Annotated in this window: 53 protein-coding genes and 1 pseudogene; 23 read left to right on the top strand and 31 right to left on the bottom strand. The window is 59.4% G+C overall.

Annotated features, from left to right (window positions below; genetic code table 11):
- Positions 1–1,137: PQQ-dependent sugar dehydrogenase (locus PMI29_RS14910; protein WP_007998115.1), on the top strand; the 1,137-nt coding region annotated here is incomplete at its 5' end.
- Between the two features lie 58 nt (positions 1,138–1,195).
- Here the strand turns inward: PMI29_RS14910 and PMI29_RS14915 are convergent.
- From PMI29_RS14915 to PMI29_RS14940, 6 genes are all read right to left on the bottom strand, one after another.
- Positions 1,196–1,858 (bottom strand): class I SAM-dependent methyltransferase, encoded by a 663-nt coding sequence (locus PMI29_RS14915; protein WP_007998113.1) that lies wholly within the window; start codon positions 1,856–1,858, stop codon positions 1,196–1,198.
- Between the two features lie 18 nt (positions 1,859–1,876).
- Complete coding sequence (locus tag PMI29_RS14920; protein WP_007984549.1) at positions 1,877–2,413, bottom strand: C40 family peptidase; 537 nt, start codon at positions 2,411–2,413, stop codon at positions 1,877–1,879.
- 165 nt (positions 2,414–2,578) lie between these two features.
- Positions 2,579–3,226, bottom strand: a complete 648-nt coding sequence (locus PMI29_RS14925; protein WP_007998111.1) for a C40 family peptidase — start codon at positions 3,224–3,226, stop codon at positions 2,579–2,581.
- A gap of 222 nt (positions 3,227–3,448) precedes the next feature.
- Positions 3,449–4,153, bottom strand: coding sequence for a DnaA regulatory inactivator Hda (gene hda / locus PMI29_RS14930; RefSeq protein ID WP_007998108.1), 705 nt, complete (start codon positions 4,151–4,153; stop codon positions 3,449–3,451).
- A gap of 230 nt (positions 4,154–4,383) precedes the next feature.
- Positions 4,384–5,457 carry an AI-2E family transporter gene (locus PMI29_RS14935; RefSeq protein ID WP_007998106.1) on the bottom strand — a complete coding sequence of 358 codons (1,074 nt, stop codon included), beginning with the start codon at positions 5,455–5,457 and terminating at the stop codon, positions 4,384–4,386.
- A gap of 36 nt (positions 5,458–5,493) precedes the next feature.
- The gene (locus PMI29_RS14940) at positions 5,494–6,540 is read right to left on the bottom strand and encodes a DUF2066 domain-containing protein (RefSeq protein ID WP_007998104.1); all 1,047 of its coding nucleotides are present in this window, start codon (positions 6,538–6,540) and stop codon (positions 5,494–5,496) included.
- 386 nt (positions 6,541–6,926) lie between these two features.
- Between PMI29_RS14940 and purM the strand changes: the two genes are divergently transcribed.
- The 5 genes from purM (at position 6,927) to PMI29_RS14965 (ending at position 10,838) form a co-directional block, all read left to right on the top strand.
- Positions 6,927–7,985, top strand: a complete 1,059-nt coding sequence (gene purM / locus PMI29_RS14945) for a phosphoribosylformylglycinamidine cyclo-ligase (RefSeq protein ID WP_007984558.1) — start codon at positions 6,927–6,929, stop codon at positions 7,983–7,985.
- Positions 7,985–8,635 (top strand): phosphoribosylglycinamide formyltransferase, encoded by a 651-nt coding sequence (purN, locus tag PMI29_RS14950; RefSeq protein ID WP_007998102.1) that lies wholly within the window; start codon positions 7,985–7,987, stop codon positions 8,633–8,635. The genes purM and purN overlap by 1 nt, the downstream gene beginning before the upstream one ends.
- An 8-nt stretch (positions 8,636–8,643) precedes the next feature.
- Positions 8,644–9,357, top strand: coding sequence for a DUF3108 domain-containing protein (locus tag PMI29_RS14955; protein ID WP_007998100.1), 714 nt, complete (start codon positions 8,644–8,646; stop codon positions 9,355–9,357).
- 141 nt (positions 9,358–9,498) lie between these two features.
- Entirely contained in the window at positions 9,499–9,915 is a 417-nt protein-coding gene (locus PMI29_RS14960) for an OsmC family protein (protein WP_007998097.1), read from the top strand.
- Between the two features lie 62 nt (positions 9,916–9,977).
- Positions 9,978–10,838 carry a pirin family protein gene (locus PMI29_RS14965; RefSeq protein ID WP_033052383.1) on the top strand — a complete coding sequence of 287 codons (861 nt, stop codon included), beginning with the start codon at positions 9,978–9,980 and terminating at the stop codon, positions 10,836–10,838.
- A gap of 162 nt (positions 10,839–11,000) precedes the next feature.
- Here the strand turns inward: PMI29_RS14965 and PMI29_RS14970 are convergent, their stop codons facing one another.
- From PMI29_RS14970 to PMI29_RS14985, 4 genes are all read right to left on the bottom strand, one after another.
- Entirely contained in the window at positions 11,001–11,729 is a 729-nt protein-coding gene (locus PMI29_RS14970; RefSeq protein WP_007998095.1) for a dienelactone hydrolase family protein, read from the bottom strand.
- Positions 11,730–11,796: 67 nt separating this feature from the next.
- A complete protein-coding gene (gene htpG / locus PMI29_RS14975) occupies positions 11,797–13,701 on the bottom strand; it encodes a molecular chaperone HtpG (protein ID WP_007998094.1) in 1,905 nt (634 codons plus the stop codon).
- An 81-nt stretch (positions 13,702–13,782) separates the two neighbouring features.
- Entirely contained in the window at positions 13,783–14,235 is a 453-nt protein-coding gene (locus PMI29_RS14980; protein WP_007984572.1) for a PaaI family thioesterase, read from the bottom strand.
- Positions 14,232–14,708, bottom strand: a complete 477-nt coding sequence (locus PMI29_RS14985) for a PaaI family thioesterase (protein ID WP_007998092.1) — start codon at positions 14,706–14,708, stop codon at positions 14,232–14,234. Before PMI29_RS14985 ends, PMI29_RS14980 begins: the two co-directional genes overlap by 4 nt.
- Positions 14,709–14,866: 158 nt before the next feature.
- Here PMI29_RS14985 and PMI29_RS14990 point away from each other — a divergent pair, with 158 nt between their 5' ends.
- Entirely contained in the window at positions 14,867–15,136 is a 270-nt protein-coding gene (locus PMI29_RS14990; protein ID WP_007998086.1) for a hypothetical protein, read from the top strand.
- 67 nt (positions 15,137–15,203) lie between these two features.
- On the opposite strand, the pseudogene PMI29_RS32605 reads toward PMI29_RS14990, so the two are convergent.
- From PMI29_RS32605 to sdhC, 12 genes and pseudogenes are all read right to left on the bottom strand, one after another.
- Positions 15,204–15,320, bottom strand: a pseudogene (locus PMI29_RS32605) (MAPEG family protein); the annotation flags it as partial.
- 20 nt (positions 15,321–15,340) lie between these two features.
- Positions 15,341–16,078: a DUF599 domain-containing protein gene (locus tag PMI29_RS14995; RefSeq protein WP_007998084.1), complete on the bottom strand. Its 738-nt coding sequence runs from the start codon at positions 16,076–16,078 to the stop codon at positions 15,341–15,343.
- A 246-nt stretch (positions 16,079–16,324) separates the two neighbouring features.
- On the bottom strand, positions 16,325–17,638 hold the full coding sequence (gene brnQ / locus PMI29_RS15000) for a branched-chain amino acid transport system II carrier protein (RefSeq protein WP_007998080.1): 1,314 nt from the start codon (positions 17,636–17,638) through the stop codon (positions 16,325–16,327).
- Between the two features lie 456 nt (positions 17,639–18,094).
- Positions 18,095–18,976, bottom strand: a complete 882-nt coding sequence (sucD, locus tag PMI29_RS15005; protein WP_003223019.1) for a succinate--CoA ligase subunit alpha — start codon at positions 18,974–18,976, stop codon at positions 18,095–18,097.
- A complete protein-coding gene (sucC, locus tag PMI29_RS15010; RefSeq protein ID WP_003223015.1) occupies positions 18,976–20,142 on the bottom strand; it encodes an ADP-forming succinate--CoA ligase subunit beta in 1,167 nt (388 codons plus the stop codon). Before sucC ends, sucD begins: the two co-directional genes overlap by 1 nt.
- A 196-nt stretch (positions 20,143–20,338) precedes the next feature.
- Positions 20,339–21,775 (bottom strand): dihydrolipoyl dehydrogenase, encoded by a 1,437-nt coding sequence (gene lpdA, locus PMI29_RS15015; RefSeq protein ID WP_007998079.1) that lies wholly within the window; start codon positions 21,773–21,775, stop codon positions 20,339–20,341.
- Positions 21,776–21,873: 98 nt separating this feature from the next.
- The gene (gene odhB, locus PMI29_RS15020) at positions 21,874–23,091 is read right to left on the bottom strand and encodes a 2-oxoglutarate dehydrogenase complex dihydrolipoyllysine-residue succinyltransferase (protein ID WP_007984589.1); all 1,218 of its coding nucleotides are present in this window, start codon (positions 23,089–23,091) and stop codon (positions 21,874–21,876) included.
- Between the two features lie 42 nt (positions 23,092–23,133).
- The gene (locus tag PMI29_RS15025; protein WP_007984591.1) at positions 23,134–25,965 is read right to left on the bottom strand and encodes a 2-oxoglutarate dehydrogenase E1 component; all 2,832 of its coding nucleotides are present in this window, start codon (positions 25,963–25,965) and stop codon (positions 23,134–23,136) included.
- A 253-nt stretch (positions 25,966–26,218) separates the two neighbouring features.
- Complete coding sequence (locus PMI29_RS15030; RefSeq protein WP_007998071.1) at positions 26,219–26,923, bottom strand: succinate dehydrogenase iron-sulfur subunit; 705 nt, start codon at positions 26,921–26,923, stop codon at positions 26,219–26,221.
- 11 nt (positions 26,924–26,934) lie between these two features.
- Positions 26,935–28,707: a succinate dehydrogenase flavoprotein subunit gene (sdhA, locus tag PMI29_RS15035; protein WP_007998069.1), complete on the bottom strand. Its 1,773-nt coding sequence runs from the start codon at positions 28,705–28,707 to the stop codon at positions 26,935–26,937.
- Positions 28,708–28,710: 3 nt separating this feature from the next.
- Positions 28,711–29,079: a succinate dehydrogenase, hydrophobic membrane anchor protein gene (sdhD, locus tag PMI29_RS15040; RefSeq protein WP_007977503.1), complete on the bottom strand. Its 369-nt coding sequence runs from the start codon at positions 29,077–29,079 to the stop codon at positions 28,711–28,713.
- Complete coding sequence (gene sdhC, locus PMI29_RS0130115; RefSeq protein WP_033052382.1) at positions 29,073–29,447, bottom strand: succinate dehydrogenase, cytochrome b556 subunit; 375 nt, start codon at positions 29,445–29,447, stop codon at positions 29,073–29,075. The genes sdhD and sdhC overlap by 7 nt, the downstream gene beginning before the upstream one ends.
- A gap of 363 nt (positions 29,448–29,810) precedes the next feature.
- Between sdhC and gltA the strand changes: the two genes are divergently transcribed.
- Positions 29,811–31,100, top strand: a complete 1,290-nt coding sequence (gene gltA / locus PMI29_RS15045; protein WP_007998067.1) for a citrate synthase — start codon at positions 29,811–29,813, stop codon at positions 31,098–31,100.
- A gap of 505 nt (positions 31,101–31,605) precedes the next feature.
- On the opposite strand, the gene PMI29_RS15050 is transcribed toward gltA, so the two are convergent.
- The 3 genes from PMI29_RS15050 to PMI29_RS15060 all read right to left on the bottom strand — a co-directional run bounded on the left by PMI29_RS15050 (position 31,606) and on the right by PMI29_RS15060 (position 34,709).
- Positions 31,606–33,264, bottom strand: coding sequence for a cation acetate symporter (locus PMI29_RS15050; protein WP_007998063.1), 1,659 nt, complete (start codon positions 33,262–33,264; stop codon positions 31,606–31,608).
- Positions 33,261–33,572 carry a DUF485 domain-containing protein gene (locus PMI29_RS15055; RefSeq protein WP_007998061.1) on the bottom strand — a complete coding sequence of 104 codons (312 nt, stop codon included), beginning with the start codon at positions 33,570–33,572 and terminating at the stop codon, positions 33,261–33,263. The genes PMI29_RS15050 and PMI29_RS15055 overlap by 4 nt, the downstream gene beginning before the upstream one ends.
- A 285-nt stretch (positions 33,573–33,857) precedes the next feature.
- Positions 33,858–34,709, bottom strand: coding sequence for a glycine betaine ABC transporter substrate-binding protein (locus PMI29_RS15060; RefSeq protein WP_033052380.1), 852 nt, complete (start codon positions 34,707–34,709; stop codon positions 33,858–33,860).
- Between the two features lie 288 nt (positions 34,710–34,997).
- Between PMI29_RS15060 and PMI29_RS15065 the strand changes: the two genes are divergently transcribed.
- A complete protein-coding gene (locus PMI29_RS15065) occupies positions 34,998–36,593 on the top strand; it encodes a glycoside hydrolase family 17 protein (protein ID WP_007998060.1) in 1,596 nt (531 codons plus the stop codon).
- Positions 36,594–36,719: 126 nt separating this feature from the next.
- Here the strand turns inward: PMI29_RS15065 and PMI29_RS15070 are convergent, their stop codons facing one another.
- A complete protein-coding gene (locus tag PMI29_RS15070; protein ID WP_007998058.1) occupies positions 36,720–37,088 on the bottom strand; it encodes a hypothetical protein in 369 nt (122 codons plus the stop codon).
- 225 nt (positions 37,089–37,313) lie between these two features.
- Here PMI29_RS15070 and PMI29_RS15075 point away from each other — a divergent pair, with 225 nt between their 5' ends.
- Positions 37,314–38,612: a serine protein kinase PrkA gene (locus tag PMI29_RS15075; RefSeq protein WP_007991789.1), complete on the top strand. Its 1,299-nt coding sequence runs from the start codon at positions 37,314–37,316 to the stop codon at positions 38,610–38,612.
- A complete protein-coding gene (locus PMI29_RS15080; RefSeq protein ID WP_007998056.1) occupies positions 38,605–39,393 on the top strand; it encodes an MlaA family lipoprotein in 789 nt (262 codons plus the stop codon). Before PMI29_RS15075 ends, PMI29_RS15080 begins: the two co-directional genes overlap by 8 nt.
- A gap of 65 nt (positions 39,394–39,458) precedes the next feature.
- Here PMI29_RS15080 and PMI29_RS15085 read toward each other — a convergent pair whose 3' ends face one another.
- Positions 39,459–40,373: a DUF808 domain-containing protein gene (locus PMI29_RS15085; protein WP_007998054.1), complete on the bottom strand. Its 915-nt coding sequence runs from the start codon at positions 40,371–40,373 to the stop codon at positions 39,459–39,461.
- A 134-nt stretch (positions 40,374–40,507) separates the two neighbouring features.
- On the opposite strand from PMI29_RS15085, the gene PMI29_RS15090 reads away from it, so the two are divergent.
- Positions 40,508–41,116, top strand: coding sequence for a TetR/AcrR family transcriptional regulator (locus tag PMI29_RS15090; RefSeq protein WP_007998053.1), 609 nt, complete (start codon positions 40,508–40,510; stop codon positions 41,114–41,116).
- A 131-nt stretch (positions 41,117–41,247) separates the two neighbouring features.
- Here the strand turns inward: PMI29_RS15090 and PMI29_RS15095 are convergent, their stop codons facing one another.
- A complete protein-coding gene (locus PMI29_RS15095) occupies positions 41,248–41,694 on the bottom strand; it encodes a GlcG/HbpS family heme-binding protein (protein ID WP_007998052.1) in 447 nt (148 codons plus the stop codon).
- Between the two features lie 281 nt (positions 41,695–41,975).
- On the opposite strand from PMI29_RS15095, the gene gcl reads away from it, so the two are divergent.
- From gcl to PMI29_RS15135, 8 genes are all read left to right on the top strand, one after another.
- Positions 41,976–43,751 (top strand): glyoxylate carboligase, encoded by a 1,776-nt coding sequence (gene gcl / locus PMI29_RS15100; protein WP_007991778.1) that lies wholly within the window; start codon positions 41,976–41,978, stop codon positions 43,749–43,751.
- Positions 43,752–43,826: 75 nt separating this feature from the next.
- The gene (hyi, locus tag PMI29_RS15105; RefSeq protein WP_007998051.1) at positions 43,827–44,609 is read left to right on the top strand and encodes a hydroxypyruvate isomerase; all 783 of its coding nucleotides are present in this window, start codon (positions 43,827–43,829) and stop codon (positions 44,607–44,609) included.
- Between the two features lie 123 nt (positions 44,610–44,732).
- Positions 44,733–45,626: a 2-hydroxy-3-oxopropionate reductase gene (locus PMI29_RS15110; protein WP_007998050.1), complete on the top strand. Its 894-nt coding sequence runs from the start codon at positions 44,733–44,735 to the stop codon at positions 45,624–45,626.
- A gap of 205 nt (positions 45,627–45,831) precedes the next feature.
- Positions 45,832–47,112: a glycerate kinase type-2 family protein gene (locus tag PMI29_RS15115; protein WP_007998049.1), complete on the top strand. Its 1,281-nt coding sequence runs from the start codon at positions 45,832–45,834 to the stop codon at positions 47,110–47,112.
- Positions 47,102–48,517 (top strand): pyruvate kinase, encoded by a 1,416-nt coding sequence (gene pyk / locus PMI29_RS15120; protein ID WP_007998048.1) that lies wholly within the window; start codon positions 47,102–47,104, stop codon positions 48,515–48,517. Before PMI29_RS15115 ends, pyk begins: the two co-directional genes overlap by 11 nt.
- 145 nt (positions 48,518–48,662) lie before the next feature.
- Positions 48,663–49,577, top strand: coding sequence for an urea transporter (locus PMI29_RS15125; protein WP_007998046.1), 915 nt, complete (start codon positions 48,663–48,665; stop codon positions 49,575–49,577).
- Positions 49,578–49,598: 21 nt separating this feature from the next.
- The gene (locus tag PMI29_RS15130; protein WP_007983287.1) at positions 49,599–50,423 is read left to right on the top strand and encodes an ion transporter; all 825 of its coding nucleotides are present in this window, start codon (positions 49,599–49,601) and stop codon (positions 50,421–50,423) included.
- A 92-nt stretch (positions 50,424–50,515) separates the two neighbouring features.
- Positions 50,516–51,514: a sulfate ABC transporter substrate-binding protein gene (locus PMI29_RS15135; RefSeq protein WP_007998044.1), complete on the top strand. Its 999-nt coding sequence runs from the start codon at positions 50,516–50,518 to the stop codon at positions 51,512–51,514.
- Positions 51,515–51,700: 186 nt separating this feature from the next.
- On the opposite strand, the gene PMI29_RS15140 is transcribed toward PMI29_RS15135, so the two are convergent.
- Together PMI29_RS15140 and PMI29_RS15145 are read right to left on the bottom strand one after the other, a co-directional pair.
- A complete protein-coding gene (locus PMI29_RS15140) occupies positions 51,701–52,144 on the bottom strand; it encodes a hypothetical protein (RefSeq protein ID WP_007998042.1) in 444 nt (147 codons plus the stop codon).
- 106 nt (positions 52,145–52,250) lie between these two features.
- The gene (locus tag PMI29_RS15145; protein WP_033052378.1) at positions 52,251–52,880 is read right to left on the bottom strand and encodes a hypothetical protein; all 630 of its coding nucleotides are present in this window, start codon (positions 52,878–52,880) and stop codon (positions 52,251–52,253) included.
- A 235-nt stretch (positions 52,881–53,115) separates the two neighbouring features.
- On the opposite strand from PMI29_RS15145, the gene PMI29_RS15150 reads away from it, so the two are divergent.
- The 3 genes from PMI29_RS15150 to PMI29_RS15160 all read left to right on the top strand — a co-directional run bounded on the left by PMI29_RS15150 (position 53,116) and on the right by PMI29_RS15160 (position 56,148).
- Positions 53,116–54,321, top strand: a complete 1,206-nt coding sequence (locus tag PMI29_RS15150; protein ID WP_007998034.1) for an MFS transporter — start codon at positions 53,116–53,118, stop codon at positions 54,319–54,321.
- A gap of 205 nt (positions 54,322–54,526) precedes the next feature.
- Complete coding sequence (locus PMI29_RS15155) at positions 54,527–55,183, top strand: peroxiredoxin-like family protein (protein ID WP_007998032.1); 657 nt, start codon at positions 54,527–54,529, stop codon at positions 55,181–55,183.
- Between the two features lie 77 nt (positions 55,184–55,260).
- The gene (locus tag PMI29_RS15160; RefSeq protein ID WP_007998030.1) at positions 55,261–56,148 is read left to right on the top strand and encodes a LysR family transcriptional regulator; all 888 of its coding nucleotides are present in this window, start codon (positions 55,261–55,263) and stop codon (positions 56,146–56,148) included.
- A gap of 111 nt (positions 56,149–56,259) precedes the next feature.
- Here the strand turns inward: PMI29_RS15160 and phnN are convergent.
- Positions 56,260–56,721, bottom strand: a 462-nt coding sequence (gene phnN / locus PMI29_RS15165) for a phosphonate metabolism protein/1,5-bisphosphokinase (PRPP-forming) PhnN (protein WP_007998028.1), incomplete at its 5' end; no start/stop codon positions are given.

Here is a 56,721-nt window from a genome sequence, read left to right as displayed (position 1 = left end):
GCAAAGCCCATCGCCGCCAATGGCACCCAAGTGGCCGCTTTTGCCGAACACCTGGATCACCCGCGCTGGCTTTACGTGCTGCCCAATGGCGATGTGCTGGTGGCGGAAACCGCCGCACCACCCAAACCCGAAGACGGCAATGGCATTCGCGGCTGGGTCATGAAGAAAGTCATGGGGCGTGCCGGCTCTACCGTGCCCAGCCCGAACCGCATCACGTTGCTACGGGACAAGGATCACGACGGCATCGCGGAAACCCGAACCGTGTTTCTGCAAAACCTCAACTCGCCGTTTGGCATGACACTGGTCGGCAAAGATCTGTACGTTGCCGATACTGATCGCTTGTTGCGATTCCACTATGAAACCGGCGAAACGGCGATCAAGTCGCAACCCGTCAAAGTGGTCGATTTGCCCGGCGGCCCGCTGAATCACCACTGGACCAAAAACGTCATTGCCAGCAAGGACGGCAGCAAGCTCTACGTCACCGTGGGCTCCAACAGCAACGTCGCCGAAAACGGCATGGACAAGGAAGAAGGTCGCGCAGCGATCTGGGAAGTGGATCGTGTCAGCGGCCAGCACCGCATCTTCGCCTCCGGCCTGCGCAACCCCAACGGCATGGCCTGGGAACCGCACAGTGGCGCGCTGTGGACCGCGGTCAACGAACGGGACGAAATCGGCAGCGATCTGGTACCGGACTACATCACCTCAGTGAAGGACGGCGGGTTCTATGGCTGGCCGTTCAGTTACTACGGGCAGCATGTCGACATTCGCGTCGAGCCGCAAAACCCGGACCTGGTGGCCAAGGCCATTGCCCCGGACTACGCGCTCGGACCGCACACGGCATCACTGGGCCTGACCTTCGCCGAAAACAGCAAGCTGCCGGCGCCATTCACGCAAGGGGCATTCATCGGTCAGCACGGCTCGTGGAACCGCAAACCCCACAGTGGCTACAAAGTGATTTTCGTGCCATTCAGCACCGGCAAACCTGCGGGAAAACCGGTTGACGTGCTCACCGGCTTCCTCAACGACAAGGAACAAGCGATGGGTCGCCCGGTAGGCGTGGTGATCGACCAGCAAGGCGACCTGCTGGTGGCCGATGATGTGGGGAACAAGGTGTGGCGGGTTTCGGCGGTTAAATAAACTCCCGACTGCCAACCTCTACCCAATGCGGGAGCGGGCTTGCTCGCTCCTACAGGAGTCAGCGCTTGCGGCAGAGCGTCAATCCATCGCCGATAGGCAACAACGACAGATCCACCCGCGCATCCACTTTCAAGGCGCTGTTGAGTGCCTGGATAGCTTGGGTGTCTGCACTTTCGGGACTCACTTCCAGCACGCGTCCGCTCCACAGCGTGTTATCGAACACCACCAGCCCACCGACCCGCAGCAATCGCAGGGCGTGTTCCAGATAACTCGGGTAGTTGGCCTTGTCGGCATCGATGAACACCAGGTCGAACGACTCGCCCTGCCCTTGTCGCTCAAGCTCGGCCAGGGTTTCCAGTGCCGGTGCCAGTCGCAGGTCGATCCGCCCGGTGAGCCCCGCTTCCTGCCAGTACCGCCGCGCGGTGGCGTTGTAGTCGCCGGGGATATCACAGCAAATCAGCGAACCGTCAGCGGGCAATGCCGCCGCCATGCAAAGGGAGCTGTAACCGGTGAAGGTGCCGACTTCGAGCAAGCGTCTGGCCCCCGTCAGTTTCACCAGCAAGGCGAGAAACTGCCCCTGCTCCGGCGCCACCTGCCAACGTGCCATTGGCAGCGCCTGGGTCTCATCGCGCAAGCGCTTGAGCAAAGGCGTTTCGCGCAGGGAAACATCGAGCAGGTATTGGTACAGGGCGTCGTCGAGATTCAGCGTGCGAGCAGTCATGACCACCAGCTCCGGAAGTTACGGATTGCGCGCCAGATGTTCAGGCTGCAGAACACGCTTGGCGCTCAGATAAGCTTTTTGCCAATAAGCCTTGGACAAGCTGTCGAGCTTCACGGTGCCGCCGGTGGCCGGCGCGTGGACGAAACGGCCTTCTCCCACGTAGATGCCGGCATGACTGACCTGGGAACCGCCATTGGTGGCGAAGAAAATCAGGTCACCGGTTTGCAGACCTTCCTTGCCCACGCTCGCCGCCTGCATGGAGATCATCTCGCGAGTGGTGCGCGGCAAGGAAATACCGGCGACATCGCGATACACGTAGGCGATCAGGCCGCTGCAATCAAATCCGGAATCCGGCGTATTGCCACCCCAGCGATAGGGTGTACCCACCAGACCAAGCGCGCGAAACAGCACATCTTCCGCTTCGGGCGAAAACGCTTGCGAGGAGCCAAATACGATGGGAGCGCGAACCACCGGCGCAGGAGGCGGTGTGCGGCTGGCGCAGGCACTGAGCAGCGCTGCGAAGAACATGATTGCGAGGCGGGCCGACGTCGTCATAAGCAGAGCATCCTGATCTGGCTGCGGCTTTTTCTGCGGGGAGCGCAGAAAAGAAAACCGCCTGCGTGAGACGCAGGCGGTTTGCCATCATTTGTAGATCAAGATTCTAGCGGCTACGCGACAAACTTCAAGTAAGACTTTAAGTTCGCCCTACATATTGTCCGCTTATTTACGTGCAGTGACGATTGGCGACGCGTTAGGTGCCATCGCCAGGGCGCGCTTGGCTTCGATGAAGGTCTTGCTCCAGTAGCTGTCACCCAGGCTATCGATGCGCACACCACCGCTGCGGCGGCTGCTGGAGTGGATGAACTGGTTGTCACCCAGGTAGATCCCGGCGTGACTGACGCGACCGCGACGGCCGTTGGTTGCGAAGAACAGCAGGTCGCCCGGCTCAAGCTTGCTGCGCGAGACCAGCGGAGCGTCCACGTTGATCATTTCGCGGGTGGAGCGTGGCAGGTTCATGCCCGCTTCTTCACGGAAGAGGTAACCGATGAAACCACTGCAATCGAAGCCAGCTTCAGAAGTACCGCCAAAACGGTAACGGGTACCGATCAGGGACATGCCGCGTTCGAGGATGCTGTCGGCCAGGACCGGAAGCTGGTAGGACTTGCCACCGGCGAAGTCTGCGAGCTCATTTTCGGTAGCCTTCTCTTCCTGGTAAAAAGCGTCCTGGTAAAGAGCGGAAGACTGGGCAGTTGCAGAATTCCTGGCCTGCTGTTGCTGCTCTTGCTGGGACACCGGAGTGTGGGCAGCGCAACCGAACAACAGGGTAACGAGTGCGAGAGGCACGAGGGGTGCGAAGCGATTTAGCATGGGCACGACCGTGGCTGAAAGTTGTAAAGAAGCCGAGACTATGCCCGCTATCAACCTCATTTGCAAATTCAATCGATCTTTTTGTGACTTATCCGTTTCTCGTTTACATCTAAGCGCTTAAGCCCATTTTAAACATACGCGCAGCCTGCAACCTGGCAGGAAAGCGGGGTTTCTGGCGCCTGAGATATGCCGAACTCGCTAAAGGCCCCGGCTTCAGCGGGTTTACCAGCCGAGGGTTTCTTTCAAAAACGGGATTGTCAGCTTGCGCTGAGCCTGGAGGGAGGCCTGATCGAGACGCTCGAGCAGCTCGAAAAGCGCACTCATGCTGCGGGTACCGCGAGTCAAAATGAAATGCCCGACTTCGTCGGTCAGATGCAGCCCGCGACGGGATGCGCGCAATTGCAGTGCACGCAACTTGTCCTCATCGGACAACGGGCGCATCTGAAAGATCAGGGCCAGGGTCAGGCGGGACTTGAGATCCGCCAGCTTCACCGGCAACTCGCGCGGTGATGTCGAGGCGGCAATCAGCAAACGTCGGCCGCTGTCGCGCAAGCGATTGAACAGATGAAACAGCGCCTCTTCCCAGTCCGCTCGCCCGGCAACCACTTGCAAATCATCCAGGCAGACCAGTTCGTACTGTTCCAGGTTGTCGAGGATTTCGGTACCGCGATCCAGCAACTCGGCCAACGGCAGGTACACCGCCGGCTCCCCCAATTGCTCGAAACGCAGGCAGGCGGCCTGCAACAGGTGCGTACGCCCTACCCCGTCCTTGCCCCAAAGGTAGATCAGGCTCTCGGTCCAGCCGGCGTCGGCTTCGCACAGCCGCTCGACATAGCCGAGTGCAGCGGCATTGGCGCCTGGGTAGTAGTTGATAAAGGTGGCGTCGTCACGCAGACGCACACCTAGGGGCAGCTGAATCGGTTTCATGCTGACTGAACAGTTCCAAAGGAACCGTTAGTGGCCTCTGTGTAAAGTTTGCGAAGTTTATACCCGTGAGCCGGGCCGCACAATGCGACAGACCACAAGCAAAATCAAAGGTTTGCGTTAATGCACCGGTTTTATGGCAGTTTCTTTGGCGGTGCATGTGACAGTCGCGTGAAGCAAGCAGGCTGACCTGGCACGAACCCGGGCAGCCTGCCATTGCCGATCGACACCCCCTACAGCTGCGGTTCGTCGACACCGCCGTAAACTTCAGAATCCTTATACAAATCATGCACATGGCGCACGAGCACCATGATCACCGCCGCGACTGGTAATGCCAGTAGCACGCCAGTAAAGCCAAACAGCTCACCACCGGCCAGTATCGAGAAAATCACCGCCACCGGGTGCAGGCCAATCCGGTCACCGACCAGCAACGGCGTCAGCACCATACCCTCCAGTGCCTGGCCGACCATGAACACCGCGACGATGCCGAGCATCGGGTAAAGATCACCGCCGAACTGGAACAACCCCGCAATCAACGCGGCGCCAATGCCGATGATAAACCCCATGTATGGCACGATGGCCGCCAAACCGGCAATCAGGCCAATCAACAAGCCCAGCTCCAACCCGACCAGCATCAGGCCAGCCGCGTAGATCACACCCAAGGCCACCATCACCAGCAATTGTCCGCGAATGAACGCTCCGAGCACTACATGGCATTCACCTGCCAGCAATACCGCGCGCTCTTCACGATCGCGGGGCAGCAGGCTGCGGATCTTGGCCATCATCAAGTCCCAATCCCGCAACAAATAAAAGCTCACCACCGGAATCAACACCAGATTCGCCAACCAGCCAATCAACGCCAGCCCCGAGGCAGTGGCATGACTCAGCACCACGCCGACAACATCGGAAGTCTGACTCATATGCTCGCTGATGGCGGCCTTGAGCTTGTCGAACTTCCAGAAACCTTCCGACAAGCCGAACTTCGATTGCGCCCAGGGCAACGCCGTGTGCTGTAGCCAGTCGAGCATCTGCGGGGCCAGCTCATACAAACGAAACAACTGCCTGGCGAGCAGCGGCACCAATACCAACAGCAGCGTGGTGAGGATCAATGCAAACAGGGTAAACACCGCCACGACACCCCAGGTTCGGGACAAGCCTGCCTTCTCCAGCCGATCCACCAGCGGGTCGAAAAGGTAGGCCAACAGCAGTGCCACCAGAAACGGCGTCAGGATCGGATGCAACAACCAGACAAACGCACAAAGCAGGACCACCCCACCGAGCCAGAACCAACGCCGCGTATCGGCCATGAACCACTCCATTGCTTCTATATAAAGAAAGAAAAACTACCAGCGAAAACGCAGTTGCGGGGTTGGGGCCGGCGCTGCGGCAGGCACCGAACCGCCGGAAGCGGGCTGAACGGGCGCGGCCGGTGCTTGACCCGCCGGCGTTTCCTGGAGCCTGGCCAGCGACAGCTGTGCACGCAGCTGATCGACGCTGCCATTGACCCGATAGAGGATCCGGTCGCCCTCGACACTTTGCACGCGCCCGCCAAAGGGCTCCAGCAAACGGCCAAGCGACGCGTAGTGCTCAAGATTCATGCCTTGCACTTCCAGCAATTGCTCGCTCGAAGCACCGGGCCTGGCGACAAACCGCGGTGCCAGGCGCTCGTTGACCGCCAGCATCACCGCATCGGCCACGGCGGCCTGATCGGCGCCCTGCACGGTGCCGGCCTCTTTCTGATCACCCAGCCACAGACGCCACTTGGCTTGCCATTGCCCGCCCTCTTCCTGGGCGTGTACCGCGAGCAAGGCGTCGGCGTTGTAGCGTTCCGATGCAGCATGCAAAGGCGCGGGATCTGCGCCTTCCAGATTCGGCGCGGTCGCGACGATCTGTTCGTTCAGGTCGGCCAATGGCAAGCGCAATGGCAAGCCACGGTGCTGGGCAGCCCGACGCAACGGCGCCGCGCTGGCCTGGCCGTCGCCCACCAGACTGGAACCCTCGGTGGAATCATTCAACCACCAGCCGAGGATCGACGGCCGATTGGGCCCCCACATGGCCAGGCCGGCGCGGCGCAAGGCCTGCTCGGTGGTACCCGGATCGAAATCGACTTTCAGGACTTCCGGCGGCCCGGCATCAAAGCCGTATTGGCTGATGATCTGTTGCGGGTCTTTGCGAATTGCTGCCAACCCCGGACTTTGAGCGGCCTTGGGGTCGCCGGTCAGGCGCAATACCAATGTGTCCAACGCACGCTGAGTCGCCTGATCGCGCTCCTCGGGCGACTGGCCATTCACTGGCTCGCGCACCTGATAAAGGCCTTTGACAGTTTCGGCATGACTGACCAGGCTGACCACTGACAAACAACTCACAAGCAAGAATTTACAAAAACGCATGGAAGATTCCTGACGACAAGAGCGGCTGAAACAGACCGCATGAAGACGATCGAGCAAGGCTGTGACCACTGCCCGACGCAAAACATTCACACGTTCCGGGTAAGTTTTCGCACTGTCATAACGATAGACCGTTAATCGCGATACCTTATACAGCGATGCAGGATGCCACCGACACCGCGCTTTTATGGTTTTTTTGAGCGGATATGGCCCTGCTGTCGGCCTGAGGATGGCCGCTGCGGCTCAAGCCTGATAAAATCGCGCGCCTTCGCAGACCGGCAACAGCCGGGCAGTGTCCGAATAGCGCGCATGGTTCTCGCCTACGCAGTTTCGGCGCTCCCGACGGACTCGGTCGTTACCCAGAAATCCCCCCCCTAAAGGCCTGGATCATGAGCAAGCAACCCTCCCTGAGCTACAAGGACGCCGGTGTAGACATCGACGCCGGTGAAGCATTGGTCGAACGCATCAAGAGCGTCGCCAAGCGCACTGCGCGCCCGGAAGTCATGGGCGGCCTGGGCGGTTTTGGCGCCCTCTGCGAAATCCCGGCCGGCTACAAGCAGCCTGTGCTGGTTTCCGGTACTGACGGCGTCGGCACCAAGCTGCGCCTGGCACTGAACCTGAACAAGCACGACAGCATCGGCATCGACCTGGTTGCCATGTGCGTCAACGACCTGGTGGTGTGTGGCGCCGAGCCACTGTTCTTCCTCGACTACTACGCCACCGGCAAACTGAACGTCGATACCGCTGCCCAGGTTGTGACCGGCATCGGCGCTGGCTGCGAACTGTCGGGCTGCTCGCTGGTTGGCGGCGAAACCGCTGAAATGCCTGGCATGTACGAAGGCGAAGACTACGACCTGGCCGGCTTCTGCGTCGGCGTCGTGGAAAAATCCGAAATTATCGACGGCTCCAAAGTCGCTGCCGGCGATGCCCTGCTCGCCCTGCCGTCTTCCGGTCCGCACTCCAACGGCTACTCGCTGATCCGCAAGATCATCGAAGTGTCCGGCGCCGACATCGAAAACACCCAGCTCGACGGCAAGCCGCTGACCGACCTACTGATGGCCCCGACCCGCATCTACGTGAAGCCGCTGCTCAAGCTGATCAAGGAAACCGGCGCTGTCAAAGCCATGGCCCACATCACCGGTGGCGGCCTGCTGGACAACATTCCGCGCGTTCTGCCAAAAGGCGCGCAGGCTGTGGTTGACGTGGCCAGCTGGAACCGCCCGGCAGTGTTCGACTGGCTGCAAGAGAAAGGCAACGTTGACGAGAACGAAATGCACCGCGTGCTGAACTGCGGCGTGGGCATGGTCATCTGCGTAGCTCAAGAGCACGTTGAAACCGCGCTGAACGTCCTGCGTGAAGCCGGCGAACAGCCTTGGGTCATCGGCCAGATCTCCACCGCTGCCGAAGGCGCGGCTCAGGTAGAACTGAAGAACCTCAAGGCTCACTGATGCCTAAGACCTGTGATGTCGTGGTGCTGTTGTCCGGCACCGGCAGTAACTTGCAGGCCCTGATCGACAGCACGCGGACCGGCGACAGCCCGGTCCGCATCGCTGCGGTGATTTCCAACCGCGCCGACGCCTACGGCCTGCAACGTGCCAGGGACGCGGGTATCGACACCCGCACCCTGGATCACAAGGCTTTCGAAGGTCGCGAGGCCTTCGACGCCGCGCTGATCGAACTGATCGACGCCTTCAATCCCGAACTCGTGGTACTGGCCGGATTCATGCGCATTCTCAGCGCTGGCTTCGTACGCCACTATCAGGGTCGCCTGCTCAATATCCATCCCTCGCTGCTACCCAAATACAAAGGGTTACACACTCATCAGCGCGCGCTGGAGGCTGGCGACACCGAGCATGGCTGCTCCGTGCACTTCGTCACCGAGGAACTCGATGGCGGACCACTGGTCGTACAGGCTGTAATACCGGTAGAGTTACAGGATTCGCCGCAGAGTCTGGCGCAGCGGGTCCATGTTCAGGAACACCTGATCTACCCGATGGCCGTCCGCTGGTTTGCCGAAGGTCGTCTGGCCCTCGGCGAGCAAGGTGCTTTACTGGATGGACAGTTACTCGCGGCCAGCGGCCACTTGATTCGAAACTAGGAGATTTTATGCGTCGCGCCCTGCTCTTCGCTTGCGCTCTGCTCGCCTTGCCCTTCGCCCAGGCGGCAGACCTTCAACCTTTCTCCGCCAGCTACACCGCCGACTGGAAACAGCTGCCCATGAGCGGCACTGCCGAGCGCAGCCTCGAAAAAACCAGCGACGGCAAATGGAAACTGAGTTTCAAGGCGTCGATGATGATCGCCAGCCTGTCCGAGGAAAGCACCCTGACACTGGACAAGGACACGCTTCTTCCAGAGTCGTACCACTTTGAACGTGGCGGCCTGGGCAAGGCCAAGAAGTCGGATCTGGACTTCGACTGGAACACCAAAATGATCACCGGCACCGATCGCGGTGACGCAGTGAAGGTTCCACTGAACCGTGGCATGCTCGACAAATCCAGCTATCAGCTGGCTTTGCAGCAAGACGTTGCCATCGGCAAGAAAAGCATGACCTATCAGGTGGTCGATGGCAGTGATGTCGATACTTATGACTTCCGCGTGCTGGGCACGGAAAAAGTCGACACCAAGGCTGGCAAGATCGATGCGATCAAGGTTGAACGTGTGCGCGACCCGACACAAAACAAACGCATCACCGTGATGTGGTTCGCCAAGGACTGGGATTACCTGCTGGTCCGCCTGCAACAGGTCGAAACCGACGGCAAGGAGTACAACATCATGCTCCTGAACGGTACGGTCAACGGCAAGGAAGTCAAAGGCAGCTGATCCGGATCGATACCATGAAGCCCCGCCATTGCGGGGCTTTTTTGTGAGTTCGAAAATTGGAACGCCGACAAGCGCGATGGCTCTATACCTTCAAGGTCTTTTTTGATCGAATGAGATTTCCTGTCGCCCGCGAGGTTTCCCATGACCGTTACTGTCAACACCGTTTCTGCCGAAGGCTTTCGCCACAGCGTCCAGATCGATGATCATGAACTCTTCGCCGACGTGCCCGTCACGGCTGGCGGAGAGGGCTCGGCGCCGGAGCCGCACGATTATTTCGATGCCGCGCTGGGTGCCTGCAAAGCCTTGACCTTGAAGCTGTATGCCAGGAAGAAGGACATCCCGCTGACCGGTGTCGGCGTCGAGGTCAAGCGCGACAACAGCCTGGAACAGAAGGGCCTGTACGCGCTGCACGTCAAACTGACCCTCAAGGGCGTACTCACCGACGCCCAGCGCGATGAATTGCACCGCGTGGCCGATCGCTGCCCGATCCACAAGCTGATGACCACGTCTGAAGTCAGCATCGAAACTCACCTGTCCGAAGGCGCGTTCAGCCAATAGCGGCAAGGGTTGCGCAAGCGGGTTATGCTCGAATGCATTACCCGCTCAGCCTGGAACGCACCATGAACACTCCCCTCGTGATCCGCCCCCGCACCGAAGACGTCGAAGGTCAGCCAATTCTGCGTCCACTGCCATCTGCCAAGTGCCGCAGCGTCGGGCCATTCGTGTTTTTCGATCACATGCTTGAAACCCGTTATCCGCCGGGCAAAGGCATGAACATCCGCCAGCATCCGCACATTGGCCTTTCCACCCTCACTTATTTGTTCGAGGGGCAGATCCAGCACAAGGACAGCCTCGGATCCGATCAAGTGGTCGGGACTGGCGACGTCAGCTGGATGACGGCTGGCAGCGCCATCGCCCACGTGGAACGCACGCCTGAGCCCCTGAAAAAAAGCGGTTTCACGATGCACGGTTTGCAGATCTGGCTGGCTTCGCCCAAGGATAAAGAACAAGGTCCGGGGCATTACAGCCACCATCCGGCTTCCACATTGCCCGTCAGCGAGAACCTGGGGGTGAAGATTCGCATGATTGCCGGGTCAGGCTTTTGCCTGGAATCACCAGTGCCGGTGCTTTCTCCTACGCTGTACGCGGAATTGCACCTGCAAACGGCGACAACACTGTTGATCCCCACCGAGCATGAGGAACGTGCGCTGTATGTGTTGAGCGGCGAGGTCCTGCTGGATGGCGAGCCGATAGAGCCGTACTCGCTGGTGGTACTGCCTGCCGGGGAAGAGATGACCCTGTTTGCTGAAAGCGACAGTCACGCCGTGTTGTTTGGCGGTGCACCGCTGGACGGGCCACGGCGGATCAACTGGAATTTTGTCGCGAGCGATCCGGCAGCGATTGATGAAGCACGGCGGCGCTGGGCGGCCGGGGACTGGCCGACGGTGCCGGGGGAAGTTGAGAGGATCGAATTGCCTTAGATTCTTCGGTGTTCGTTACATCGCCATCGCGAGCAAGCTCGCTCCCACAGTTGACCGCGTCGGTCACAGGAATTGCACACGACACATTTCCCCTGTGGGACCGAGCTTGCTCCGGGCGGCGCTCCGACGAAGGGGTCGGCACTCACACCGACCAAATCACGATCAACCCTTGAACACTTCATCCAGCAAGTTATGCATCGAGGTGAACGCCCGAGCAGCGATCTTCGCGTCATACATCATCATGCCCGGCACCTTGGCGTGCGGGTCGGTGAACGAGTGGAACGCACCGCCGTAGCTCAGCAACTGCCAGTCCACACCTGCCGCGTTCATTTCATCTTCGAATGCCGGCAACTGCTCCTTTGGCACCAATGGATCGGAGGCACCGTGCAGTACCAGCACCTTACCCTGGATGTTTTTCGCATCGGCCGGGTTCGGTGTGTCCAGCGTGCCGTGGAACGATACCGCAGCTTTCACTGGCGCACCGGTACGGGCAAACTCCAGGGCGCAGCAACCGCCGAAGCAGAAACCGTAGGTCGCCAGCTTCGACGTATCGACTGCCGCCTCGCCCTGCCCCTGCAACTGCTCGAACGCCGCCTGCATGCGCTTGCGCAGCAATGCGCGGTCATTCTTCAACGGCATCATTGCCGCGCCGGCCTCGTCATTGTTCGTCGGACGAACCGATTGACCGTAAAGGTCTGCGATCAGCACCACATAACCCTTGGATGCCACCGACCTGGCGATCTCTTCGGCACCGGCGCTGACACCCATCCAGTTCGGCGCCATCAACAAACCCGGACGCGGGCCTTTATGGTCGGCATCGAAGGCCAGACGGCTTTCGTAAGCCTGGCCGTCAATCTGATAGGCAACGGAACGTACAGTGATCTGGCTCATTTCTGACTCCTGATTTTTTAGCACCGGAATGAAAAAACCCGCCGAAGCGGGTTTTTCTACAACACAATCAAGCCGACAGTTCGACCAACAGCTTGTTGAGACGGCGCACATACGCGGCCGGGTCTTTCAAGCTGTCGCCGGCCGCCAGGGCCGCCTGATCGAAGAGGATGTGCGACAGATCGCCGAAGCGCTCGTCGCTCTGCTCGTTGTCGAGCTTCTCGATCAGCGGGTGAGCCGGGTTGAATTCGAAGATCGGCTTCGAATCCGGAACCTTCTGACCGCTGGCTTCCAGGATCTGGCGCATCTGCAGGCCCAGGTCCTGCTCACCGATGGCCAGGATCGCCGGCGAGTCGGTCAGGCGATGGGACACCCGAACTTCCGCAACGGATTCGCCCAGCGCGGTCTTCAGACGCTCAACCAGACCTTCTTTGGCCTTGGCGACTTCTTCCGCTGCCTTCTTGTCCTCTTCCGAGTCCAGGTTGCCGAGGTCCAGGTCACCGCGCGCCACGTCGACAAAGCTCTTGCCGTCGAAGTCGCTGAGGTAGCTCATCAGCCACTCGTCGATGCGATCAGTCAGCAGCAGCACTTCGATGCCTTTCTTGCGGAAGACTTCCAGGTGCGGGCTGTTTTTGACCTGCGCGTAGGTTTCGCCGGTCAGGTAGTAGATTTTGTCCTGACCTTCCTTGGCGCGCGCCAGGTATTCGGCCAGGCCAACAACCTGTTCGCCATCGTCGCCATTGGTCGATGCGAAACGCAGCAGACCGGCGATTTTTTCCTTGTTGGCGAAGTCTTCTGCCGGGCCTTCCTTCATGACCTGACCGAAGTTTTTCCAGAAGCCTTTGTACTGCTCAGGCTCGTTCTTCGCCAGTTTTTCCAGCATGTCCAGAACGCGCTTGGTCAGCGCCGACTTCATGGAATCGATGATCGGGTCTTTCTGCAGGATTTCCCGCGACACGTTCAGCGACAGGTCGTTGGAATCGACCACGCCCTTGATGAAGCGCAGGTACAACGGCAGGAAGGACTCAGCCTGATCCATGACGAATACGCGCTGTACATACAGTTTCAGGCCTTTCGGCGCTTCACGCTGGTACAGGTCGAACGGAGCGCGGGTCGGCACGTACAGCAGCGAGCTGTATTCCAGCTTGCCTTCGACCTTGTTGTGACTCCAGCTCAGCGGGTTTTCGAAGTCGTGAGCGATGTGCTTGTAGAACTCCTGATATTCCTCGTCCTTGATTTCGGTACGCGGACGGGTCCACAGGGCACTGGCGCGGTTGACGGTTTCCCATTCAACGGCCGGTTTCTCCTCGCCCTCGGTGGCTGCCACTTCTTTCGGCAACTCGATCGGCAAGGCGATGTGGTCGGAGTACTTCTTGATGATGTTGCGCAGGCGCCAGCCATCGGCGAACTCGTCTTCACCGGATTTCAGGTGCAGGACGATGCGAGTGCCGCGCTCGGCCTTGTCGATGGTCGCAACTTCGAAGTTACCTTCGCCCTTGGACGACCAGTGCACGCCTTCGCTGGCAGCGCTGCCGGCACGACGGCTGAACACATCGACTTTGTCAGCGACGATGAATGCGGAGTAGAAACCGACACCGAACTGGCCGATCAGGTGCGAGTCTTTCTTCTGGTCGCCGGTCAGGTGCTTCATGAAATCGGCGGTGCCGGACTTGGCGATGGTACCCAGGTGAGTGATCGCGTCTTCGCGGCTCATGCCGATACCGTTGTCTTCGAGGGTGACGGTTTTAGCGTCCTTGTCGAAGCTCACGCGGATTTTCAGTTCGGCGCCACCTTCCAGCAGCTCTGGCTTGGCCAGGGCTTCGAAACGTAATTTGTCGACAGCGTCAGAGGCGTTCGAGATCAATTCGCGAAGGAAAATTTCCTTGTTGGAATACAGCGAATGGATCATGAGATGCAGCAGTTGCTTCACCTCGGTCTGGAAGCCCAGGGTTTCCTTTTGAGTTTCCACACTCATGGTCATCAAACTCCAATCAGATGGCATAAGCCGCAACCTTGAGGGTCGGCGGCGGGTTGTCCTCAGAGTTTGGGGCACCGTTCAGGATTTCAAGGGCTCTTCGAGTTTGAAATGTGCACGGGCCGTGGCAATGGGTTCGGCTTCGGTGCTTTGCCAGGCGGTAATCGCCACGTTGGCCACCCGGCGACCCTGGCGACACACCTGACATCGGGCCCAGGTATCGCGAAACTGCCCGGCACGCAGGTAATCCAGGGAGAAATCGATGATTTTCGGCACCCCGGGCGATCCGGTAAACACCAACAGGTGCAGCGCGGCGGCCAACTCCATGAAACCGGCGATCACACCGCCATGAATCGCCGGCAACAACGGGTTACCGATGTTGTCCTTGTTCGCTGGCAGCTTGAACAGCAACTCATCTCCCACCCGTGAACATTCGACGCCGATCAGCCGGGCATAGGGAATCAAATCCAGCAGCGAAGCGTAATCGCCCTGCTCGTGGGCCTTTTGCAATTGCTCCTTTAGAGACTCGCTCACTGCGCACCTCCGGCAACCACGCCACCAAAGCCCTTGGTGCCCTTGAGACCCTTGCCCATGCGCATGAACGTGCCCATCACATGAGCAATGGGTTGCTCGGGGTCATCCTGATAGGCAAAGCCACGGGCGAAAATCACGTCGGTGGTGACGCGATAGCATTGGGCAAAGCCGTAGACATCCTTATGCGGCTCGGCGGCATGCATGTAGTCGATGCGCAGGTCCAGGGTCGGGCAGACCTCGAATTCCGGGAGCACGCAGAGCGTCGCCATGCCACAGGCCGTGTCCATCAGCGAGGTCAGCGCCCCGCCATGAATCACGCCGGTTTCGGGATTGCCGACGATCTGCGGGCTGTACGGCAGCACAATCGTCAGCCCTTCGCTGTTGGCGCTGTGAACGCGTAGTCCAAGTACCTGACAGTGTCGCAGCGCCGACAGAAAGCGCATCGCACGCTCAAAAACGGGGTTTTCAGCCATTTGATAAAAACTCTTGTTTAAATCCGTACAATGCGGTGGCGGTCCGGGTAAAAGTTCCGCATTAGAACAAACTTATATATCTGAAATAATTAAGGAACTTAACCCTGATGCGTGGGTTCTTAAGGCCAGTAGATGCTTTTCATCAGGAGAAACACCCCATGCGTAAGACTTTAGCTATTGCCTTGATGTTGACCGCTTCCCTCGGTCTCGCTGCCTGCGATAAAAAATCCGAGGACAAAGCTCAAGATGCTAACCAACATGCTGAGCAAGCCCAGCAAAAAATGAACGAAGCTCAGGATAAAGTGAACGACGCGGCGAAAGAAAACGCCGAAGCCGCCAAAGATCAGGCGGAAGCGGCAAAAGAAGCGGCTCCGGCTACTCCGGCCGCTCCAGCTGCTCCGGCCGCTCCGGAAGCACCTAAGAACTAATCCGGTTTTTAGCGTGATAAAAGAAAACCCGCCAAGTGCGGGTTTTCTTTTGTCTTCAAAAAAGCGGTTAGAGCAAAATCGTACGATAAGTCGGACTAATCATCAGCAACAGCGAACAGATTAAACCCGCCAGCCAAACCAGAGTGCGCTACCGAGTCAGATCCGTCCAGTAACACACTAGATAGCCAGCGCGCAGGCGCCCGATCAGGCAGCCTCTTTATTCGCCTCAAGCAACGGTGCCTCTGTAGGGGTATAGACCATCACGTCGAGAACGTCGGAATGAAACTCGCGGCGATACAATACGAACACCACACCGGCACTCATCAACATGAACAGCCATGGGCTGACGAACCAGGCCAGCATGGTCATGCCGAAGTAATAAGAGCGCAGGCCAAAGTTGAACTGGTTGGCGGCCATGGAGATGACACGGGCTGCACGGGCGGCAAAGGCCTTGCGCTCCTGCTCGGACACATGGCGTTCACCGACCATCGGCGCCGAGCCGACCAGAATGGCGGCAAAGTTGTACTGGCGCATGCACCAACTGAACGTGAAGAACGCATAGACAAACACCAGCGCCAGGCACAACAACTTGATTTCCGACATGCCCTGGGACGCCTGTTGCACCATCGGGATATCCGCCAGCAACGACACCGCCCGCTCCGAGGCACCCAGCACCGTGAGAATACCGGCCAGGATAATCAATGTACTGGAAGCGAAGAACGAAGCATTGCGCTCCAGATTGCCGATCACGCTGGCATCGGCGATGCGGTTGTCACGCAGCAGCATGCGGCGCATCCAGTCCTCACGATACAGGTGCAGCACACTGGCCAGACACGCGGTGTCACGGCCTTTCCAGGTGGCATAGCGGGTGTACCCGCCCCAGCAGATGACGAACCAGATGGCGGCAAGAATGTGTATCAGATTGGCTTGGATGAACGACATGCAGGTCCTTGTGATGTATTTGCGGATTACACAGACCCTGTGGGAGCGAGCTTGCTCGCGATTGCGGCGGGTCAGCCGACATCAATCTTGAATGTACTGCCCCCATCGCGAGCAAGCTCGCTCCCACAAAGGGTTTTGCAGTGATTCGACGTTAGCCTAAGAAAAAAGACACTGCCTGATGCCCATAAAAAATGCCCCGTATCGATTGATACGGGGCATTTCTGTTTTGTGACGGGCCGGTAAAGCTTAAGCCAGCGCTTCTTCGCGCTTGCCCAGCAGACGGTCGCAGACAACGGCAACCACCAGCGTCATCACCGAAGGCACCAGCCAGGCCAGGCCCTGCTCGCTCAGAGGCAGGCGGGCCATTTGCGTTGGCATCCAGTCCGCCAGGCCTGCACCCTTGAGGGCGTCGATCAGGCCGAAGATGAACGACACCAGCATGACCGGGCCGAGGATACGACCCTGCTCATGCCAGAAGTCCTTGCAGAAGCTCAACGCCACCAGAACGATGCACGGTGGGTAGATCGCGGTCAGTACCGGGATCGAGAACGCAATCAGCTTGGTCAGGCCCAGGTTGGACACCAGCAGGGAAAACGCCGCCAGGATAATCACCAGGGTCTTGTAGGACAGTGGCAGCACGCGGCTGAAGTATTCGGCGCAGGCGCAGGTCAGACCAACCGCAGTCACCAGGCACGCCAGAGAAATCAGCACCGCGAGGAAACCGCTGCCCAGGGAACCGAAAGTGTGCTGCACATAGGCGTGTAGTACCGCTGCGCCATTGGTAGCACCTGCGGCCACTTCATGGCTGCCCGAACCGAGACGGAACAGGCTGACATAAACCAATGCCAGGCCCACACCGGCAATCAGACCCGCGATGATCGCGTAGCGGGTGATCAGGGCTGGCGACTCGACGCCGCGCGAACGGATGGCATTGACGATAACGATGCCGAACACCAGGGCACCCAGGGTATCCATGGTCAGGTAACCATTGATGAAGCCTTGGGAAAACGGTGCCGCTACGTATTCAGGCGTGGCTTGGCCAATGTCACCGGCCGGCAGGGCGAATGCTGCAATGCCCAGCACGGCCAGGGCGATGATCTTCAGCGGAGCGAGAAAGCGCCCTACGGTATCCAGCAAACGGCCCGGGTACAGCGAGATGAAGAACACCAGCAAGAAGTAAACCGAGCTGTACAGGAACAAAGCCAGCGGGCTCTCGCCGGTCAGCGGCGCCAGGCCCACTTCGAACGATACCGTCGCGGTACGTGGCGTCGCGAACAGCGGTCCTACGGCCAGGTAGCAAGCAGCCGCCAACAGGCCACCTGCCACTTTACCGATCGGGCTGCTCAAGGCATCCATTGCGCCGCCGACCTTCGCCAATGCCACAACGGTGATCACCGGCAGTCCGACCGCGGTGACCAGAAAGCCCAGCGCCGCCATCCAGACATTAGGCCCGGACTGCAAACCGACGATAGGCGGAAAGATGATGTTGCCAGCCCCGACGAACAGGGCAAACGTCATAAAACCAAGTACCAGGATGTCCTGGCCTTTCAACACTTTCATTAAGGAAATACCACACTACTGAATCGGAATTTAGAGAGGGATTTCCCTATGGATGAGGGAAATGCTGTCAGTCCGTATAAGACCGACCCTTTTAGCGCGTTGCAGCCTTGTGGGCCGCGGACGCAAAAATGGCGAGTAGCCTAACGAATTTGGCCGATAAACGCACTGTTAGTGGGCAAACATTCCGATATACGACATTTTTGTGTCGCGTTTATGCATGTAAATGGTTGGTGCCTGTAAGTCCGCCTTCGTCGGAACGCCGCCCGGGGCAAGCCCGCTCCCACAAGGATTTGTTGCGTTCATACGATTTGGACTACCCTGCAAAACCTGTGGGAGCGGGCTTGCCCCGGGCGGCGTTCCGACGAAGGGGCCAGCAGAGCCAACACAAACCCCGGAAACGACAAAGGCCACCCGAAGGTGACCTTTGTTTGGTGAAGCGTCAGCCAAGCGCGAGGCTTACTTGACAGCCCAACCAGTCAGCTCGGCCAGGGCCTTGCCGATGTCTGCCAGCGAACGCACGGTTTTAACGCCTGCGTCTTGCAGAGCAGCGAATTTCTCGTCTGCAGTGCCTTTGCCGCCAGAGATGATTGCGCCAGCATGGCCCATGCGCTTGCCCGGAGGAGCAGTCACACCAGCGATGTAGGAAACAACCGGCTTGGTCACGTGTGCCTTGATGTAGGCAGCCGCTTCTTCTTCAGCCGAACCGCCGATCTCGCCGATCATCACGATCGCTTCGGTCTTCGGGTCTTCCTGGAACAGCTTCAGGATGTCGATGAAGTTCGAACCCGGGATCGGGTCACCACCGATGCCGACGCAAGTCGACTGACCGAAACCGGCGTCAGTAGTCTGCTTCACAGCTTCGTAGGTCAGGGTGCCGGAACGGGAAACGATACCGACCTTGCCTGGCAAGTGAATGTGACCTGGCATGATGCCGATCTTGCATTCGCCTGGAGTGATCACGCCTGGGCAGTTAGGGCCGATCAGGGTAACACCCAGCTCGTCGCACTTAACTTTAGCGTCCAGCATGTCCAGGGTAGGAATGCCTTCGGTGATGCAGACGATCAGCTTGATGCCGCCGAAAGCAGCTTCCAGGATCGAGTCCTTGCAGAAAGGAGCCGGAACGTAGATCACGCTGGCGGTAGCGCCAGTGGCAGCTACTGCGTCTTTAACGGTGTTGAACACTGGCAGACCCAGGTGCTCGGTGCCGCCTTTGCCCGGAGTTACACCACCAACCATCTTGGTGCCGTACTCGATGGCTTGCTGGGTGTGGAAACTACCTTGCGAACCGGTAATACCCTGGCAGATAACTTTGGTGTCTTTATTGATCAGGACGCTCATTATTTGCCCTCCGCAGCTTTGACAACTTGTTGAGCAGCGTCGGTCAGGCTGGTAGCAGCGATGATGTTCAAACCGCTTTCTGCCAGTACTTTAGCGCCCAGCTCAGCGTTGTTGCCTTCAAGGCGAACAACAACCGGGATTTTCACGCCGACTTCTTTCACTGCACCGATGATGCCTTCGGCAATCATGTCGCAACGAACGATGCCGCCGAAGATGTTGACCAGTACTGCAGCGACGTTAGTGTCGGACAGGATGATCTTGAACGCTTCGGTAACGCGTTCCTTGGTAGCACCGCCGCCCACGTCGAGGAAGTTGGCTGGCTTGCCGCCATGCAGGTTGACGATGTCCATGGTACCCATGGCCAGGCCAGCACCGTTGACCATGCAACCGATGTTGCCTTCCAGCGCTACGTAGTTCAGTTCGAACTTGGCAGCGTGCGCTTCGCGCGGATCGTCTTGCGACGGATCGTGGAAAGTCTTCAGCTTAGGCTGACGGTACATGGCGTTGGCGTCGATGTTGATCTTGGCGTCCAGGCAGTGCAGATCGCCGTCAGCCTTGATCACCAGCGGGTTCACTTCCAGCAGGGCCAGATCGTGATCCTGGAACAGTTTGGCCAGACCTACGAAGATCTTGGCGAACTGGGCAACTTGCTTGCCTTCCAGACCCAACTGGAATGCCAGCTCGCGACCCTGGAATGGCTGAGCGCCAACCAGTGGATCGATAGTGGCTTTCAGAATTTTTTCTGGAGTGTCGTGAGCGATTTTCTCGATGTCCACGCCACCTTCGGTGGAAGCCATGAACACGATACGACGGCTCGAACGGTCAACGACAGCGCCCAGGTACAGCTCTTTAGCGATATCAGTGCACGATTCAACCAGGATCTTGGTGACTGGCTGACCATTGGCGTCAGTCTGGTAAGTCACCAGACGCTTGCCCAGCCACTGCTGTGCGAAGGCTTTGGCGTCTTCTTTGTTGCGAACCAGCTTTACGCCGCCCGCTTTACCGCGACCACCGGCGTGGACCTGGGCTTTGACAACCCACTCGCTGCCGCCGATTTTGTCGCAAGCTTCTGCTGCTGCTTCCGGGGTGTCTACCGCGTAACCGGTGGAAACTGGCAGGCCGTATTCAGCGAACAGCTGCTTACCCTGATACTCGTGAAGATTCATGCTTATTACCGTCTTCGTTAGGTACTGCGCATTCGGTGCTGCACTCATTCAAGTGCCGCACCACCTGTGACTGCTGCTTGCATAGCCTTTCCGGATACCCGGTGCAGCTATGCAAGACTGCGTCCAGCGGATATTCCGCGGTGAGTCTTGCATGCAAGGCTCACGACGGGCCATTCCGCCGTGGTTTCTTATTGTCTTAACGCTTCTTGCGGTTGGCGATGTGGATGGCGCCGCCATTCACTGCCAAAGCAGCTTCGTGCAAGGCCTCAGACAGGGTCGGATGGGAGAAAACCATCATGCCCAGGTCTTCAGCGCTGGTGCCGAATTCCATACCGATCGCGCCCTGCTGAACCAGTTCGGCAGCGCTTGGGCCAATCACGTGGACGCCCAGTACGCGGTCTGTCTTGGCATCTGCGATGACCTTGACGAAACCGCCGGTATCGTTGGCAGCCATGGCACGGCCAGAGGCTGCGAACGGGAAGGTGCCGACGTTAACTTCAACGCCTTCGGCTTTCAAGGCCTGCTCGGTTTTACCAACCCACGCGATTTCCGGGTGAGTATAAATAACCGAAGGGATCAAATCATAGTTCATCTGGGCCTTGTGACCCTTGATGCGCTCGACAACCATGATGCCTTCTTCGGACGCCTTGTGCGCCAGCATCATGCCGCGAACCACGTCGCCGATGGCGTAAACGCCCGGTACGGTGGTGGCGCAGTGATCGTCAACGTGCACGAAACCGCGCTCGTCCAGGGTCACGCCGCAGTCGGCAGCCAGCAGATCAGTGGTCACCGGACGGCGACCAACGGCTACGATCAGCTTGTCGAAAGTGATGTTCTGTTCGCCCTTGGCATCGGTGTAGTTCACCACGACTTCGTCGCCGTTCACTTTGGAACCGGTGACGCGAGCGCCCAGCTTGATGTCCAGACCCTGTTTGGTCAGGGTTTTCAGCGCTTCCTTGGAAACAGCGGTGTCCGCTGCCATCAGGAAGGTGTCCAGGGCTTCCAGGACAGTCACTTCTGCACCCAGACGCGACCAGACCGAACCCAGTTCCAGACCGATCACGCCAGCGCCGATCACGCCCAGACGTTTTGGAACCGATTGGAACTCCAGAGCGCCAGTCGAATCGACGATCACATTCTGGTCGACCGGAGCCGGTGGAATGTCGATCGGACGCGAGCCCGGAGCGAGGATGACGTTTTCGGCTTCGATGATTTCTACCGAACCGTCTGGCTTGGTGACTTCAACTTTCTTGCCGGCCAGCAGCTTGCCGTGACCCTGGATGGAGGTCACACCGTTGGCTTTGAACAGGGTCGCAACGCCGGAGGTCAGGCCTTTGACGATGTTGGCCTTACGGCCGACCATCGCTGGCACGTCCATGGTCACGCCAGCGTGATTGATACCGTGGATCGCGAAACCGTCCTGGGCTTCGTGGAATTTCCACGAGCTGTCCAGCAGGGCCTTGGATGGAATGCAGCCGACGTTCAGGCAGGTACCGCCCAGAGCCAGTTTGCCTTCCTTGTCGGTGTACTTCTCGATGCAGGCAGTGGAGAGACCCAACTGCGCGGCCTTGATGGCAGCGACGTAACCGCCAGGGCCCGCACCGATCACTACTACGTCAAATTTCTGCGACATTCAAAAAATCCTCTTTAGCGAAAAGCTTCAAGCCGCGAGCGGCAAGCCAGGCTGCGGGTTTTCCGACAGCACGGGCTTGCAGCTCATGGCTGCTTCTATCAGATATCCAGCAACAGACGAGCCGGATCTTCCAGCAGGTTCTTGATGGTCACCAGGAAGGTCACAGCTTCTTTGCCATCGATCAGACGGTGATCGTAGGACAGTGCCAGGTACATCATCGGACGGATAACGACCTGACCGTTGATGGCCATAGGACGCTGGATGATGTTGTGCATGCCCAGGATGGCGGCTTGTGGCGGGTTGACGATCGGGGTCGACATCATCGAACCGAAAGTACCGCCGTTGGTGATGGTGAACGTACCACCGGTCATTTCGTCCATCGACAGTTTGCCGTCGCGGGCTTTCTTGCCGAAGGTGGCGATGCCGCCTTCGATTTCAGCCAGGCTCATCAGTTCGGCGTTACGCAGAACCGGTACTACCAGGCCGCGATCGCTGGAAACTGCAACGCCGACGTCAGCGTAGCCGTGGTAAACGATGTCGCCGCCGTCGATCGACGCGTTGACAGCCGGGAAGCGCTTCAGCGCCTCGGTAGCCGCTTTCACGAAGAAGGACATGAAGCCCAGGCGTACGCCGTTGTGGGACTTCTCGAACAGGTCCTTGTACTTCGAACGCAGCGCCATGACTTCGGTCATGTCGACTTCGTTGAAAGTGGTCAGCATCGCCATGTTCGACTGAGCTTCAACCAGACGCTTGGCCACGGTGGCACGAACGCGAGTCATCGGAACGCGCTTCTCGATGCGGTCGCCAGCAGCGAACACAGGAGCAGCGGCAGCCGGAGCAGCAGCCTTGGCAGGTGCGGCAGCAGGAGCAGCTTTCTTGGCTTCGACAGCGGCAACCACGTCTTCCTTGGTTACACGACCATCTTTGCCGGTGCCTTTGACGGAAGCCAGGTTGATGCCGTTTTCTTCGGCCAGCTTGCGAGCAGCTGGAGCTGCGATAGCGTCTTCGTCCGCGCCGGCAGCCGGAGCGGCAGCAGCGGCCGGAGCAGCAGCGGCAGCGGGAGCTGCGGCAGCAGCGCCGCCTTCAACGATGGAGCCCAGGACTTCGTCGGACAGAACGGTGTCGCCTTCGTTCTTGACGATAGCGCCCAGCACGCCATCAGCGGTAGCCAGCACTTCCAGCACGACCTTGTCGGTTTCGATGTCGACAATCAGTTCGTCGCGCTTGACCGCGTCGCCCGGTTGTTTGTGCCAGGTGGCAACGGTGCCATCGGCAACCGATTCCGGGAAAGTGGGGGCTTTGATCTCGATAGCCATTGTCTGTGGTTCCTTAAATTCGGTTTCAGGTGCGCGAAGGCGTTAAACAGTAAAGGCGTCTTGCAGCAGTTGTTCCTGCTGTTCGGCGTGCATCGATGCGTAACCGCATGCAGGTGCAGCAGAAGCCTCACGGCCCGCGTACTCGAGTACGAGAGACTTGTTGAGGTTGCTGATGCTGCGACGCATGTGGTGTTGGCTGCAGTACCACGCCCCCTGGTTCATCGGCTCTTCCTGACACCAGACGGCATGCTTGACGTTGGTGTAAGGCGCCAGGACTTCTTTCAGGTCGTCCTCAGGGAATGGGTACAGCTGCTCGATACGAACGATGGCGATGTCGTCACGACCTTCGGCACGGCGTTTTTCCAGCAGGTCGTAGTAGACCTTGCCGCTACACAGAACAACGCGCTCGACCTTTTTCGGGTCCTGAGCATCGATTTCCGGGATGACGGTCTGGAACGAACCTTCGGCCAGATCTTCCAGCGTCGAGATGGCCAACTTGTGGCGCAGCAGCGACTTCGGAGTCAGGACTACCAGTGGTTTGCGCAGCGGGCGAATGACCTGACGGCGCAGCAAGTGGTAGATCTGAGCCGGCGTCGTCGGCATGCATACCTGAATGTTGTGCTCGGCGCACAGCTGCAGGTAACGCTCCAGACGAGCCGAGGAGTGCTCCGGACCCTGACCTTCATAACCGTGCGGCAGCAGCATGGTCAGACCGCACAGACGGCCCCACTTGTGCTCGCCACTGGTGATGAACTGGTCAATCACTACCTGGGCGCCGTTGGCGAAGTCGCCGAACTGGGCTTCCCAGATAACCAGGGCATTCGGCGTGGTGGTCGAGTAACCGTACTCGAACGCCAATACCGCTTCTTCGGACAGGAACGAGTCGTACAGGTCAAAACGCGGCTGACCGTCGTACAGGTTCTGCAGCGGGATGTAGGTGCCCGCGTCTTTCTGGTTGTGCAGGACAGCATGGCGGTGCGAGAACGTACCGCGGCCGATGTCCTGGCCAGTCATGCGAATCGGGTGACCTTCGAACGCCAGGGTCGCGTACGCCATGGTTTCAGCGTAACCCCAGTTGATCGGCAGGCCGCCGGCTTGCATCTTCTGGCGGTCTTCGTAGATCTTGGCAACCTGGCGCTGAACCACGAAGCCTTCCGGGATTTCCAGCAGCTTGGCGGACAGTTCCTGCAAGGTCTTGAGGTCGAAGCGAGTGTCGTGACGCGCGGTCCAGGCGTGGCCCAGATACGGACGCCAGTCCACGAACAACTCTTTGTTCGGCTCTTTGACCAGGCTTTTCACTACGTGCAGACCGTTGTCCAGCGCGTTGCGGTATTCGTCGACTTTCGCCTGAACACGCTCTGCGTCCATCACACCGCCCTGGGTCAGACGATCGGCATACAGCTCACGGGTGGTGCGCTGTTTGGTGATCTGCTGATACATCAGAGGTTGGGTACCGCTTGGCTCGTCGGCCTCGTTGTGGCCGCGACGACGGTAGCAGACCAGGTCGATCACCACGTCACGCTTGAACTGCATGCGGTAGTCGATGGCCAGCTGGGTCACGAACAATACGGCTTCCGGATCATCACCATTCACATGGAGGATCGGCGCCTGGATCATTTTCGCAACGTCGGTCGCGTACTCGGTGGAGCGCGAGTCCAGCGGATTGCTGATGGTGAAACCGACCTGGTTGTTGATCACGATGTGCACGGTACCGCCGGTCTTGAAACCGCGGGTTTGCGACATCTGGAAGGTTTCCATGACCACGCCCTGACCGGCGAACGCAGCGTCACCGTGGATGGAGATCGGCAGAACCTTCTCACCGGTTGGATCGTTGCGACGGTCCTGACGGGCGCGAACCGAACCCTCGACCACCGGGGAAACGATTTCCAGGTGGGACGGGTTGAACGCCATGGCCAGGTGAACTTCACCGCCGGTGGTCATCACGTTGGACGAGAAGCCCTGGTGGTATTTGACGTCACCGGAACCCAGCTCGACCTTCTTCTTGCCTTCGAACTCGTCGAACAGCTCGCGCGGGTTCTTGCCGAAGGTGTTGACCAATACGTTCAGACGGCCACGGTGGGCCATGCCGATGACGATTTCCTTGGTGCCGTAGGAACCGGAACGCTGGATCAGCTCGTCGAGCATCGGAATCAGGCTTTCGCCGCCTTCCAGACCGAAACGCTTGGTACCCGGGTATTTGGTACCCAGGTATTTTTCCAGGCCTTCGCCGGCGGTCACGCGCTCGAGCAAGTGGCTCTTGATGTCGGCGGAGTACGTCGGACGACCGCGCACGCTTTCCAGTCGCTGCTGGAACCACTGGCGCTGCTCGGAATCGGTGATGTGCGTGAATTCAGCGCCGATGGTGCGGCAATATGTCTGCTGCAACGCTTCGTGAATTTCGCGTAGGCTCGCTTCCTCTTTGCCGATGAACAGGTCGCCGGCACGGAAGGTCGTATCAAGATCGGCATTGGTCAAGCCGTAATGATTGATCGACAGGTCTGCAGGTGCAGGACGCTGCCACAGCCCCAGCGGGTCAAGCTGGGCTGCCTGGTGGCCACGCATACGGTAGGCCTGGATCAATCGCAGCACTTCAACTTGCTTCTTCTCGTGCTCACTGCTCACGCTGCCGGCGGAAACCGGTTGGGCGCGGCGCTGGTTCTTTGCCAGCAAGACGAAATGATCGCGAATTGTGGAGTGCGAAACATCGGTGGCAGAGTTGCCGTCAGCAGGCAACTTCTGGAAGTAGGTGCGCCACTCTTCTGGCACAGCGTTAGGGTCGTGCAGGTAGAGCTCGTAAAGCTCTTCCACATAGGCAGCGTTACTACCGGATAGGTAGGCACTGTTCCACATGCGCTGCATCACGCTTTCTTGCATGCTTGGTCACCCTCGGTTAGGGGAACACCATCGGTGTCGACACCGAGCAAACTTGCAGAAGTCCGAATGCAGCGACCAAAACAAGCCACTAGGATCACACTGATAGTCCGGGTACCAGCCCGGATGCCCCTGCTTGTCTCATTTCTTCAAAATAAGAGCCGCAGCCTTTTAAGCTGCTGCTCAGGTTAAAACTACGGCGCCGGTTGAAGCCTGCGCCGTAGCATCTACGGGTACAGCGGGTACAGCAGCTGAATCACACGCCGCTGGAAAGCAGCATGTTACGGATGTGACCGATGGCCTTAGTCGGGTTCAGGCCTTTCGGACATACGCTGACGCAGTTCATGATCCCGCGGCAGCGGAATACGCTGAACGGGTCATCCAGCGAAGCCAGACGCTCGGACGTCTTGGTGTCACGGCTGTCTGCCAGGAAGCGGTACGCTTGCAGCAGGGCAGCTGGACCCAGGAACTTGTCCGGGTTCCACCAGAAGGACGGGCAAGAGGTCGAGCAGCAAGCGCACAGGATGCACTCGTACAGACCGTCGAGCTTTTCACGTTCTTCAGGGGACTGCAGACGCTCGATGGCCGGAGCCGGCGTATCGTTCTGCAGGTATGGCTTAACCTTCTCGTATTGCTTGTAGAAGATGCTCATATCGACGACCAGGTCACGGATAACCGGCAAACCTGGCAGAGGACGAACGATCAACTTGTTACCTTTTACGACAGCAGACAGCGGCGTGATGCACGCCAGGCCGTTTTTGCCGTTGATGTTCATGCCGTCGGAACCGCAAACACCTTCACGGCAAGAGCGACGATAGGAGAAACCCTCGTCCTGCTCTTTGATCAGGGCCAGCACGTCCAGCACCATCAGGTCTTTACCACCGGTATCGACCTGGAATTCCTGCATGAACGGCGCAGCGTCCTGATCAGGGTTGTAGCGATAAACACTGACTTGCAACATGGCGGTCACCCTTAATAAGTCCGGACTTTAGGTTCGAAAGTCGGAACAGTCTTCGGCGAGAAGTTCACAGCACGCTTGGTCACGCGCTTGTCACCCGGGAAGTACAGGGTGTGGCACAGCCAGTTTTCGTCGTCACGGTCTTCGAAGTCTTCACGGGCGTGAGCACCGCGGGACTCTTTACGCACTTCGGCAGCGATGGCGGTAGCTTCAGCCACTTCCAGCAGGTTTTGCAGTTCCAGCGCTTCGATACGGGCAGTGTTGAACGCCTGCGACTTATCGTTGATCTTCACGTTGGCGATGCGCTTGCGCAGGTCAGCCAGCTGGGCAATACCCTTCTGCATGTATTCGCCAGTACGGAATACACCGAAGTAGTTCTGCATGCAGTTTTGCAGTTCGCGACGCAGGGTAGCCACGTCTTCACCTTCGGTACGCTCGTTCAGAGCGGACAGGCGCGCCAGGGCCGCATTGATGTCGGCGTCGGTGGCGTCGTCGTATTCGATACCGTCGGTCAGTGCTTTTTCCAGGTGCAGGCCGGCAGCGCGGCCGAATACCACCAGGTCGAGCAGCGAGTTGCCACCCAGACGGTTGGCGCCGTGAACCGATACACAAGCCACTTCGCCCACGGCGAACAGACCAGGAATGATCTGATCCACGCCATCGGCGTCCTGGGTGATCGCCTGACCATGAATGTTGGTGGCAACGCCGCCCATCATGTAGTGGCAGGTCGGAACAACCGGAACCGGAGCAACAACCGGGTCAACGTGTGCAAAAGTCTTCGACAATTCGCAGATGCCTGGCAGACGGCTGTGCAGCACTTCCTCGCCCAGGTGGTCGAGCTTGAGCATTACGTGGTCGCCATTCGGACCGCAACCGTTGCCGGCGATGATCTCTTTAACCATCGAACGGGCAACCACGTCACGACCGGCAAGGTCTTTGGCGTTCGGAGCATAACGCTCCATGAAACGCTCGCCGTGCTTGTTGATCAGGTATCCACCTTCACCACGGCAACCTTCTGTAACCAGTACACCGGCGCCGGCAATACCGGTCGGGTGGAACTGCCACATTTCAATGTCTTGTACCGGTACTCCGGCACGCAGCGCCATACCAACGCCGTCACCGGTGTTGATCAGGGCGTTGGTGGTCGAAGCGTAGATACGACCGGCACCGCCAGTCGCCAGCACGGTGGCTTTCGCGCGGATGTAGGTGGTTTCACCGGTTTCGATGCAGATCGCGATCACGCCGACGAACTCGCCTTCGCCGTTCTTCACCAGATCGACAGCGTAGTACTCGTTCAGGAACACGGTACCGGCTTTCAGGTTGCCCTGATAAAGGGTGTGCAGCAGCGCGTGACCAGTACGGTCGGAAGCGGCGCAAGTACGGGCAGCCTGCCCGCCTTTACCGTAATCCTTCGACTGGCCGCCGAATGGACGCTGGTAGATACGACCTTGCTCGGTACGCGAGAACGGCATACCCATGTGGTCCAGCTCGTAGACCGCGGCCGGGCCTTCCTGACACATGTATTCGATAGCGTCCTGGTCACCGATGTAGTCGGAACCCTTGACGGTATCGTACATGTGCCAGCGCCAGTCATCGTTCGGGTCAGCGGACGCGATCGCGCAGGTGATGCCGCCTTGAGCGGATACAGTGTGCGAACGGGTCGGGAAAACCTTGGTGATCACGGCAGTCTTGTGACCGCCCTGTGCCAGTTGCAGCGCTGCGCGCATGCCGGCACCGCCACCACCAATAATGATGGCGTCGAAAGAAATCGTTGGAATGTTAGCCATGAATCAGATACCCCAGAGAATCTGCACGCCCCAGACGAAGTAAGCGAACATCGCAACGCCGCATACTGCCTGGAATAGGAAACGTACTGCAGTCGCGGACTTGCCCAGCGCCATTGGCGTCAGGTAGTCGGTCGCGATGGTCCACATGCCGACCCAGGCGTGAGCGCCCAGGGCCACAAGGGCCAGCAGACTGAAGATACGCATCCCGTTGTGGGCGAACAGGCCATGCCATTGGTCATAACCAATGCCAGGATTCGCAGCGAGGTATCCGATCAGGAAAATGAAATAAGCCGCGAGAACGACCGCAGACACACGTTGCGCCATCCAGTCATAAAGACCGGAACGCGAAAGGTTCGTAACGCTGGTTACCATATCCAAACTCCTGCCAGAACGATCAACACCACGGAAACGGCGATGATAATTTTCGAGCCCAGGCGGCCGCCTTCCAGCGTCTCACCGATGCCCATATCCATGATCAAGTGGCGCACACCGGCTACCAGGTGATACAGAAGAGCGGACAGGAGGCCCCATGCTACGAACTTGGCCAGAGGACTGGTCAAGGTTGCCTTCACGTCGGCAAAACCTTCCTCGGAACCCAGGGATTTGCCCAATGCATAAAGCATGAAGCCAAGGCCCAGGAAGAGGATGATGCCGGAAACACGGTGAAGAAACGACGTAACGCCGGTGATGGGGAGTTTGATGGTCCTTAGGTCTAGGTTTACAGGTCGTTGGCTTTTCACGGCTTTTTTTTCACACTGAAGAGCCCCTAACAATCAGGGCAAAGTTGTTGGGGAGTGCACTGGTCAGGTAACCACCACCCAGGGATGCGACCCCCAATAAAGCAGGCCCAAAAGCCCTTGGCGGTCGGTGGCCGAGTATAGACAGTTAGGCTACTAATGACAACGCAAACACCTAACCCGAACAGCTGATTGCGCAACTGACATAAAAGGCGTAAATGGCAGCCAATTTCGAGAAAAAAGTCCGGTTAAAGCCTTCTGGAGCAAGACTTTAGGCAAATTGACATTCGAATTTATCTCACTATAGTGGTGCGGGCCCTGCGTGGGGGGTCTGTCTGATGATTTCAAGCATAAATAGGAGGCCACATGGCTGACAAAAAAGCGCAGTTGATCATCGAGGGCGCAGCCCCCGTCGAGCTGCCCATTTTAACCGGCACCGTTGGTCCCGATGTTATCGATGTTCGGGGCCTGACGGCCACGGGCCGTTTCACCTTTGACCCAGGCTTCATGTCGACCGCCTCGTGCGAGTCGAAGATCACCTATATCGACGGCGACAACGGCATTCTGCTGCACCGCGGCTACCCGATCGAACAGCTGGCTGAAAAGTCGGACTACCTGGAAACCTGCTATCTGCTGCTCAACGGCGAACTGCCGACCGCAGAACAGAAGGCCCAGTTCGTCAGCACCGTGAAGAACCACACCATGGTTCACGAGCAGCTGAAGACCTTCTTCAACGGCTTCCGTCGCGACGCCCACCCGATGGCCGTCATGTGCGGCGTAGTCGGCGCCCTCTCGGCGTTCTACCACGACTCCCTGGACATCAATAACCCGCAGCATCGCGAAATTTCCGCGATCCGCCTGGTTGCCAAGATGCCGACCCTGGCCGCAATGGTTTACAAGTACTCCATGGGCCAACCCATGATGTACCCGCGCAACGACCTGTCGTATGCGGAAAACTTCCTGCACATGATGTTCAACACCCCGTGCGAGATCAAACCGATCAGCCCGGTACTCGCCAAGGCCATGGACCGGATCTTCATCCTCCATGCCGACCACGAGCAGAACGCCTCGACGTCCACCGTGCGCCTGGCGGGCTCTTCGGGTGCCAACCCGTTCGCCTGTATCGCTGCCGGTATCGCTGCACTGTGGGGCCCTGCCCACGGCGGTGCAAACGAAGCCGTACTGACCATGCTCGATGAAATCGGCGATGTTTCGAACATCGACAAGTTCATCGCCAAGGCCAAGGACAAGAACGATCCATTCAAACTGATGGGCTTCGGTCACCGCGTTTACAAAAACCGCGACCCACGCGCCACAGTAATGAAGCAGACCTGCGACGAAGTGCTGAAGGAACTGGGCATCCAGAACGATCCGCAACTCGAACTGGCCATGCGCCTGGAAGAGATCGCCCTGACCGACCCGTACTTCATCGAACGCTCGCTGTACCCGAACGTCGACTTCTACTCGGGGATCATCCTCAAGGCGATCGGCATTCCAACCAGCATGTTCACCGTGATCTTCGCCCTGGCGCGGACCGTCGGCTGGATCTCCCACTGGAAAGAAATGCTCTCCAGCCCGTACAAGATCGGCCGCCCGCGCCAGCTGTACACCGGCTACGAGTCGCGTGACATCACCAGGCTGGAAGACCGCAAGTAAGAGCTGTCTTGCTGTAGCGAGTTGAGTTGTACCGGGAACGGCCTCTGCTTTTTATATAAAGAGCAGGAGGCCGTTTTTGTTTGTGTAGCATTTGGCGTCGGCTAAGTTGGCGTACATATCCATTGCTGCGGTAACGGCCACCTTTACAGCGGGTTACTTGGAAAAACGGAACGCCGCCCGGCCTGTAGGAGCGAGCTTGCTCGCGATGGAGGTCAACGATGATGCGGGGAGCCTGACACCCCGCGGTGCTCTCAGGTTTTTCGCGAGCAAGCTCGCTCCTACAGAAGAGCAAAGCGGCGTACACCCGCAGCTCCTCACCACTCAACAGGCCGAGCGTGTGCTCGCCTGCGGCTCTTGATCTTGATCCACCCGCCCCCTCGGCAGGCTGAGGGGAGGTGTACACGACCACAAAAAAACAGGTCGATTATCGCCCAACAAAAAATGCCCCGATCTCTCGACCGGGGCATTCAATGTCAGTGCAACTTATATATAAAGCCTGGAAGCCTTAGTGCGAAACCGCCCCACTCGCCCCCAACCCGGTCTGCGAACGAACAAACTGCGGGAAGAACAGCGCCCGCTCATTGTCAGCCGCAGTGGACTTGTCGGTAACCGAGAAGAACCAGATCCCGACAAAGGCAATCATCATCGAGAACAGCGCCGGGTACTCATACGGGAAGATGGCTTTCTCGTGATGCAGGATCTGCACCCAAATGGTCGGGCCAAGGATCATCAGGCCTACAGCACTGACCAGGCCCATCCAGCCACCAATCATCGCACCGCGGGTGGTCAGCTTTTTCCAGTACATGGAAAGCAGCAGTACCGGGAAGTTGCAGCTCGCCGCGATGGAGAACGCCAGGCCCACCATGAACGCGATGTTCTGGCTTTCGAACAGAATGCCCAGAACGATGGCCAGCACACCCAGAGCAACGGTGGTGATCTTCGAAATACGAATCTCATCCTTCTCGTTGGCCTTGCCCTTCTTGATCACACTGGCATACAGGTCGTGGGACACCGCCGAAGCACCGGCCAGGGTCAGACCGGCAACTACCGCCAGAATGGTCGCGAACGCCACGGCCGAGATGAAGCCCAGGAAAATGCTGCCACCGACCGCGTTGGCCAGGTGTACCGCCGCCATGTTGTTACCACCGAGCAACGCGCCGGCCGCGTCTTTGAAGGCCGGGTTGGTGCTGACCAGCAGGATCGCGCCGAAACCGATGATGAAGGTCAGGATGTAGAAGTAGCCAATGAAGCCGGTTGCGTACAGCACGCTCTTGCGAGCTTCCTTTGCGTCACTCACGGTGAAGAAGCGCATCAGGATGTGCGGCAGGCCAGCAGTACCGAACATCAGTGCCAGGCCGAGGGAGAACGCCGAGACCGGATCTTTCACCAGGCCGCCCGGGCTCATGATCGCGTCACCTTTAGGGTGAACCTTGATTGCCTCGGAAAACAGCATGTTGAAATCGAAGTTGACGTGTTTCATCACCATCAGCGCCATGAAGGAAGCGCCGGACAACAACAGAACCGCCTTGATGATTTGTACCCAGGTGGTCGCCAGCATGCCGCCGAACAACACGTAAAGGCACATCAGCACGCCCACCAGAATCACCGCGACGTGATAGTCGAGGCCGAACAGCAGCTGGATCAGCTTGCCGGCACCCACCATCTGGGCGATCAGGTAGAACGCCACCACCACCAGCGAACCGCAGGCGGACAGTGTGCGAATCTGGGTTTGCCCGAGGCGGTAGGACGCCACGTCGGCAAAGGTGTACTTGCCCAGGTTACGCAGGCGCTCGGCGATCAGGAACAGAATGATCGGCCAGCCCACCAGGAAGCCGATCGAATAGATCAGCCCGTCATAGCCGGAAGCGAACACCAGCGCGGAAATCCCCAGGAACGAGGCGGCCGACATGTAGTCGCCGGCAATCGCCAGGCCGTTCTGGAACCCGGTGATCTTGCCACCCGCCGCATAGTAGTCCGCAGCCGACTTGTTGCGCTTGGAGGCCCAGTAAGTAATGCACAGGGTTGCACCCACGAACACCACGAACATCAGGATCGCGGCGACGTTGAGGGGTTGTTTGTGCACTTCACCGGTCAGGGCGTCAGCCGCCCAGGCGCCCGGTGCAAAAGCCGCGATGCTCAATAGAGCCAGTAGACGCCGGATCATTGCTGAGCCTCCTTGAGAATCGCATTGTTCAGGTCGTCAAACTCGCCATTGGCACGTCGTACGTAGATACCCGTCAGGACGAAGGCCGAAACAATCAGCCCGACGCCAATCGGTATGCCCCAGGTAATCGAAGACTCGGGACCGATTTTCGTACCCAGCACTTGCGGCCCGTAGGCAATTAAAAGGATGAAGGCGGAGTAAAGCCCAAGCATGATCGCCGAAAGAATCCAGGCGAATCGTTCCCTCTTGCTAACCAGCTCCTTGAAGCGCGGGCTGTTTTGAATCGAGAGGTAAATGCTGTCGTTCATTGTTTTTATCCTCGCAGCACAGATTTAGTTGGAACGGTATCCACTCTATGCGGCTGCGGGGCAGGTTCCAGACGACCTTAGTCTTAGAACCACATGACAGAACTGCCAATTGTAGGAGCGAGCTTGCTCGCGAAGAATTTGAAGACGCCGCACTTTTTTCAGACAGCACGCGTTAACGTTCACGCCCATCGCGAGCAAGCTCGCTCCTACAGAAAAGCAAAGGGCCGCTTGGCATAAGTTTGCCAAGCGACCCTGCAAGGTGCTGACCAGACGCGTCAGCTCAAATCATTTAGTCCAGTCAGCAACACGCTCAGGGTGTTTGGCGATCCAATCCTTCGCCGCCGCTTCAGGCTTGGCACCATCCTGGATCGCCAGCATGACCTGACCGATTTCGTCTTTGGAGGCCCACTGGAAGTTCTTCAGGAACTTGGCCACTTCCGGCGCCTTGGTACCCAGTTCTTTGCTGCCGATGCTGTTCACGGTTTCAGCCGCGCCGTACACGCCTTTCGAGTCTTCGAGGAAACGCAGTTTCCACTTGGCGAACATCCAGTGCGGCACCCAACCGGTCACGGCAATGGATTCGTTTTTCTTCTCGGCACGGGTCAGCTCGGCAATCATGCCGGCGCCGGAACTGGCCTTGAGTTGATAACCGGTCAGGTCATAGTCCTTGATCGCCTGATCGGTCTTGAGCATCACGCCTGAACCGGCGTCGATGCCAACGATGCGATTCTTGAAGCTGTCGTCGGTTTTCAGGTCCTCGATGGTCTTGGCTTTAACGTACTCCGGCACGATCAGGCCGATTTTTGCGTCCTTGAAGTTCGGGCCGTAATCGACGACCTGATCCTTGTTCTTCGTCCAGTATTCGCCGTGGGTCACCGGCAGCCAGGCCGACAGCATGGCGTCGAGTTTGCCAGTGGCCACGCCCTGCCACATGATCCCGGTGGCAACGGCTTGCAGCTTCACGTCATAACCGAGTTTCTGCCTGATCACTTCGGCAGCCACGTTGGTCGTGGCAACACTGTCCGACCAACCGTCGACATAACCTATCGTCACTTCTTTGCTGGCGGCACTGGCCACGGTAGAACTGATCGCCAGCACCAAAGCCGCACCTGCGCCCAAGAGTCGTCGCATCTTCATCGTTACTTCCCCGAAAGTGCTGCGCTCGACGGATGCCGAGTCGCTTAAACGTATTGTTATGGTGCACAGCGCCCCCATCACGCCTCACAGCAAACTCGTCCAAACATCAGCGGAGTACTGACGCCCTCGATAATCAACCTGACGCTCGTCACGACCTGCTCTGCGAGCGACCTCAAGCCATCGAGAAACGACATCAGAAAGCCATTAATCCTCGCCGCAATACCCCTCCCTGCCAATCCGTCCGAACTTTGCATGTCAAATTCATGCAGGCCACCAAGCACGCGGTAAATGCAGGTAACATGCGCCGCTTTGCTCCCACACGGCCTGACCATGTCCGCGACATCCCGTTTCCCTTTTGCTGCTTATCTATTCGCTTGCCTGCTGGGGCTGTTTGCCCTTGGCGGCTTCTGGTACGGCCTCGGCAAACCGGTGATCCTGCCGGACGTGGCCAGCGCAACGCACAAGCTGCAATGCGCGTCCTACACGCCGTTCGACAAGGATCAATCGCCGTTCGATGTGCCATTCAATTTGCGCCCCGAGCGTATGGATGCCGACCTGGCGCTGCTGGCCAAAAGCTTCGAATGCATCCGCACCTATTCCATGACCGGCCTCGAAGCCCTGCCGGGCCTTGCGCGCAAGCACGGCTTGAAGCTGATGATCGGCGCCTGGGTCAACAGCAACCCGGTGGACACCGAGAAAGAAGTCGACCTGCTGATCGCCTCGGCCAATGCCAACCCGGATGTGGTGAGCGCGGTGATCGTCGGCAACGAAACCCTGCTGCGCAAGGAAGTCACTGGCGCACAACTGGCCAGGCTGATCAACAAGGTCAAAAGCCAGGTCAAGCAGCCTGTCACTTATGCCGACGTCTGGGAGTTCTGGCTCAAGCATCCGGAAATCGCACCCGCCGTGGACTTCCTGACCATCCATTTGTTGCCGTACTGGGAAGATGATCCGTCGAACATCGACGCCGCCCTGCAACATGTGGCCGAAGTGCGCCAGGTGTTCGGCAACAAATTCGCTCCCAAGGATATATTGATCGGCGAAACCGGCTGGCCCAGCGAAGGTCGCCAGCGCGAGACGGCCCTGCCGAGCCGGGTCAACGAAGCCAGGTTCATTCGTGGCTTTGTCGCCATGGCCGAGCAACAGGGCTGGCACTACAACCTGATCGAAGCCTTCGACCAACCGTGGAAGCGCGCCAGTGAAGGTGCGGTCGGGGGTTACTGGGGGCTGTTCGATGCCGATCGCCAGGACAAGGGCGTGCTGGCCGGGCCAGTGACAAACGTACCGTACTGGTCGCAATGGCTGGCGGCAGGCGGATTGATCTTCATCGGCACGTTGCTGCTCGGTGGCCGGGTTCGCACGACGCGCTCGGCGCTGGTGCTGCCCCTGCTCGGTGCATTGGCGGCCTGCTCGATTGGCGCCTGGGGTGACCTGGCACGGGTGACCACGCGTTTTACCAGTGAATGGCTATGGGTCGCATTGCTGACCGCACTGAATCTGCTGGTGCTGGCCCATGCCGCGCTGACGTTGAGCCCTCGTACCGGTTGGCGCGGGCGGGCTTTCAACTGGTTGGAGCGCCGTGCTGGCTGGCTGGTTGCAACGGCAGGTTTCGCGGCGGCAGTGATGATGCTGGAGCTGGTGTTCGATCCGCGTTATCGCAGCTTCCCGAGCGTCGCGTTCATCCTGCCGGCGCTGGTGTATCTGTGCCGTCCGGTGAGCGTGCCGCGTCGGGAGATTGCACTGTTGACCTTCATCATCGGCGCCGGCATCGCGCCGCAGCTGTTCCGTGAAGGTTTGCAGAATCAGCAGGCCTGGGGCTGGGCGCTGGTGAGTGTGTTGATGGTGGTGGCGTTGTGGCGTTGCTTGCGGGTTCGCAAGGCTTGACTCTTTAGCGACCTGACTGGCCTCATCGCGAGCAAGCTCGCTCCCACAATTGATCTTTATCGCACACGGACTTTGTGTTCACTGAAGATCTACTGTGGGAGCGAGCCTGCTCGCGATAGCGGACTATCAGGCGCTACGGGAAGCCCTGACCAACCGCAACCCCGCAATCACCACCGCAAACACCGCCAGCGTGGTGTTGTACAACGCCAGCGCCGGAAACCCGAACACCAGCGCCAGCACCGCCAGCCACCAGCCTGCCCGCCCCGGCACGACAAAACCGATGATCGCCGCGCCCAGCGCAGCCCAGCCCAGAACCGCGAAGTGAATCATCAGCCCCAGGTTCGAACGCACCTGGCATTCCCAACGGCTCGCCTCATCCACGCAAATGCCGACCCACTGTGCATCCTCCATGAAGCCATAACGCGCGCCATAACTGGCGGCCAGCCAGACAGGCAGCAAAACAAGCAGCAGAATCACGGGCAGACGACGGGACATGAAGCACTCCAATTGGCGAAAAACGGCGGCCAGCTTAATCGCCCGAAAGCGTTTCGCAAGCGTTAACAACAGTTAACTGGCCATTCAATCGCAGCAAAGTGTATCGTCCGGCTACTATTACTTCGAAATTAGGCCAGTTTGGTGCCGAGGGTTGGCACTTTGGCGCAGATCCGGTGGTCTTAGCCTGCGAAACTCCTTCGGCACCTTCCTCTAAGGGATTTAGTCATGCTCCGTTCCTTGCGCTTCGCCGCCTTGTTTGGCGGCCTTATATTGAGTGCGTCCGCACTGGCAGTCGATATTGATGCCGCCAGTTATGGCTACCCCCTGACTAATCCGTTCGAGGCTACCATCGCGACCACGCCGCCGGACTTGCGTCCGGAGCTACCTCTGGACGATGACATTGATCAGGCGGTGCGCAGCGTCACCTTGCGTCCTGAGCGGGCGTTCGAATTGCCGGACAACTTCTGGGCGGTCAAGAAACTCGATTATCGCATTGCCACGCAGGATCACGCCGCGCCGCTGATTTTCCTGATCGCCGGCACCGGTGCACGTTATGACAGCAGCCTGAACGAATACCTGAAGAAGCTCTACTACAAGGCCGGTTACCACGTGGTACAGCTGTCATCGCCCACCAGCTATGACTTCATGAGTGCCGCATCACGCTTCGCCACGCCAGGGGTTTCCAAGGAAGACGCCGAAGACATGTACCGGGTGATGCAGGCCGTGCGGGCACAGAACCCGAAAGTGCCGGTCACCGATTACTACCTGACCGGGTACAGCCTCGGTGCACTGGATGCCGCCTTCGTCGCGCACCTGGATGAAACCCGCCGCAGCTTCAACTTCAAGAAAGTCCTGCTGCTCAACCCGCCGGTCAACCTCTACACCTCGATCACCAACCTCGACAAGCTGGTACAGACCGAGGTCAAGGGCATCAACAACAGCACCACGTTCTATGAACTGGTGCTGAACAAACTGACCCGCTACTTCCAGCAGAAGGGCTACATCGACCTCAACGACGCCCTGCTCTACGACTTCCAGCAGTCCAAGCAGCACCTGACCAACGAACAGATGGCCATGCTGATCGGCACGTCGTTCCGCTTTTCGGCGGCCGACATTGCCTTCACCTCGGACCTGATCAACCGTCGCGGCCTGATCACCCCACCCAAGTTCCCGATCACCGAGGGCACCAGCCTCACGCCATTCCTCAAGCGTGCGCTGCAATGCGACTTCGACTGCTACATCACCGAACAAGTCATCCCGATGTGGCGCGCCCGAACCGACGGCGGCAGCCTGCTGCAACTGATTGACCAAGTGAGCCTGTATGCACTGAAGGACTATCTGCACGACAGCCCGAAAATTGCTGTCATGCACAACGCCGATGACGTGATCCTCGGCCCGGGTGACCTGGGTTTCCTGCGCAGGACCTTTGGCGATCGCCTGACCGTTTACCCGCACGGCGGCCATTGCGGCAACCTTAACTACCGCGTCAACAGCGACGCCATGCTGGAGTTCTTCCGTGGCTAAATACCTCCTGCTCTTCGCCGCGTTACTCTGTGCAGGCGTCGCCAATGCCGACAACAGCAAAGCCAATGCCCCTGTGGTCATCGACAGTGACGGCTTCAAGGAACCGCTGAGCAAACTCAAATTCAACCCGGGCCTGGACCAGCGTGAGTTCGAGCGTTCGACGCTCAGCGCACTGGCCGTCTACGATCCGCTGGAAGAGTGGAACCGGCGCGTCTATCACTTCAACTACCGCTTCGACCAATGGGTGTTCCTGCCGGTGGTCAATGGCTACCGCTACGTCACCCCGAGCTTCCTGCGCACCGGCGTCAGCAACTTCTTCAACAACCTCGGCGACGTGCCAAACCTGTTGAACAGCCTGCTGCAGCTCAAGGGCCAGCGTTCACTGGAAACCACCGGACGCCTGCTGCTCAACACCACCATCGGCATCGCCGGCCTGTGGGACCCGGCGACTGCCATGGGCCTGCCGCGCCAGAGCGAAGACTTCGGCCAGACGTTGGGCTTCTACGGCGTGCCGGGCGGCGCTTACTTCGTCTTGCCGATCCTCGGTCCGTCCAACCTGCGTGACACCGGCGGCCTGGCGGTGGATTACACGGCCGAGAGTGCGATCAACTTCCTCAACGTCGCCGAAGTCAGTTCCAACCATCCGGAAGTCTGGATCCTGCGCAGCATCGACAAGCGCTACCAGACAAACTTCCGCTATGGCCAGATGAACTCGCCGTTCGAGTACGAGAAAGTGCGTTACGTCTACACCGAAGCGCGCAAGTTGCAGATTGCCGAGTAAATAAGGCAGCTGTAAATCAATGTGGGAGCGGGCTTGCTCGCTCCCACATTTGTTATGTGTTGTCTTCAACCTTTCAGCGCTTTCCAGATCTTGCTGACAGCCGTAACACCAACCAACACCACCGCCCCTGCCACAATCCCCGCCACGCCATTGAGCAACACCGGCACGATAAATCCACCACCACCCGCCGCAGCACCGACATTTTCGATCCAGTGATGCACCACCGGCACACCGTGGGTAAGGATGCCGCCGCCGACCAGAAACATCGCCGCCGTGCCGATCACCGACAGGCTCTTCATCATGTACGGTGCCGCACGCAGAATCCCGCCACCGATGCTTTTCGCCATCTGCCCGGGTTTCTGCGTCAACCACAAGCCAAGGTCGTCAAGCTTGACGATACCCGCCACCAGGCCATAGACGCCGATGGTCATGACGATTGCGATCCCCGACAACACGATGATTTGCTGGCTCAATGGCGCACCGGCCACGGTGCCGAGGGTGATGGCAATGATTTCTGCCGAAAGAATGAAGTCGGTGCGGATCGCGCCTTTGATCTTGTCCTTCTCGAACGCCACCAAGTCGATCGCCGGGTCAGCCACCGCCTCGACCAACTGCGCATGGTCGGCGACGTCTTCAGCCTTGCTGTGCAGGAACTTGTGGGCGAGCTTTTCAAACCCTTCGAAGCACAGATAGGCACCGCCGACCATCAACAGCGGCGTGACCAGCCACGGAATGAACGCACTGATCGCCAATGCCGACGGCACCAGGATCAATTTATTGATGAACGACCCCTTGGCGACCGCCCAGACCACCGGGATTTCCCGCTCGGCACGCACGCCACTGACTTGCTGGGCATTGAGTGCCAGGTCGTCACCGAGTACGCCGGCCGTTTTCTTGGCGGCCATCTGGGTCATCAATGAGACGTCATCCAGCACGGCCGCGATGTCGTCGATCAGTACCAGCAAACTGCTTCCTGCCATGAATCGGGTTTCCTTCTGCAATGAATGCGCAGCAGCATAGCGCGGCATCACGGGCTGCGGCGCATTCTTGAGCGCCGCGCGAGGCCGGTGATACCATGCGCAACCGCCAGAACAGGCAAGGAATCACCCGGTTTATGAGCACTATCCGCGAGCGCAACAAACAACTGATCCTGCGTGCCGCCAGTGAGGAATTCGCCGACAAAGGCTTCGCTGCGACCAAAACCAGCGACATCGCAGCCAAGGCGGGATTGCCCAAGCCCAACGTCTACTACTACTTCAAATCCAAGGAAAACCTCTATCGCGAGGTTCTGGAAAGCATCATCGAGCCCATCCTGCAGGCCTCGACACCGTTCAATCCGGACGGCGAACCCGGTGAAGTGCTCAGCGGCTACATTCGCTCGAAAATCCGCATCTCCCGCGACCTGCCTTTCGCCTCCAAGGTGTTCGCCAGCGAAATCATGCACGGCGCCCCCCACCTGAGCGCCGATCTCGTCGATCAGCTCAATGGCCAGGCCAAACACAACATCGAGTGCATCCAGACCTGGATCGACCGCGGGCAAATCGCCCCCATCGACCCCAACCACCTGATGTTCAGCATCTGGGCCGCCACCCAGACCTACGCCGACTTCGACTGGCAGATCACCGCCATCACCGGCAAGGTCAGGCTGGATGAAGAAGATTACGAAGCGGCAGCGCAGACGATTATCCGGTTGGTGCTCAAGGGGTGTGAGCCGGAGCGGTAGACCACATCAAGGCTATTCGCGAGCAAGCCCGCTCGCACACTTGATCGCTGACGTTCACAAAGTTTGTGTACGCAAAAAATCCAATGTGGGAGCGGGCTTGCTCGCGAAAGCGATAGTTCAGTCAGCGAAGATCAAGCTGCTACCCCCGCATCCGCCACCAACCCCAACCCCAACGCCTCGATGGCAGTGATCGCGCACTGCTCGTCAACATCCGACAGATCGCCGCTGATCCCCACCGCCCCCAGCACGTTGCCGTCCTGATCCCGAACCAGCACACCACCCGGTGCCGGCACGACACTGCCCTGCCCCAGGCTGTTCAACGCGGCGATAAATGCCGGGCGTTGCTGGGCGTCCAGCGCCAGCAGGCGTGAGCCCTTGCCCAGCGCGATGGCGCCCCAGGCTTTGCCGATGGCGACGTGCGGGCGCAGCAGGCTGGCGCCGTCTTCGCGTTGCAGGGTGATCAGATGCCCGCCGGCATCCAGTACTGCGATGGTCAAGGGTGCCGCGGAGATTGCACGCCCTGCGTTGATGGCCTCGTTGACCAGGTTGACTGCGACTTTCAAGGTTAAAGCGCTCATTGTGCTGTCCTCATTTTGTTTTTCGGAAAGTCGGTGGGCTGCGCACTTGTGCCGCGCGTTTTCGCCGCAGCCCGATGCAACAAATAGAACACAATGAATTATTTTTTTGTATACAATAATTCTCGAAAAGCGCCACATGCGACGAAAAGCCACAGTAGAGCGGGCTTCCGACGAATGAAACAAGCGCTTGAGAAAATGGATTGACCTGCGCCGTCCGCCGTGAATACACTCTGCGCAAAGCCACTTGTATACAATTACAAAACGTAAAGAGGCACAAAACCATGAGCAAAATGAGAGCAATCGAAGCCGCCGTTCTGGTGATGCGCCGTGAAGGGGTCGATACCGCTTTTGGCATCCCGGGTGCCGCCATCAACCCGCTGTACTCCGCCCTGCAAAAGGTCGGCGGCATCGATCACGTACTCGCTCGCCACGTTGAAGGCGCCTCGCACATGGCCGAGGGCTACACCCGCACCAAGGCCGGCAACATCGGCGTGTGCATCGGGACTTCCGGCCCTGCCGGCACCGACATGGTCACCGGGCTCTACAGCGCCTCGGCCGACTCGATTCCAATCCTCTGCATCACAGGCCAGGCACCCCGCGCCCGTATGCACAAGGAAGACTTCCAGGCTGTCGATATCACCAGCATCGTCAAGCCGGTCACCAAATGGGCGACCACCGTTCTGGAACCAGGCCAGGTGCCTTACGCGTTCCAGAAAGCGTTCTATGAAATGCGCTCCGGCCGTCCAGGCCCGGTGCTGATCGACCTGCCGTTCGACGTGCAGATGGCCGAAATCGAATTCGACATCGACGCCTACCAGCCTCTGCCACTGGCCAAGCCGAGCGCTACCCGCGTCCAGGTTGAAAAAGCCTTGGCCATGCTGGACCAGGCCGAGCGTCCATTGCTGGTAGCCGGTGGCGGCATCATCAATGCCGACGCCAGCGACCTGCTGGTAGAATTCGCCGAACTGACCGGTATTCCGGTGATCCCGACCCTGATGGGCTGGGGCACCATCCCGGACGATCACCCGCTGATGGTGGGCATGGTTGGTTTGCAGACTTCGCACCGCTACGGCAACGCGACCATGCTGAAATCCGACGTGGTTCTGGGCGTGGGCAACCGTTGGGCCAACCGTCACACCGGTTCGGTCGATGTGTACACCGAAGGCCGCAAGTTCATTCACGTCGACATCGAACCAACCCAGATCGGCCGCGTATTCACCCCGGACCTGGGCATCGTTTCCGACGCCGCTGCCGCGTTGACCGTGTTCATCGAAGTCGCTCGCGAATGGCAAGCCGCCGGCAAGCTGAAGAACCGCAGTGCCTGGCTGCAAGACTGCCAGCAGCGTAAAGCCAGCCTGCAGCGCAAGACTCACTTCGACAACGTGCCGGTCAAGCCGCAACGTGTATACGAAGAGATGAACCAGGTGTTCGGCAAAGACACCTGCTACGTCAGCACCATCGGTCTGTCGCAGATTGCCGGCGCGCAGTTCCTGCACGTCTACAAGCCGCGCCACTGGATCAACTGCGGTCAGGCAGGCCCGTTGGGCTGGACCATTCCGGCAGCGCTGGGCGTGGTCAAGGCTGATCCGAACCGTAAAGTCGTGGCCCTGTCGGGGGACTATGACTTCCAGTTCATGATCGAGGAACTGGCGGTGGGCGCGCAGTTCAAGCTCCCCTACATCCACGTCGTGGTGAACAACTCGTACCTGGGTCTGATCCGTCAGGCGCAGCGCGGTTTCGACATGGACTACTGCGTGCAGCTGTCCTTCGACAACCTGAACGCGCCTGAACTCAACGGCTACGGTGTGGACCACGTCGCGGTGGCCGAAGGCCTCGGCTGCAAGGCACTGCGCGTATTCGAACCGGCTCAGATCCAGCCTGCCCTGCGCAAGGCCCAGGAGCTGATCGAAGAGTTCAAGGTTCCAGTGATCGTCGAGATCATCCTGGAGCGCGTGACCAACATTTCCATGGGCACCGAGATCAACGCCGTCAACGAATTCGAAGACCTGGCGCTGGTCGGCGACGACGCACCGACTGCGATTTCGTTGCTGGACTAACTGCTGACCGCTCCCCTTGTGGGAGCGGGCTTGCTCGCTCCCACAAGGGACCTCATACATATACGGGAGACCACCATGCCGCGTTTCGCAGCCAACCTGTCCATGCTGTTCACCGAACAGGACTTTCTCGCCCGTTTCGAAGCGGCCGCCAAGGCCGGCTTCAATGGTGTCGAATACCTGTTCCCGTACGACTTCAGCTCCGCCGAAATCAAGGCCCAACTCGACGCCAACGGTCTGACCCAAGTGCTATTCAACCTGCCGGCCGGTGACTGGGGCAAGGGCGAACGCGGTATCGCTTGCCTGCCGGACCGGGTCGAAGAGTTCCGTGCCGGTGTCGATCTGGCCATTGCTTACGCGCAGGTACTGGGCAACACCCAGGTCAACTGCCTGGCCGGTATTCGTCCGCAGGCCTTTGACGATGCCACCGTGGAGAAAACTTTCGTCGCCAACCTCAAGTACGCGGCCGACAAGCTGCAAGCGGCGGGAATCAAACTGGTGATGGAAGCAATCAACACCCGTGACATCCCGGGCTTCTACCTGAACAACACGGCGCAAGCCCTGTCGATTCGCGAGCAGGTCGGCAGCGCCAACCTGTTCCTGCAATACGACATCTACCACATGCAAATCATGGAAGGCGACCTGGCCCGCACCCTGCAATCGCACCTGGGCGAGATCAACCATGTGCAGCTTGCGGACAACCCGGGACGCAACGAACCAGGTACCGGTGAAATCAACTACCGCTTCCTGTTCGAACACCTGGACCGCATCGGATATCAGGGCTGGGTCGGCTGCGAATACAAGCCGCTGACCACCACTGAAGCGGGCCTGGGCTGGTTGAAAACCCATAACGCGATCTGACAATGAACCCTGTGTAGGAGCGAGCTTGCTCGCGATGGTGTGTCAGGCACACCGGTTTCGATAGATAGCCCTTCGCGAGCAAGCTCGCTCCTACAGCAGCAACAAAAACAAGAGGATTTTCTCATGGCTAAAATCGGATTTATCGGCACCGGCATCATGGGCCACCCAATGGCGGCGAACCTGCAGAAAGCCGGTCACAGTCTGTTCCTGTCGGCGCACCACGACCCTGCGCCTGCCGACCTGGTCGCCGCTGGCGCCGTTGCTCTGGCGAACCCGAAAGAAGTCGCCCAGGAAGCTGAATTCATCATCGTCATGGTGCCGGATACCCCGCAGGTCGATGACGTGCTGTTCCGCGCCGATGGCATTGCTGCCGGTGTCAGCAAAGGCAAAGTCGTGATCGACATGAGTTCGATCTCGCCGACCGCCACCAAGGCTTTCGCGGCCAAAATCAACGAAAAAGGCGCGCAATACCTCGACGCCCCGGTATCCGGCGGTGAAGTCGGCGCCAAGGCTGCGACCCTGAGCATCATGGTCGGCGGCGATGCCGACGCCTTCGAACGCGCCCTGCCGCTGTTCCAGGCCATGGGCAAGAACATCACCCTGGTCGGTGGCAACGGTGACGGTCAAACCGCCAAAGTGGCCAACCAGATCATCGTGGCCCTGAACATCCAGGCCGTGGCCGAAGCCCTGCTGTTCGCTTCGAAAAACGGTGCCGATCCGGCCAAGGTGCGTGAAGCGCTGATGGGCGGTTTCGCTTCGTCGAAGATCCTCGAAGTGCACGGCGAGCGCATGATCAAGGGCACCTTCGATCCAGGCTTCCGTATCAGCCTGCACCAGAAGGACCTGAACCTCGCCCTGCAAGGCGCCAAGGAGCTGAACATCAACCTGCCGAACACCGCCAACACCCAGCAAGTGTTCAGCACCTGCGCGGCCATCGGTGGCAGCAACTGGGACCACTCGGCGCTGATCAAGGGCCTGGAACACATGGCGAACTTCTCGATTCGCGACAAGAAGTAAGCCCCTGCCCCATCCCCATGTGGGAGCGGGCCTGTGGCGAGGGGGCTCGCCCCCGTTGGGCTGCGTAGCAGCCCCAAAATCTCTGATACACCGAAGATCTTGTGAGTGCTACGCACTCAAACGGGGGCAAGTCCCCTCGCCACAGGGCCCGCTCCCACACTGGACCGAGTTGCCCTTCAAATAACAAGAATTCCGGGAGCCCGCCATGTCGGTCGATCCGCAACAATTGCTGCGCGAGCTGTTTGCCACAGCCATCGACGCGGCGCATCCGCAACAAGTCCTCGAAGCCCATTTACCCGCCGACCGCAGCGGACGCGTAATCGTCATTGGCGCCGGCAAAGCCGCAGCCGCCATGGCCCAGGTGGTCGAGCGCTGCTGGCAGGGCGAAGTGTCCGGCCTGGTGGTGACCCGTTACGGTCACGGCGCCCCATGCGAAAAAATCGAAGTGGTCGAAGCCGCGCATCCGGTACCGGACGCCGCCGGCCTGGCCGTGGCCAAGCGTGTGCTCGAGCTGGTCAGCGACCTCAGCGAAAACGACCGCGTGATCTTCCTGCTCTCCGGCGGTGGCTCTGCCCTGCTGGCACTGCCGGCCGAAGGCATCACCCTGGCCGACAAGCAGTCGATCAACAAAGCCCTGCTCAAGTCCGGCGCGACCATCGGCGAAATGAACTGCGTGCGCAAGCACCTCTCGGCGATCAAGGGCGGCCGCCTGGGCAAAGCCTGCTGGCCTGCCACGGTTTACACCTACGCGATTTCCGATGTACCGGGCGACCTCGCCACGGTCATCGCCTCCGGCCCCACCGTAGCCGACCCGAGCACTTCCGCCGAAGCCCTGGCGATCCTCAAACGCTACGCCATCGAGGTTCCAGCCTCGGTGCGCAGTTGGCTGCAAAGCCCGGAATCGGAGACGGTCAAACCCGGTGATCCGAGCCTGGCCCGCAGTCATTTCCAGTTGATCGCCCGCCCGCAACAATCGCTTGAAGCGGCGGCGGTGAAATGCCGTCAGGCCGGGTTCAGTCCACTGATCCTCGGTGACCTGGAAGGCGAATCTCGCGAGGTGGCGAAAGTCCACGCCGGCATCGCGCGACAAATCGTGCTGCATGGCCAGCCACTGGCGGCACCCTGCGTGATTCTCTCGGGCGGCGAAACCACCGTCACCGTGCGCGGCAACGGCCGTGGCGGGCGCAATGCCGAGTTCCTGCTGAGCCTGACCGACAGCCTCAAGGGCCTGCCGGGCGTGTATGCCCTGGCCGGCGATACCGATGGCATCGACGGTTCCGAAGACAATGCTGGCGCGATCATGACCCCGGACAGCTACGCCCGCGCCGCAGCAATGGGTCTGAGCGCCAGCGATGAGTTGGACAACAACAATGGCTACGGCTATTTCGAGGCTCTCGACGCCCTGATCGTTACCGAGCCGACCCGCACCAACGTCAACGACTTCCGCGCCATCCTGATCCTCGAGAGCACTAAACATGACGCCTGACAAAAAGGTCAAAATCCTCGCCACGCTCGGCCCGGCCATCGAAGGGATCGACGACATCCGCGAACTGGTGCTGGCCGGGGTCAACATCTTCCGCCTGAACTTCAGCCATGGCGATCACGCCGACCACGCCCAGCGTTTTCAGTGGATTCGTGAAGTCGAGCGCCAGCTGAATTATCCATTGGGCATTCTGATGGACCTGCAAGGCCCGAAACTGCGGGTCGGCAAGTTCGCCGAAGGCAAGGTGCAACTGGTGCGTGGCCAGGCCTTGCGCCTGGACCTCGATGCCACGCCGGGCGATGAGCGCCGGGTCAACCTGCCACATCCGGAAATCATCGCGGCCCTGGAGCCGGGCATGGACCTGCTGCTGGACGACGGCAAGTTGCGTCTGCGGGTCGTGACCAAGTACGCCGACGCCATCGACACCACCGTGCTCAATGGCGGCGAACTGTCGGACCGCAAAGGCGTGAACGTGCCGCAAGCGGTGCTCGACCTGAGCCCGCTGACCGCCAAGGATCGCCGCGACTTGACCTTCGGCCTGGAGCTGGGGGTGGACTGGGTGGCGCTGTCGTTCGTACAACGTCCCGATGACATTCGCGAAGCCCGCACCCTGATCGGCGACAAGGCCTTCCTGATGGCCAAGATCGAGAAGCCCTCGGCCGTCGAACAACTGCGCGAGATCGCCGAGTTGAGCGATGCGATCATGGTCGCCCGTGGTGACCTGGGCGTGGAAGTGCCGGCCGAAAGCGTGCCGCAGATTCAGAAGAACATCATCAGCACCTGCCGCCAACTCGGTAAGCCGGTGGTGGTGGCCACGCAGATGCTGGAGTCGATGCGCTTCTCGCCGGCGCCAACCCGCGCCGAAGTCACCGATGTGGCCAACGCCGTGGCCGAAGGTGCGGACGCGGTGATGCTGTCGGCGGAAACCGCGTCCGGCGAATACCCGCTTGAAGCCGTGCAGATGATGAGCAAGATCATCCGCCAGGTGGAAAACGGTCCGGACTATCAGACTCAACTCGACGTCAGTCGACCAAAAGCCGAGGCGACCGTTTCCGACGCGATCAGCTGCGCCATTCGCCGTATCAGCAACGTGCTGCCGGTGGCGGTGCTGGTGAACTACAGCGAGTCCGGCGCGTCGAGCCTGCGTGCGGCGCGGGAGCGGCCGACGGTGCCGATCCTCAACCTGACACCGAACCTGCAGACCGCCCGTCGCCTGAGTGTGGCGTGGGGCGTGCACTCGGTGGTCAACGATCGCCTGCGTCAGGTCGATGAAGTCTGCTCCACAGCGCTGGAGATCGCCCAGGCCCAGGGTATGGCGCAGCGTGGCGACACGTTATTGATCACCGCCGGTGTGCCGTTTGGGCAGCCGGGATCGACTAACTCTTTGCGCATCGAGACGTTGATCTAGCGCCTGAACTGGCCTCTTCGCGAGCAAGCTCGCTCCCACATTGGTTTTGTGTTGATCACAGAATCAAGACTGAACAAAGATTCAGTGTGGGAGCGAGCTTGCTCGCGATGCAGGCAACCCGGTTTCATTGACTTTCAGACCTGCCATGCCTGCCAACCATTTCAACACCCACTGCCCCGACTGGGCCGAAGCATTGCTCAACGGCTTCAGCCAGATCTTCCTCCAGCGCAATCCGCTGTGCGGCCTGCTGTGCGTCCTGGCCATCCTGTTCACTGCGCCCGCCTTGCTCGGCGGCGCCTTGCTCGGCGGTGTCGCCGGGTTGCTCACCGCGCAACGTCGCAACTATGCCAAGGCTGACCGTCAGGCCGGGTTGTTCAGCTACAACGGCGTTCTGCTCGGTCTGTTGCTGAGCCTGTACTTCCCCTGGTCGGCGATGATGCCGCCACTGATTCTGGCCGCCGGCGGTCTGAGTGCGATGATCACCCAGCAGTGGCTCAAGCGCGTCCGGCTCAGCCAATGCCTGCCAGCCTACACCGCGCCCTTCGTCGGGCTGGGCTGGTTGCTGCTGTGCTTCGCCACGCCCTCGACAGAGCCGCATTTGATCGAAGTCAGCACGCTGAACATGCTCGCCGCACCACTCAAAGGCATCGGCCAGGTGATGTTCCTCGGTCATCCGCTGGCCGGTGCGATGATTGCCGCCGGTTTGCTGATCGCCGATCGCCGCGCATTCTGCTGGGCTTTGCTGGCGTCTGTCGCGGGCATGGGCTGGAGCCTGCTGCACCACGACTTCTATACCGCACTGCTCGGCCTCGGTGGCTATAACGCCGTGCTGGCCGCCCTCGCCTTCAGCTCGCGGCGTCGCCAACCGTGGCTGCCGCTGGTTGGCATTGGCCTGGCGTTGTTGCTGACACCGGTGTTTGCCGCCATCGGTCTGCCTACGCTTACTGCGCCGTTCATTCTTGCCTGCTGGCTGATCCGCTGCGTTGTGCAAATGCTCGGCAAAGCCACGGTCGAAAGCGCACCTTGCGCTCCCGGGGAGAATCAACCTAGGCTGCGCTGATTTGCGGCCAAGGCGATGTGCATGATCAGCAACGACACGTGGCGTAATCGCCTGTACGTGATTATTTTCCAGACCGACACCGTCGCCGGGCGACGTTTCGACACCACCCTGCTGCTGATCATCCTCGCCAGCCTGGTGGTGGTGATTCTCGACAGCATCGATGACGTCCACCAGAACTACGCCAGCCTGCTGGCGTACATCGAGTGGGGCTTCACGATCATTTTCCTCGGCGAGTACATCCTGCGCCTGTACTGCTCGCCCAAACCGCTGCACTACGCGTTCAGTTTCTATGGGCTGGTGGATCTGCTGGCCATCGTGCCCGGCATCCTCGCGCTGTACTACAGCGATGCCCAGTACCTGCTGATCATCCGGATCATCCGGATGCTGCGGATCTTCCGCGTGCTCAAGCTCGGCCCCTACCTCAAACAAGCCCATTACCTGCTCGATGCCTTGCGCGGCAGCAAGCAGAAAATCCTCGTGTTCCTGCTCAGCGTCTGCACTCTGGTCATCGTGTTCGGCACGTTGATGTACGTGGTCGAAGGTCCGCAACATGGCTTCACCAGTATTCCCAAGGGCATCTACTGGGCGATCGTCACCCTGACCACCGTCGGTTACGGCGACATCGTGCCCAAGACCGCCCTGGGCCAGGTCATCTCGTCGATGGTGATGATCACCGGTTACTCGATCATTGCCGTGCCCACCGGGATCTTCACCGCCGAACTGGCCACCGCCATGCGCGGTGGTCAGTTGCAGCACAATTGCCCGGTGTGTGCGAAAAACAGCCACGAACAGGAAGCGTCGTTCTGCTCCCGTTGCGGCAACGCACTGTTCAAAAAACTGGAATAAGCAAAGAGCTTTTTAATCTTTAAAGGACTATACGAGCCCAGTTATAGTCGCTGGCAAATTGCCCCACTTTTAAATAGAACAAGGACTGCGCAGTGAAAAAACTCTTTGGCGCCTCTCTTCTCGCGGCTGGCCTGGCATTGACCAGCGTGGCTCAAGCCGCACCGACCCTGCTCAACGTTTCCTACGACGTGATGCGCGATTTCTACAAGGACTACAACTCTGCGTTCCAGAAACACTGGCAAGCCGAGCACAACGAAAACATCACCCTGCAAATGTCCTTCGGCGGCTCCAGCAAACAGGCACGCTCGGTGATCGACGGCCTGCCGGCGGATGTCATCACCATGAACATGGCCACCGACATCAACGCCCTGGCCGACAACGGCAAACTGGTCCCGGACAACTGGGTCACGCGCCTGCCGAACAACAGCGCGCCGTTCACTTCGGCCACCGTGTTCATCGTGCGCAAGGGCAACCCGAAAGCCCTGAAAGACTGGCCGGACCTGCTCAAGGATGGCGTTCAGGTTATCGTCCCGAACCCGAAAACTTCCGGTAATGGTCGCTACACCTACCTCTCGGCCTGGGGCTACGTGCTGAAAAACGGCGGCGACGAAAACAAGGCCAAAGACTTTGTCGGCAAACTGTTCAAGCAAGCCCCGGTCCTGGATACCGGTGGCCGTGCCGCCACTACCACCTTCATGACCAATCAGATTGGCGACGTATTGGTGACCTTCGAAAACGAAGCGGAAATGATCGCCCGCGAGTTCGGCCGTGATCAGTTCGAAGTCATCTACCCAAGCGTTTCCGCCGAAGCAGAGCCACCGGTGTCGGTGGTCGACAAAACCGTCGACAAGAAAGGCACCCGTGCGGCAGCCGAGGAATACCTGAAGTATCTGTGGTCGCCGGAAGGTCAGGAGATTGCCGCAGCAAACTACCTGCGCCCGCGTGACCCGGCTGTTTTGGCCAAGTACACCGACCGCTTCCCGAAAGTGGACTTCCTGTCCGTCGAGAAGACCTTCGGCGACTGGCGCACCGTGCAGAAAACCCACTTCAATGACGGCGGGGTTTTCGACCAGATCTACAGCGGTAAGTGATCGCTGAGCGGCAATGAAAAAGGCGACCTGCACAAGTCGCCTTTTTTGTGGGTACAACACCAACCCACTGTAGGAGCGAGCTTGCTCGCGAAAAGACCAAGGACTCCGCTGGGCATCAGGCTTTACGCGTTATCGTTCACGACCTTCGCGAGCAAGCTCGCTCCCACAGGTTTTGTGCCTGCTGGTTCAGCTCAGGTTGCCGCAGAAAATAGCCTGATGACCATTGGCCGGGCTTTCACGCACGACCAAGGCGTAGCCACCGGCTCGAAGGGTCTCGACGGCGACCGGTGCGCTTTTCCAGAAGCGCTGGTTTGACGCTTGCGAATAGAACCGGGCATTTGGACCGTCATTCATGTCATAGACTGGTTTCGAACCCAGGCTCCCACAGCTTCCCGGATAGATATAGGCCGTCAACCGCCCCGGCAATGTGCTGCCTATGCTCTCGCCGCTGACCTCAACCCAGAACGTTGTTGCGTTATCACTGGGCATCATGATCAACCGGGCAATATTCCCGGGATTATTGGATGTAGCATTCAGGGGAACGCTGGTGACCTGACTGTCAGGCACTGTCGAGCACCCAGAGATCCAACCGACCGCTACCACTAACGCCAGCGAAGTTACGATTTTCATCGTGATACTCCCGCTTGTAAGGACACATTGAAGTGATCCCCCCTGTAGATTCTAGCTGCCGGGGCTGTGCGGGCTTTTCTTCAGATGGCCGGTTGCCACGTGCAGGCTACATCGGCGGCGTCACGCCATCCTTGCCTGCCGAGATGGATTGAGCGGTGAGCGTGCCGTCAGCGCCCTGCGTGACAAAGGTCACGATCTTCACGCCCACCTTCAACAGACTGCGATCGGCTGGCATCAGGTTGACGATGGGGACGTCTTCGGGCACCAGGATCTTCTGTTGGCCACCCTTGTAGTTGACGGTCAGCACCCGGCCATTGCTCACCACCAGGTCGCCGACGCTGCCGTTGGTCATGCTGCTGCCCTTGACCAGATCAAACGGCCGATGACCGTCGCCACTGCCGGCCAGCTCCGGAGGGAAAACGTGGACCTCCAGGGCCTTGAGGGTGCCATCCTCCTGAGAAATAGCCGCGGAGCCGATGTAGCTGCCGGGCTTGATGTCTTCGATATTGGCCAGGGTCACGGCGCGGACTTTGGTGTCCTGGGTCAGGTTGATCACCACGGTTTCGCCGCTGTTTGCATGGACTTTCAGAACGTCCGGACTGACGCCGGTGATCTCGCCGCGCACACCGATGCGCGTGCCCGGCGCGTCTTCGGCCTGGGCCAGGCCAGCGCTGAATACACTGATCAAGGTGACGACTGAAACCCGGCGAATCAGCTGACGGAACTTCTCATTTATGGAGCGGCCCTCAGGTCATGAGACGTGGAGAGAGAACATAAGCACGCTATCGAACAAGATGTAAGTGAATGTATCATTGACCTTCGATCTTCTGACGCAAGGCCATTCGGCGGACGACACACGCATCCGTCAGTCATTCCGCAATGGAATGATTGCTATCACTTCAATCCCGCTTCCGCCGTTTCCGCCAGCCCATTAGCCTGCGCGCATTCCATTCCGTACAGCGAGACCCGTTATGAACCCAGCGACCCAGGTGCCCCACGGCACCGCGACAATGACCCGAGGCATGGTGCTGCTGTTCGCCTTCTGCTGCGGCGCCATTGTTGCCAACATCTATTACGCCCAGCCGATCATCGGCCTGATCGCCCCGGATATTGGCCTGACCAACACCATGGCCAGCCTGATCGTTTCCCTGACTCAGATCGGCTATGCGCTGGGGCTGTTTTTCCTGGTTCCACTGGGGGATTTGCTGGAGAACCGCCGATTGATGATCAGCACCACACTAGTGGCGATTGTCAGCCTGCTGGGTGCGGCATTCACCGATCAGCCGAACGTGTTTTTGCTGATTTCGCTGTTGGTCGGGTTCAGTTCGGTCTCGGTGCAGATCCTGATTCCATTGGCTGCGCACCTGGCGCCGGAAGAAACCCGTGGCCGTGTAGTGGGCGGGATCATGGGCGGTTTGTTGCTCGGCATTCTGCTGGCCCGGCCGGTGTCCAGTGTGGTGGCCGACCACTTCGGCTGGCGGGCGATGTTTGTGATTGCCGCCGTGTTGATGGCGGCCATCAGCATCGTGCTGGCAGTAACCATTCCCAAGCGCGAGCCTGATCACAGCGCTTCCTATGGCCAGTTGCTGGGCTCGCTGTGGACGCTGTTGCGCAAACAGCCGGTCCTGCGCCAACGGGCCTTTTACCAGGGTTGCATGTTTGCCACCTTCAGCCTGTTCTGGACCGCCGTGCCGCTGGAACTGGCGCGCAATCACGGTTTGTCGCAAAGCGAGATCGCGATTTTCGCGTTGGTGGGGGCCATCGGCGCCATTGCCGCCCCCATCGCCGGGCGCCTGGCCGACGCCGGTCACACCCGCATCGCGTCACTGCTGGCCCTGCTGTTCGCCAGCCTGAGTTTTCTGCCGGCGTTTATCCATCCGGCCTACAGCGTCATCGGCCTGGCCGTGACCGGCGTGGTGCTCGATTTCTGCGTGCAGATGAACATGGTCCTCGGCCAGCGTGCGGTCTACGCCCTCGACGGCAAAAGCCGCAGCCGCCTGAATGCGCTGTACATGACCAGCATCTTCATCGGCGGCGCCTTCGGCTCTTCGGTGGCCAGCGCGGTGTACGAACACGGCGGCTGGTTGTGGATCGTGATCGTCGGCAGTGCGTTTCCGCTGTTGGCGTTGTTGCGGTTCTTGAGTGTTTCGCAGAAGGTTTCGCTGGCAACGGCGTAAGGCCTCAAAAGCATCGCGGGTAAGCCCGCTCCCACAGGGTTCGCGAGTTACCTGTAGGAGCGGGCTTGCCCGCGAAGCTTTTTCAGGCCGAAGCTCCATTCCCCCCAAGCATGAATCCTATGCCACCCGCCTGCGTTCCGCCCGCACCTGCCCAAGGGCAACATGGACTCCAGCCAAACCGGCTTCGTCCACGAGGATCAAGATCATGTCCCTGCAAGCAAAACTCGATGCCTTCAAAGCCGACTTCAAGGCCGGTAAACCGCCGTACAACGCGCCGGCTGATATCCACCCGGTCATGGAGCGTGCAACCGCCGAACTGATTGCATCGGGCGCAGCGAACAAAGCCCTGAAAGTCGGTGACAAGGCACCGCTGTTCACCTTGAAAGATCCCGACGGTCATCCAGTGTCATCCGCCGGGTTGCTGACCAAAGGTCCATTGGTGCTGACGTTCTACCGAGGCGTGTGGTGCCCTTACTGCAATCTGGAACTGCAAGCCTTGCAGGCCTTCCTGCCGACATTGCAGGAGGCCGGTGCCAGCCTGGTGGCCATCTCGCCGCAGATTGCCGCCAACAGCCGCAAGTCGATGCGCACCAATGGCCTGCAATTCCCGATCCTCAGCGACCGCCATAACGATGTGGCCGACGCCTTCGGGCTGCGCTTCGCGTTGCCGGACTACCTGATCGAGTTGTATAAAAACCTGCGCAATGACCTGCCGACCTTCAACGATGATCCGTCCTGGACATTGCCGATGCCGGCGCGTTATGTGATCGGGCAGGATGGCGTGATCCGTTACGCCGAGGTCAACCCCGATTACACTCAGCGCCCAGAGCCTGAAGCGATGCTGGATGCGATTTGCGGCTGACCCGTTCAAGTGCCGCTGTCGCCACATATCCCACAGTAGACTTGCGACATTCTCTAGACTTTGCACAAGGACCTCAGATGGACCGCCTCGGCGCAATGGAAACCTTCGTCTACGTGGTGGAAACCGGCTCGTTTTCCGCCGCGGCCCGGCGCCTGAACATCGGGCAGCCGGCCGTGTCGAAAACCATCGCGCAACTGGAATCGCGGTTGGCGGTGCGGCTGTTGCTGCGCTCGACCCGGGGCCTGACGCCCACCGAGGCCGGGCTGGCCTTTTTCGAACGGGCCAAGCGCGCCATCGAAGAAGCCGACGAGGCCGATAACGCCGCACGCGGTTCCGCCAGCGGGCTGAGTGGCAACCTGCGTATCTGTGCAGCGGTCACCTTCGGCCGGCTGCACATCGTCCCGCACCTGGGCCCCTTCCTGGAGCAAAACCCGGAGTTGAACATCGACTTGATGCTCGATGATCGCAACGTCAATCTGGTGGAAGAAGGCGTCGATATCGCCCTGCGCATGGGCGAGTTGAGCGACTCGGGGCTGACCGCCCGCAAGATCGCCGAATGCCGGCGCATGGTACTGGGCACACCGGCGTACTTCGAAAAACACGGCGAACCCACCTGCCCCGCCGACCTGTGCAAGCATCAGGCAATCGTCTACACCCTTGGCGGCGGCACCAGTTGGCAGTTCGACAAGGCCGGCGAGGAGCAATCGGTGATCATCAACGGCCGGATCCGCGTCAACGCCGCCGAAGGCTTGCGTGCAGCTGTGTTGGCCCATCAAGGGCTGACCATGGCCTCGCAATGGATGTTCGCGCCGGAACTGGCCGTCGGTTCGGTCCGCGAGGCAATGAAGGACTGGACCTTGCCGAACCTGGATCTGTGGGCGGTGTTCCCCACCGGGAGAATGGCCAGCGCCAAGGCTCGGGCGTTTGTGGAGTATGTGCAGGGGTTGTTGGACAGGAAGGCCTGACAGGCAGCTCAATCAAGATCAAAAGATCACAGGCTGCGCCATGGCCTGCATTGGCCGCGTACGAAGCTAATTGCTCGTCGTCCGCTCTCGGCAATGTCAGGTAAATCGGTGTCACTCGTCAATGCAGACCAGCAACCGCTCGACCGTTTGCTCAAGTGGCCCGGAGTTGTCGAGCACGTGTACGGTCGGGTCGTCCGCCAGCAGTTGCTCGCTGAATCGGGCATTGCGTGCCAACCGCTGATCGATCTCGATCAGCGATTCTCGCCCGCGCTCCAGCAAGCGATGGCGCAGTTCCGTTTGATCCACAGTCAACAACAGCACCAACACGTCTGGATAGCGCAGGCGCGTGTTCTGCAAATGCCCCCGAGAACCATTGACCAGCACGTCCTCGCCGGCGGCCAGCCAATCGTCGATTTCCCGCGGGATGCCATAGGACAACCCATTGGCGTACCAGCTCAGGGCAAACGCGCCCTGAGCTTCCATATCGGCGAATTGTTGCGCACTGACGCCCAGCGCCGCCTCGCCCACGGCTTCGGCCGAGCGGGTAATGACCCGCCGCACGATACGGCAGGC

Origin of the sequence: Pseudomonas sp. GM49, assembly GCF_000282355.1 — a bacterium.
Classification (GTDB): Bacteria; Pseudomonadota; Gammaproteobacteria; order Pseudomonadales; family Pseudomonadaceae; genus Aquipseudomonas.
The sequence above is the reverse complement of the archived record's forward strand: the minus strand, read 5'-3'. Positions and strand labels throughout refer to the sequence as shown.

Bases quoted from the DNA above. Each gene is read 5' to 3' on its own strand.
- PMI29_RS14915 (WP_007998113.1), bottom strand. From the start codon at position 1,858: ATGACTGCTCGCACGCTGAATCTCGACGACGCCCTGTACCAATACCTG.
- PMI29_RS14920 (WP_007984549.1), bottom strand. From the start codon at position 2,413: ATGACGACGTCGGCCCGCCTCGCAATCATGTTCTTCGCAGCGCTGCTC.
- PMI29_RS14925 (WP_007998111.1), bottom strand. From the start codon at position 3,226: ATGCTAAATCGCTTCGCACCCCTCGTGCCTCTCGCACTCGTTACCCTG.
- hda (WP_007998108.1), bottom strand. From the start codon at position 4,153: ATGAAACCGATTCAGCTGCCCCTAGGTGTGCGTCTGCGTGACGACGCC.
- PMI29_RS14935 (WP_007998106.1), bottom strand. From the start codon at position 5,457: ATGGCCGATACGCGGCGTTGGTTCTGGCTCGGTGGGGTGGTCCTGCTT.
- PMI29_RS14940 (WP_007998104.1), bottom strand. From the start codon at position 6,540: ATGCGTTTTTGTAAATTCTTGCTTGTGAGTTGTTTGTCAGTGGTCAGC.
- purM (WP_007984558.1), top strand. From the start codon at position 6,927: ATGAGCAAGCAACCCTCCCTGAGCTACAAGGACGCCGGTGTAGACATC.
- purN (WP_007998102.1), top strand. From the start codon at position 7,985: ATGCCTAAGACCTGTGATGTCGTGGTGCTGTTGTCCGGCACCGGCAGT.
- PMI29_RS14955 (WP_007998100.1), top strand. From the start codon at position 8,644: ATGCGTCGCGCCCTGCTCTTCGCTTGCGCTCTGCTCGCCTTGCCCTTC.
- PMI29_RS14960 (WP_007998097.1), top strand. From the start codon at position 9,499: ATGACCGTTACTGTCAACACCGTTTCTGCCGAAGGCTTTCGCCACAGC.
- PMI29_RS14965 (WP_033052383.1), top strand. From the start codon at position 9,978: ATGAACACTCCCCTCGTGATCCGCCCCCGCACCGAAGACGTCGAAGGT.
- PMI29_RS14970 (WP_007998095.1), bottom strand. From the start codon at position 11,729: ATGAGCCAGATCACTGTACGTTCCGTTGCCTATCAGATTGACGGCCAG.
- htpG (WP_007998094.1), bottom strand. From the start codon at position 13,701: ATGAGTGTGGAAACTCAAAAGGAAACCCTGGGCTTCCAGACCGAGGTG.
- PMI29_RS14985 (WP_007998092.1), bottom strand. From the start codon at position 14,708: ATGGCTGAAAACCCCGTTTTTGAGCGTGCGATGCGCTTTCTGTCGGCG.
- PMI29_RS14990 (WP_007998086.1), top strand. From the start codon at position 14,867: ATGCGTAAGACTTTAGCTATTGCCTTGATGTTGACCGCTTCCCTCGGT.
- PMI29_RS14995 (WP_007998084.1), bottom strand. From the start codon at position 16,078: ATGTCGTTCATCCAAGCCAATCTGATACACATTCTTGCCGCCATCTGG.
- brnQ (WP_007998080.1), bottom strand. From the start codon at position 17,638: ATGAAAGTGTTGAAAGGCCAGGACATCCTGGTACTTGGTTTTATGACG.
- sucD (WP_003223019.1), bottom strand. From the start codon at position 18,976: ATGAGCGTCCTGATCAATAAAGACACCAAAGTTATCTGCCAGGGTATT.
- sucC (WP_003223015.1), bottom strand. From the start codon at position 20,142: ATGAATCTTCACGAGTATCAGGGTAAGCAGCTGTTCGCTGAATACGGC.
- lpdA (WP_007998079.1), bottom strand. From the start codon at position 21,775: ATGTCGCAGAAATTTGACGTAGTAGTGATCGGTGCGGGCCCTGGCGGT.
- odhB (WP_007984589.1), bottom strand. From the start codon at position 23,091: ATGGCTATCGAGATCAAAGCCCCCACTTTCCCGGAATCGGTTGCCGAT.
- PMI29_RS15025 (WP_007984591.1), bottom strand. From the start codon at position 25,965: ATGCAAGAAAGCGTGATGCAGCGCATGTGGAACAGTGCCTACCTATCC.
- PMI29_RS15030 (WP_007998071.1), bottom strand. From the start codon at position 26,923: ATGTTGCAAGTCAGTGTTTATCGCTACAACCCTGATCAGGACGCTGCG.
- sdhA (WP_007998069.1), bottom strand. From the start codon at position 28,707: ATGGCTAACATTCCAACGATTTCTTTCGACGCCATCATTATTGGTGGT.
- sdhD (WP_007977503.1), bottom strand. From the start codon at position 29,079: ATGGTAACCAGCGTTACGAACCTTTCGCGTTCCGGTCTTTATGACTGG.
- gltA (WP_007998067.1), top strand. From the start codon at position 29,811: ATGGCTGACAAAAAAGCGCAGTTGATCATCGAGGGCGCAGCCCCCGTC.
- PMI29_RS15050 (WP_007998063.1), bottom strand. From the start codon at position 33,264: ATGATCCGGCGTCTACTGGCTCTATTGAGCATCGCGGCTTTTGCACCG.
- PMI29_RS15055 (WP_007998061.1), bottom strand. From the start codon at position 33,572: ATGAACGACAGCATTTACCTCTCGATTCAAAACAGCCCGCGCTTCAAG.
- PMI29_RS15060 (WP_033052380.1), bottom strand. From the start codon at position 34,709: ATGAAGATGCGACGACTCTTGGGCGCAGGTGCGGCTTTGGTGCTGGCG.
- PMI29_RS15065 (WP_007998060.1), top strand. From the start codon at position 34,998: ATGCAGGTAACATGCGCCGCTTTGCTCCCACACGGCCTGACCATGTCC.
- PMI29_RS15070 (WP_007998058.1), bottom strand. From the start codon at position 37,088: ATGTCCCGTCGTCTGCCCGTGATTCTGCTGCTTGTTTTGCTGCCTGTC.
- PMI29_RS15075 (WP_007991789.1), top strand. From the start codon at position 37,314: ATGCTCCGTTCCTTGCGCTTCGCCGCCTTGTTTGGCGGCCTTATATTG.
- PMI29_RS15085 (WP_007998054.1), bottom strand. From the start codon at position 40,373: ATGGCAGGAAGCAGTTTGCTGGTACTGATCGACGACATCGCGGCCGTG.
- PMI29_RS15090 (WP_007998053.1), top strand. From the start codon at position 40,508: ATGAGCACTATCCGCGAGCGCAACAAACAACTGATCCTGCGTGCCGCC.
- PMI29_RS15095 (WP_007998052.1), bottom strand. From the start codon at position 41,694: ATGAGCGCTTTAACCTTGAAAGTCGCAGTCAACCTGGTCAACGAGGCC.
- gcl (WP_007991778.1), top strand. From the start codon at position 41,976: ATGAGCAAAATGAGAGCAATCGAAGCCGCCGTTCTGGTGATGCGCCGT.
- hyi (WP_007998051.1), top strand. From the start codon at position 43,827: ATGCCGCGTTTCGCAGCCAACCTGTCCATGCTGTTCACCGAACAGGAC.
- PMI29_RS15110 (WP_007998050.1), top strand. From the start codon at position 44,733: ATGGCTAAAATCGGATTTATCGGCACCGGCATCATGGGCCACCCAATG.
- PMI29_RS15115 (WP_007998049.1), top strand. From the start codon at position 45,832: ATGTCGGTCGATCCGCAACAATTGCTGCGCGAGCTGTTTGCCACAGCC.
- pyk (WP_007998048.1), top strand. From the start codon at position 47,102: ATGACGCCTGACAAAAAGGTCAAAATCCTCGCCACGCTCGGCCCGGCC.
- PMI29_RS15125 (WP_007998046.1), top strand. From the start codon at position 48,663: ATGCCTGCCAACCATTTCAACACCCACTGCCCCGACTGGGCCGAAGCA.
- PMI29_RS15130 (WP_007983287.1), top strand. From the start codon at position 49,599: ATGATCAGCAACGACACGTGGCGTAATCGCCTGTACGTGATTATTTTC.
- PMI29_RS15140 (WP_007998042.1), bottom strand. From the start codon at position 52,144: ATGAAAATCGTAACTTCGCTGGCGTTAGTGGTAGCGGTCGGTTGGATC.
- PMI29_RS15150 (WP_007998034.1), top strand. From the start codon at position 53,116: ATGAACCCAGCGACCCAGGTGCCCCACGGCACCGCGACAATGACCCGA.
- PMI29_RS15155 (WP_007998032.1), top strand. From the start codon at position 54,527: ATGTCCCTGCAAGCAAAACTCGATGCCTTCAAAGCCGACTTCAAGGCC.
- PMI29_RS15160 (WP_007998030.1), top strand. From the start codon at position 55,261: ATGGACCGCCTCGGCGCAATGGAAACCTTCGTCTACGTGGTGGAAACC.